The following is a 43,264-nucleotide window of genomic DNA, read 5'->3' on the forward strand; positions in this document are numbered from 1 at the left end:
AAAGTCACTATGGGCCCGGCCGTTTCAAACGGGCCGGGCACTTTTGATTTGGCTGCGTTTAGTCGAACTGCGGGTTCTCGGTGCGGCTGCGCTTGATCTCGAAGAAGTGCGGGTTCGAGGCCAGTGCCAGGGCGCCGTCGAACATCTTCCCGGCGTCCTCGCCGCGCGGGATCCGGGTCAGCACCGGGCCGAAGAAAGCGGTGCCGTTGAAAGCTACCACGGGGGTTCCGACGTCGTCGCCCACCTTGTCGATGGCTTCCTGGTGGGAGGCACGCAGCTGGGTGTCGAACTTGTCCGTCGCGGCGATGTCGGCCAGTTCTGCCGGCAGGCCAACCTCAGCGAGGGACTCTGCGATCACGGCGTCGTAGTCCTTCATGCCCTGGACGTGGATCCGGGTGCCCATGGCGTCGTAGAGCTTCTTGATGTTCTCCGGGCCGTGCAGTTCTGCCGCAGCGATGATCACGCGGACCGGGCCCCAGGCCTTGTCGATCCGGGCACGGTAGTCCTCGGGGAGGTCGCGGCCCTCATTGAGGACGGCAAGGCTCATGACGTGCCATTCGGTGCGGACGTCGCGCACCTGTTCCACTTCGCCCATCCAGCGCGAGGTGACCCAGGCAAACGGGCAGGTGGGATCGAACCAGAAATCGGCAACAGCGGTGTTCTCGGGCACAGGTTTACTCCTCGGTAAGAATTCGTGCGGACGGGATCAGCTCCCGATTGCGCCAGCGCGCAGTCAGGCCGACTTATTCCGCCGCTTCACAATCACGTCATGGGAAATGAGCGTCGGTTCGGCCTTCTCCGTGACGGCCTCACGGGTGATGACCACGCGGGCAATGTCTTCGCGGCTGGGCAGGTCGAACATCACCGGCAGCAGCACTTCCTCAAGGATCGCGCGCAGGCCGCGTGCACCGGTTCCCCGGCCCAGAGCCTGCTCAGCAATGGCTTCCAGCGCCTCCGGCTCAAAGACGAGTTCGACGCCGTCGAGCTGGAACATCTTCTGGAACTGCTTGACCAGCGCGTTCTTGGGTTCAGTCAGGATCTGAATGAGGGCCTTGCGGTCCAGGTTTGAGACCGTGGTGATGACCGGGAGGCGGCCGATGAACTCGGGGATCAGGCCAAACTTCAGCAGGTCCTCAGGCATGACGTCCGCGTAGGAGTCAGTGTCCTTGCTGGTCTCGTTCAGCGGAGCACCGAAGCCGATACCCTTGCGGCCCGAACGCGAACCGATGATTTCCTCGAGCCCGGCGAACGCGCCGGCCACGATGAACAGCACATTGGTGGTGTCGATCTGGATGAACTCCTGGTGCGGGTGCTTCCGCCCGCCCTGCGGCGGAACGGAGGCAACGGTGCCTTCCAGGATTTTCAGCAGTGCCTGCTGCACGCCTTCGCCCGATACATCGCGGGTGATCGACGGGTTTTCGCTCTTGCGGGAGATCTTGTCGATCTCGTCGATGTAGATGATGCCCTGCTCGGCCTTCTTGACGTCATAGTCGGCGGCCTGGATGAGCTTGAGGAGGATGTTCTCGACGTCCTCGCCCACGTAGCCGGCTTCGGTCAGGGCCGTCGCATCAGCCACGGCGAACGGAACGTTCAGGCGGCGGGCAAGCGTCTGGGCGAGGTAGGTCTTGCCGCAGCCGGTGGGGCCAATCAGCAGGATGTTGGACTTGCCGATCTCAACGTCCTCGGTGCCGACCGCATCGCTGAGGTTAGCAGTTCCGCGGGAAGCATGCCCGGACTGGATGCGCTTGTAGTGGTTGTAGACGGCGACGGCGAGGGAACGCTTGGCAGGTTCCTGGCCAATGACGTATTCCTGCAGTGAATCGAAGATTTCACGCGGCTTGGGAAGGACGAAGGACTCGCCTTCGGTCGTCTCGGAGAGCTCCTCTTCGATGATCTCGTTGCAGAGCTCGATGCACTCGTCGCAGATGTAGACGCCGGGACCGGCGATCAGCTTGCGCACCTGCTTCTGGCTCTTTCCGCAGAAAGAGCACTTAAGCAGATCTGTGCTCTCACCAATGCGAGCCATAATTCAGTCCCCTTTAGATGGTCCTCGCCAGGCGGGTGCCGTGCCGAAGAAAAAACGTGCCGGAAGGAAAACCATGCCAGTCAACCATGTTCCACTCTAGGACACTTGGCAGAGGTAATCAGCAATTCCGGCCCCGTGGTGCGCGTTTTTTGCGTTGCCTGCGGCCCGGGACCGGACGCAAAAACTGCGGCCGTCCCGGCCCGGAACGGGCAGGGACGGCCGCAGTGAGTGGTGCTAGCTCTTGTTGATGGCCGGGGTCTTGATCTTGCGGGAATCAAGGACCTGGTCGATCAGGCCGTACTCCAGTGCGGAGGCTGCGGTCAGGATCTTGTCCCGCTCGATGTCCCGGTTCACTTCCTCGGACGTCTTGTTCGAGTGCAGGGCCAGGGTGTCCTCCAGCCAGGTACGCATACGCATAACTTCTGCGGCTTGGATTTCAAGGTCGGAGGCCTGTCCGCGCTCCCCGCCGCCGAGGGCGGGCTGGTGGATCAGCACGCGGGCGTTCGGCAGCGCCAGGCGCTTCCCGGGGGTGCCCGCAGCGAGCAGCACGGCAGCAGCGCTGGCGGCCTGGCCGAGGCACACGGTCTGGATCTCGGGGCGGATGTACTGCATGGTGTCGTAAATCGCCGTCATGGCCGTGAACGAGCCGCCCGGCGAGTTGATGTACAGGGTGATGTCGCGGTCCGGATCAGTGGACTCAAGGACCAGCAGCTGGGCCATGATGTCATCTGCGGACGCGTCATCCACCTGCACACCGAGGAAGATGATGCGGTCCTCGAAGAGCTTGGTGTAGGGGTCCTGGCGCTTGAAGCCGTAGGGCGTGCGCTCTTCGAACTGGGGCAGTACGTAACGGCTGGACGGCATCTGGGATGCCGTGCTGCCCGGGGTTCCAAAATTGTGGTTCATTGCTTTACTCCTGAAGTCTGTGGTGCGCTGGCCGGCCGGAAGCTGGACTATTCCTGCTCGCCGTCCTGGTCCTGGTTGGTTCCGCCGCCGCCGGTGACGCCGCCGGCGTGAGCGGAGATCTTGTCGAAGAAGCCGTAGGCCAGGCCTTCTTCTGCGGTGAACCACTTGTCGCGGTCGTTGTCCTTCAGGATCTGCTCCACGGTCTGCCCGGTCTGCTCAGCGGTGAGCTCGGCCATGACCTGCTTCATGTGCAGGATCAGTTCAGCCTGGATCCGGATGTCCGACGCGGTGCCGCCGATGCCGCCGGAAGGCTGGTGCATCAGGATGCGTGCATGCGGGGTGGCGTAGCGCTTGCCCTTGGTTCCGGAGGACAGCAGGAACTGGCCCATGGAAGCGGCCAGGCCGGTGGCAACGGTGACGACGTCGTTCGGGATGAACTGCATGGTGTCGTAGATGGCCATGCCCGCAGTCACGGAGCCGCCGGGAGAGTTGATGTACAGGAAGATGTCCTTTTCCGGGTCCTCGGCGGAGAGGAGCAGGAGCTGGGAGCAGATCGCGTTGGCGTTGTCGTCCCGGACTTCCGAGCCGAGCCAGATGATCCGTTCCTTCAGCAGCCGGTTGTAGATGTAGTCATCCCGGCTGGCCGGGTCCACAGTAGCCATAGTGGGTGTGCTGGGTGCATTTGCCATACTGAGTGACCTCTCGCTCTGGCGGAAAAACCTGGCTGGATGCGTCTGTGTGCTCCCTAAGCCGGCTCCCGCCGTTTATCTCTTCTTGGACACTAACCGTTCCCGCAGTCCTTTTGCTCCCGTTACGCGCGCTGTTCGCTGACGGCGCACGTTGCGCCCGCGCCGGATGCTGGCGCGGGATTCCGCTTCGGACCGGGGCTTAAACAAGAGGAAGCACCGCAGCGTACTGCAGTGCTTCCTCTGGCTCTGCCCCGGTTCGATCCGGGGCAGCTTAGGACTAAGCCTTTTCTTCGCCGGCTTCTTCAGCGGCCTCAGCGGCTGCTTCTTCGCCTTCCGGGCGAACGAAAGCGGACAGGTCAACTTCGGCGCCGGTGGTGTCGGTGACCTTGGCCAGCTCCAGAACCTTGGCAAGGGCCTTGCGGCGGCGGACTTCGCCAACCATCATCGGGACCTGGCCGCCCTGGTCGATCAGCTGGGCGAACTGGTTCGGATCCATGCCGTACTGGCCGGCCATGGAGACGATGTAATCGATGAGCTCGTTCTGGTTGACGCCGACTTCTTCCTTGTCAGCGACAGCGTCGAGGATGATCTCGTTCTTGAACGCCTGTTCGGTGTTCTCGCGGATCTCTGCGCGGTGCTCTTCGGTGTCGTGGTCTTCGCCGGCGGTGTGTGCCGACTCGGAGTTGAAGTGCTGGTCCAGCTGCTCTTCGATGACGGACTCCGGAACCGGAACCTCGATCATTTCGAGAAGCTTCTCAAGGACCTTGTCGCGGGCTTCGACGCCCTGCTCCATGACCTTGGCTTCAGCTGCGCGCTTGGTGAGGTCTTCGCGCAGTTCAGCGATGGTGTCGAATTCGCTGGCCAGCTGTGCGAAGTCGTCGTTGGCTTCGGGGAGCTCGCGCTCCTTGACAGCCTTGACGGTGACGGTGACCTCGGCGTCGGCACCTGCGTGCTCGCCGCCGGCCAGCTTCGTGGTGAAGGTGGCGGATTCGTCAGTGGACAGGCCGGTGACAGCTTCGTCCATGCCCTCAAGCATGGTTCCGGCACCCACCTGGTAGGACAGGTCAGAGGCGGAGTCGACCTCTTCGCCGTCAACCTTGGCAACCAGGTCCATGGTCAGGAAGTCGTTCTCTGCTGCGGGACGGTCAACGCTCTTCAGCGTGCCGAAGCGGCCGCGCAGTTCGTCCAGTGCCTTCTCGACGTCGGCGTCGCCGGCTTCGGCGGGCTCAACGGTGACCTCGATGCCGGCATAATCCGGAAGCTCGATCTCGGGGCGGATGTCCAGCTCTACGTTGAAGACCAGCTGGCCTTCGTCGGAGGTGGGGTCCGGAACTTCGCTGATTTCAACCTCGGGACGGCTCAGCGGGCGGATGCCCGTTTCCTGGACTGCTGCCTGGTAGAAGCCGTTCAGGCCTTCATTGATGGCAGTTTCGAGGACGTAGCCGCGGCCAACGCGCTGATCGATGAGCTTGTTGGGGACCTTGCCCTTGCGGAAGCCCGGGACCTGCACCTGGGTGGCGATGGTCTTGTAGGCCTCGTCGATGCTCGGCTTCAATTCCTCAAGCGGAACTTCTACGTTGAGCTTTACCCGCGTGGGTGTGAGGTTTTCTACAGCGCTCTTCACAGCGTTAGTTCTCCTGAGGGTTCTGGGGTTGGTCTGCACCGTCGTTTATACAGAGTCGGGGTGACAGGATTTGAACCTGCGACTTCCTGCTCCCAAAGCAGGCGCTCTTCCAAGCTGAGCTACACCCCGTCAGTGCACCTGACAGCCTACCGGCATTGACTTCCACATGCACAATTCCGGGGTGACAGGCCCGTTCCGGGGGGAGCGAAGCCGCCGATTATTCATCCGCCAAATTACCGTGCTAAGGTAAAACCTGCCTTACGGCGCCGGGGATGTAGCTCAATGGTAGAGCCTCAGTCTTCCAAACTGATTACGCGGGTTCGATTCCCGTCATCCCCTCCACGGAATTATTCCAGAGAGGCCCCTGGTCCACCAGCATGAAACTCAGGTTTCAGCGGTGGACCAGGGGCCTTTTTGCTGTCCTTATCCCGCCTGGCAGACGGGGCACCAGTAAAGTTTCCTGGCTGCCATCTCGGTGAGCGCTATTTCCGTACCGCAGATCCGGCAGGGCAGACCCTGGCGCTTGTAGACGTAATGGGCTTCTGCCGCAGGCACCGGTTCGCTGCGCACAGCACGGTGTTCCGGCCGGGTCGTAACAATACGTCCCTCGGCAACGCCGTCGGCCATGACGGATACGACGTCGTTCCAGAGTGCGCGCGCCTGTTCCGGCTGCACGGCCTTTCCCGTCGCCCACGGGGAAATCCGCTGACGGAAGAGCACTTCGGCCCGGTAGACGTTGCCGACCCCTGCCAGCACTTCCTGGTTCATCAACAGGGCGGCAACCGGAGACCCGCGGCTGCGCAGCCGGCGGACGAAGTCCTCCGCACCGTTCGAGTGCAGCTGCAGAGGATCCGGGCCCAGCCGGGCCAGCACCTGGCTGCGTTCTGCGCCGGTAATGACTTCACAGGCCGTGGGCCCGCGCAGGTCCGCCCAGCCGTGCGGGGAAACGAGGCGGACCCGGACGGCTCCTTTGGGCGGCGGCGGACCCGTATAGGTGCCGGCAGCGCCGTCGTCCGGGGCTTCCTGCTCCCCTACCCGGCGGGGTGCGCCGATGCTGGAGGCTCCACGGAAGGTTTCGTCACCGCCGAAGTCGAACGCACCGTACAGGCCGAGGTGGATCCGCAGGATGAGTTCGTTGTCGAACTCCAGGAAGAGCTGCTTGCCGTGTGCCTGCGCCCCGGCAAGGACATGTCCGTCCAGCTGTGCGGCGCCGGCGGCGAACCGGCCCTGCGGGCTGGTGACGGCCAGCCGCTGCCCGGCGAACACCGAGGTGAACTGCCGGGCCAGCCGGTGGATTGAATGACCCTCAGGCATTAACGCGGAGCTATGGTGCCGCTGGCTTCATATTCTGCAATCTGCGCGATCCGGCGCACGTGGCGCTCAGCGTTGCTGAACGGTTCGGCGAGAAAGGCCTCAATGATCTCGGTCGCCTCGGCCAGGGAGTGCTGGCGGCCGCCGACGGCGACGACGTTGGCGTTGTTGTGTTCCCGTGCCAGCTTGGCGGTCTCAAGGTTCCACGCCAGGGCGGCACGGACGCCACGGACCTTATTGGCTGCGATCTGTTCGCCGTTGCCGGAGCCGCCCAGAACGATGCCCAGGGCCTCGGTGCCGTCTTCCTGGTCAGCTACGACTGCCTTGGCTGCGTCGATGCAGAACCCGGGGTAGTCATCTTCGGCGTCGTACGCCTTCGGCCCGTGGTCCACTACGTCATACCCGGCCGCAGCGAGGTGTTCCTGCAGGTGGGCGCTGAGTTCAAGTCCGGCGTGGTCTGTTGCAATATGGACGCGCATAGAGTTCCGTTCATTGTGGGGATGGCATTACCAGCCTAGCTTTTCTGCACGTTCAGCTTCCAAACCGGTAACGGTAACGGCAACGGTGCCGATAGCTGATCTAGCAGGTGGTATCACTGCGGACAGGTCTCGCCGCCCGCAGCCGGAGCTGCAGCCTCCTGGACGGGAAGCGGGCATGCCCGCTGCACCCCAGGTCTCGACACGTTTTATACAAGGATCCGCAATTGAAGACTGCACGACTCGCACTCACCACCGTTCTAAGCGTTGCCCTGGCATTCGGCGGCGCGTCGCTGCCGGCGGTGGCGCAGGAGCAGACTGCGCCGGATTCCCCTGCGCCGCAGCTCCCCGCGGAAGTCCCGGCCCAGGCACCCGCAGTTGAACCCGGAACGCTCCCGGCGCCGGGACCTTCGCTGGACACCGTTTCCCCGGATCCCTCCGCGCTGCCCCAGGAGACGGCCGTTCCCGCACCGGAGCAGGCAGACCCCGGCTCCGGGCCCGTCGGGCCACAGGACAGCGCGCCGGACGAGGACGACGGCTACGTCTACGTTCCGGTTGGTGAGGGCCATGTGGTTCCGGGCCCCGACACACCACTTGTCACAGACACTGACGGCAGCGTCCGCTCCGTTGTCGAGACCGAGCACGAACACGTGGACCCGATGCTGGCGCGTGGCGGAGCGGCGAGCATGCTCAGCGCTCCAGCCCGTGCCGGCAACATCAAAGTGACCCTCGTCCGCGCGACAGTCCAGGGCAACGGGGCGCTGGTCAACCTGGGTGCGGCACGAAACTCCATCAGCAGCGCCAATACCTATTGGCGCGCCATGTCCAATAACCGGCTCTCCCTATCCATCGCCTCGGAACGCGTCCACTACAGTGCATCGGCAAACGCCATGGACGACTACGCGACGATGATGAACAAGATCGCCAGGGAACTCAAATGGGTGGACACCCCGTACACCGCACTGGTGGTGTTCGTACCGACGGCCGACCTTCGTTCCGGAGGGTACGGCGGAATCCTGGGCGGCGGATGGACCACGGGAGGAACCGCCGGGCGTATTCTCATGCCTGCACCGTCGTCGTTCACCAATAATGTGCTCACCCATGAAGTTGGCCATGTACTCGGGCTCCTGCACGCGAACAGCCTCCAGTGCACAAATGGACGGACCGACGTCGGCATTGGAAACGGCGGACGCTGGGCCGACGGTGCGTGCAGCAGCCGCGAATACGGCGACACAACGGACCTCATGGGATCAGCCCAGTACAACCAGCCTGTGATCAATTCCTATTTTTGGGAAACCGGCGGATTCGGCCGAGGCAATGAAATCCGGAAAGTGGGAGCGGTCCGGTCCGCAATGACATACACGCTTACCCCCTGGGGCGGGTCTGCTGCCAACCGGGCGGTCAAGTTCAACGATCCGGTCTCCGGCGATGCCTATTACCTGGAGCTGCGGCAGCCCGCCGGTTACGACCAGCATCTTGCCTGGGACAGCGCCGGCAACCGAGGGGTCAAGATCGTCAAGGCGGACGCAGCCAACTCGTGGGCGGTGAACTCGCTGATTATTCCTCCCTCCACCAGGCCCTTCCAGGGGTATTACAACAACCGCCACGCCTGGCAGCAGGGCGAAACGTTCACCACGTATACCGGAACCTCGGTCCGGATCAACTCGGTGTCTGCCACATCCGCCACCGTGACCATCACTCCCGGTGCAGTGCCGGCCACGTTGTTCTTCGATTCCGGTTCCACAACTTATTTCGGAGTCCCGGATGACGAGTTCCTCAGCTGCGACTGGAACGGTGACGGCGTTGACGAACCCGCCACCTTCAGCCGGGGCATCTGGACGATGAGCACTAGCTTGACCAACAACGCCGCAGCCCTGCGCTTCCATTTTGGTGATCCGGGCGACCAGCCGATCTGTGGAGACTGGGACGGAGATGGAATCGACACCGTTGGCGTGTACCGCCAGGGTGTTGCGTACCTGAAGAATTCCAACAGCAGCGGCATGGGCGACGGCGTGGTTATTTTCGGTGCCCGGGGTGACCGGGCGATCGTCGGAGACTGGAACGGCGACCGGTACGACACGCTCGGAGTGGCCCGCGCGGAAGGAGTAGCGAAGCGCTTTTACCTCACTAACAGCAACATCAGGCCCGCGACCGACGGCACATTCCTCTTCGGCAACGCCACCGATGTTCCGGTGGCCGGGGACTGGAACGGCGACCGGTACAGCACCGCAGGCGTCAAGAGGGGCAATTCGTGGTTCCTGACTGACAGCAACATTCGGCCACTTGCCAGCCAGTCCTTCCGGTACGGCAACCCCCAGGACTCTCCAATGACCGGTGAATGGGCACGCGGACGGGCCACCGGCGTGGGAGTTGCCCGCTAAAGGGCGCGTTCCCACTTGGCAGAACGGCCCCATGTGAGAGATTGTTGCAAATGTTACTTTTGACGCCGGTACCCTGAACTTGGGGCACCGGGCGATATCTCTCCTTCGAAAGGCTCTTCCTTGCCAGGTATGAATCTCACCCGCGCTGAAGCGCGTGAACGGGCGGAACTGATTAATGTCGAGTCATATGACATCAATCTGGACCTGACCCGCGGCGACGAAGTCTTCGGCAGCACCACCGTGGTGCGCTTCGGCGCGCAGCCGGGAGCCTCCACCTTCATTGACGCCGTGACGTCCAAGGTGCACCGCGTTACCCTCAACGGCGTCAGCCTGGACCCGGAAGAGGTCTCCGACGGTGTGCGCATCCAGCTGCCAAACCTCGCCGCCAGCAACGAACTGGTCGTGGAAGCCGATGCGCTGTACATGAACACGGGCGAAGGCCTGCACCGCTTCGTGGACCCCGTGGACAACGAGGTATACCTCTACTCCCAGTTCGAGGTACCGGATTCACGCCGGATGTTCGCAGTCTTTGAGCAGCCTGACCTGAAGGCAGCCTTCCGCTTCACAGTGACGGCACCGTCCCACTGGGATGTCATCTCCAACTCCCCTACCCCGGAGCCGGTGCGCGCCAGCGCGGAGGATGCCGAAAATCCCAGCGCTACGTGGTCCTTCGAGCCGACGCCGCGGATCTCCTCCTACATCACGGCCCTCATCGCCGGACCGTACCAGTCTGTCCGTTCCGAACTCACCAGCTCCGACGGCCGCACCATCCCGCTGGGCGTCTTCGCCCGCAAGTCGCTGATGGAGTACCTGGACGCGGAGAACATCTTCGAACTCACCCGCCAGGGCTTCGAGTTCTACGAGTCCCAGTTCGGCACGCCGTACCCGTTCGAGAAGTACGACCAGCTCTTCGTGCCGGAGTTCAACGCCGGAGCCATGGAGAACGCCGGAGCCGTCACCTTCCTGGAGAGCTACGTCTTCCGCGGGCGTGTGCCCGATGCAACGGTTGAACGCCGCGCCATCACGGTCCTCCACGAACTCGCGCACATGTGGTTCGGCGACCTGGTCACCATGCGCTGGTGGAACGACCTGTGGCTGAATGAATCCTTCGCGGAGTTCATGTCTGCCCTCGCAGCGGCCGAAGCCACCGAGTTCAAGCAGGCGTGGACCACCTTCGCGTCCATGGAGAAGGCCTGGGCCTACCGCCAGGACCAGCTGCCCACCACTCACCCGATCGTCGCTGAGATCCGGGATCTGGAAGATGTCCAGGTCAACTTCGACGGCATCACCTATGCCAAGGGCGCCTCCGTCCTGAAGCAGCTGGTGGCCTGGGTCGGCCAGGACAAGTTCATGCAGGGCGTCCGGGAGTACTTCGGCAAGCACTCCTGGGCCAACACTGAACTCTCCGACCTGCTGTCCGAGCTCGAAGCCGCCAGCGGCCGCGACCTCAGCCAGTGGTCCGCCCAGTGGCTGGAGACCGCCGGCGTCAACACGCTGCGTCCTGTCATCGAGACGGACGACGACGGCGTCATCACGTCCTTCGCCGTCGCCCAGTCCGCAGTGGCCGAGTACCCGACGCTGCGTCCCCACCGCCTGGCGATCGGCTTCTACAACGCCGCCGAAGACGGCAAGCTGCGCCGAACCCACCGTGTGGAGCTGGATGTCGACGGCGAGCTGACCCCGGTTCCCGAGCTGGCAGGCCAGCAGCGCCCCGACCTGATCCTGCTCAACGACGACGACCTGGCCTACGCCAAGATCCGCCTCGATGACGCGTCCTGGCACCTGGCCACCCGGCGCCTGCGGGACATCGCCGAGTCGCTGCCGCGGACCCTCGTCTGGGCATCGGCCTGGGACGCTACCCGCGACGGTGAAATCCCGGCACGCAACTATGTGGAACTGGTGCTGCAGAACATCGCCTCGGAATCGGATTCCTCCGTGGTCCAGGTGCTGCTCCGCCAGCTCGCGACTACGCTGGCGTTCTATGTGGCCCCGCAGGACCGTGAACCTATGAGCGCGGCCGCAGCTGACAGCCTCTGGGACCTGGCCCGCGCCGCGGCGCCTGGTTCCGATTCCCAGCTGCAGTTCGTCAAGGCCTTTGCGGCCCATTCCCAGACGCCTGAGCAGCTGGACGCCGTTGCGGCCCTGCTCTCCGGTGACCTGGTCCTTGAGGACCTCGAAGTCGGCTCCGATCTGCGCTGGGAACTGCTCACCGCGCTGGTGGCAGGCGGCCGGATGGGCGAAACCGAGATCGCCGCAGAACTTGAACGTGACGCCACTGCTACCGGGCAGCTCGCCGCGGCCGGCGCCCGTGCGGCGCTGCCGTCGGCCGAGGCCAAGGCTGCCGCCTGGGAAGCAATCGTAGTGCGCTCCGTCCTGCCCAATGCTGCACAGCGGGCAGCGATTGGCGGGTTCAGCAGGGTGCACGACACAGCCCTGCTGGAACCGTATTCCCAGCGCTACTTCGATTCCCTGCGTGAGGTCTGGGCAACCCGCACGCATGAGATCGCCCAGCAGATCGTCGTCGGGCTCTACCCGGCACGGCTCACCACGCAGGAGACCGTCGACCGCACCGACGCGTTCCTCGAATCGCTCGGTGATGAGGCTCCGGCACTGCGCCGGCTGCTGCTGGAAAACCGCGACGGCGTTGTGCGGGCGCTCAAGGCACAGGCAGCAGACCGCTAGCCGGTTAGTTTCCCCAACTCACCGCGTTCGTGCCGGATTCCGGTCCCAGCTCCTGGGACGGGGATCCGGCACGGTAGCTTAAAGCTGTGAACCTCTCTGAACACCGCTACGGCGTCAGCCTGGAATGGACCGGGAACCGCGGCACCGGCACACAGACCTACCGCGGCTATGGCCGTGACCACGTGCTCCGCGCACCAGGTCTGCCGGACCTGTCCGGCACTGCGGACCCCACCTTCCACGGCGACCGGGACCGCTGGAACCCGGAGCAGCTCCTGCTCTCCGCGCTGGCCCAGTGCCATATGCTCTCTTACCTCCATGTAGCCGTGAAGAACGGGATCAGCGTTCTTTCCTACGAGGACGACGCCGAGGGGACCCTTCGGCTGAACCGGGACGGCAGCGGCGAATTCACTTCGGTGCTGCTGCGTCCCGTAGTCCGCATCTCCGAAGGCTCCCCGGAGTTGGCCACTGCCCTGCATAAGGAAGCGCACCGCCTGTGCTTCATTGCGCGCAGCGTCAACTTCCCGGTGGAGCACGCTGCCCGTACAGTCCTCTGACGGCTTCGCCGGAAACCATTCCCCGAGCGGTCCCGCAGTAGGCTAGGTAGGACCCCTCTTCCAAAAGCCAAAGGATATCCAGCACCTGTGCAGCTAACGGCAACGACTGACACCGCAGCCATTGAAATAAGCGAGTTCGATTTCAGCGGACTCCTAGAAGCCGGAATTATCATTCTCGCCGCCACGGTTCTCTGGCTGGTGGCCCGCTCCCTGATTTCAAAAGTAGTAGCCCGGGCCCAGAAAGGCTCCTCCCTCCTGCGGTCCCAGCGCCTGCGCTGGGCCCAGCCGGTAATGCGCAACCTGGACAACAAGCGACGTGCGCAGCGTGCGGACACCATCGGTGCCCTCCTGCGCAGCTCTGTGAGCGTGGCAATCTGGACGGTTGCGGTCATCATGGTCCTGGGCGCAGTTGGCGTCAATATTGCACCGCTGATCGCCAGCGTGGGCATCGTGGGCATTGCCTTGGGCTTCGGTGCCCGCGAAGTCATTCGGGATGCCCTGGCCGGTTTCTTCATCAGCATCGAAGACCAGTACGGAATCGGCGATGTGATCGAGGTGGGCGACACAACGGGCACCGTCCAGTCCGTGGGCATTCGCATCACCCGCCTCGTCGATGAACGCGGGGTCATCTGGTACATCCGCAACGGCGAGTTTGCCAAGGTCGGCAACCGGTCGCAGGGCAACTATATTCCGGCTGCCGAACCATCAGTCACCGCTGCACAGGCAGCTCAGGAAGAGGACAATAAATGACCGAGCCATCCCGTCCCGGGCCGTCGCTGCCGCTGACGGCATCCGTCCCCGGAACCGGTTTTAGCACCCCCGCCTACAACTTCTATGAAGCCGTCGGCGGCCACGAAACATTCGTGAAGCTGGTTGATGTGTTTTACGACGGCGTCGCAGAAGATCCGCTGATGCGGCCCATGTATCCCGAAGAAGATCTGGGGCCGGCCAAGGAACGCCTCCTGCTGTTCCTTGAGCAGTACTGGGGCGGACCCAAGACCTACGGCGAGCTGCGCGGGCACCCGCGGCTGCGAATGCGGCATATGCCGTTTGAAGTCACCCCGGCTGCCCGGGACGCGTGGCTGCGCCACATGCGCGCCGCCGTCGACTCGCTGTCGCTAGCACCGCTGCACGAGGCAACCCTCTGGGATTACCTCGAGCGCGCAGCCCACTCGATGGTCAATTCAGCCTAGAACAGGACCGACGGCGGCCGCACCAGCACATGCCCGGTGCTGGTGCTCAGCCGCAGCCAGCGTCCGTTGCTGAACAGCGACGCCGTTCCCGAGCCAGGCAGGAAACCCAGGGTCAGTGCCGCGAATGCAGCCCCTGCGGGTAGCTGCGAGTCCAGACCTGCTACCGGCTCGCTCCAGACAGGGACGCGGACGTTGCTGATCATTGCGGCACCCGGATTCTCCGGAATCCGCGCCGCTACCTCTTTAATGCCGCGGTGCGCAGCCTGCTCCAGCAGCGGGACCTCCACATCGGCGACGTGCTGCCAGCCGGTGCGCGGAGCGCTGATACCTGCCCAGCTTTCCGAAACCGTCATGGGCGGGACCGGAACCTCCGTTCCGCCGTCGTCCAGCCGCGCCAGCCTGTCCGCCACGGCTGACAGCTGGACGGTCGTATCCAGCTCGGCGTGCACAGCCAGCGGCATGGCACGCATGCCGATCACCGTGGGCATGGCTTCACCGAGCACCCGCGGGCGAAGGACACACACGTACGCTGCCAGCACTCCCCCGACAGCCTGCAGCCGCACCGCGCCGTCGTCGGCGCTGCGTGCCCGCGAGACGAAGTTCCGCAGGTCCGCGGTGACCTGCGGGTCAGCCAGTACAAGGCTCTGCGCCTGCGTCATTTTGCTGCCCCCGCAGCAGCGCGGCGGAAGGGGACGTCCCCGCCGGCCCAGCCTTCCAGAACCAGCCGCTGCCGCTCCGAGAGCGGTACCGGCCGGCCGTCCCTGCCGACCATGACCATGGCCGCCTCCGCTACCGCGTAGACAGTTCCGCCGTCGTCATCGGTCAGGCGGAAGCCGTAGGAGAAACTTGACCGGCCCAGTGCGCTGACCCAGATTTCGATCCACACCGGTTCAGGGCGGTAGAGAAGCGGGGTGAGGTACTCAATCTCCTGGCGGCCCACCAGTGTGCTTCCCGTTTCCCTCGTCACCGAACGGAAGGTCTCGGGTTCCGCTGCGTTGTCCGTGTTCGGCTCGTTTCCTGTCCCGGCCGCTGCCAGCGGGAGCAGCGACAGGCGCACCCTCGCTTCTTCGAGGAACTGCACATAGCGGACGTTGTTAACGTGGCCGTTTGAGTCCTCGTCGCCGAAGCGCAGTTGAATGGGAAAACGGTTGATAGGCATGCGTTCCATCTTCGCAGGAGAAGCACTGCGGAGGCGAAAGCACGGGTGGTGTCCGGCGCCCCGCCGAATGTGACCTTCGTCCGGCCCGGGCCGTGCCGCAGCCCAAATGTTGGGGCTAACCTGCGGGTACGTCTAATCTCGGAATTGGCCCGCACTCCGCTGCGGGCCAGGTTTTACGGATATCACCGCGAGGAGACAAACCCACATGGCACCAGCCGAAGACTTTGACCCGACCGCAGCACTGATCGATCTGCTGGATCTCAGTGATGCCGGAGGGGCGAAAACCGACGAGGACATCTTCGTCGGCGGGTCACAGCGCGAACCCCGGAAGAGGGTATTCGGCGGCCAGGTACTCGGCCAGTCCCTGGTGGCGGCAGCCCGGACGGTCTCCCCCGACCGGCTGATGCATTCGATGCACGGCTACTTCCTGCGCCCGGGCGACTCCGATCTCCCGATCACTTTTGGCGTCGAGCGCCTGCGCGACGGCCGTTCGTTTTCCGCACGGCGGACGCATGCCTACCAGAACGGGGTGCCGATCCTGTCCCTGATCGCCTCCTTCCAGACACCCGATGAAGGGCTGGACCATCAGGAGCCCATGCCCGAAGGCATCCCGGATCCGGAAACGCTGCCGACCACCGCCGAACTGCTTTCCGGATTCGACCACCCGGTGGCCAAGGCCTGGTCCTACTACCGGCCCATGGACATCCGCCATGTTTCCCAGCCGGTCTACTTTGAGTCGGACCCCGTGCGCACTGCCCGCAATGCGGTCTGGATGAAGACGTTCGGCCCCATGCCCGATGACCAGAACCTTCACCGTGCGGCCCTGGCCTACGCCACCGACTACACCATCCTGGAACCGGTCCTGCGCCGGCACGGAGTTTCCTGGGCCACTCCCGGCATGTCCGTCGCCAGCCTGGACCACGCCATGTGGTGGCACCGGCCGCTGCGTGTGGATGAGTGGCTGCTTTACGTCCAGGAATCCCCCAGTGCCTCCGGCGCCCGTGGCCTGTCCTCGGGACGGATCTTCAACCGCAGCGGCGAGCTCGTGGCAACCATTGCCCAGGAAGGCATGCTGCGCCTGCCGGACCTTTCCGCAGCCGGGTAGTCGTCTCCAACGGGCCAGGGCTTTCCGGGCGCGGTCCGCTGCTTCCCGGCTCTTCCCAACGCGAAAGCGCCCTGCCTTGCGGCAGGGCGCTTTCGTTGTATCCGGCAGCCGGAGCCGCAGCCTAGTCGCGGGTCAGGCGGCGGTGCGTCACGCGGTGCGGCTTGGCGGCGTCGGCGCCCAGGCGCTCCACCTTGTTCTGCTCGTAGGCCTCGAAGTTGCCTTCGAACCAGTACCAGTTCGCCGGGTCCTCGTCGGTGCCTTCCCACGCAAGGATGTGCGTGGCAACACGGTCCAGGAACCACCGGTCGTGCGAAACCACGACGGCGCAGCCGGGGAATTCAAGCAGCGCATTCTCGAGGCTGGAAAGCGTTTCAACGTCGAGGTCGTTGGTGGGCTCATCGAGCAGCAGCAGGTTTCCGCCCTGCTTAAGGGTCATGGCCAGGTTCAGGCGGTTACGCTCACCGCCGGAGAGCACACCTGCCTTCTTCTGCTGGTCCGGGCCCTTGAAACCAAACGCGGAGACGTAGGCGCGGGAGGGCATTTCAACCTGTCCGACCTGGATGAAGTCGTGTCCTTCGGAAACAACCTCCCACAGCGTCTTATTGGGGTCGATGCCGCCGCGGGACTGGTCGACGTAGGAGATCTTGACGGACTCGCCGATCTTCAGCTCGCCGCCGTCCAGCGGTTCAAGTCCAACGATGGTCTTGAACAGTGTGGACTTGCCGACGCCGTTCGGGCCGATGACGCCCACGATTCCGTTGCGGGGAAGCGAGAAGGACAGGCCGTCGATCAGCTTGCGGTCGCCGAAACCCTTTTCCAGGCCCTTGGCTTCCAGCACCAGGGAACCAAGCCGCGGTCCCGGCGGAATCTGGATTTCTTCGAAGTCCAGCTTCCGGGTGCGCTCAGCCTCTGCTGCCATTTCCTCGTAGCGGGCCAGACGGGCCTTGGACTTGGTCTGGCGGCCCTTGGCGTTGGAACGGACCCAGTCCAGTTCGTCTGCCAGGCGCTTGGCCAGCTTCTGGTCCTTCTTGCCCTGGACTTCAAGACGGGCACGCTTCTTCTCGAGGTACGTCGAGTAGTTGCCTTCGTACGGGTAGAGGTGTCCGCGGTCCACTTCGGCGATCCACTCGGCAACATGGTCGAGGAAGTAACGATCGTGGGTCACGGCCAGCACGGCACCGTGGTACGAGGAGAGGTGCTGCTCAAGCCACAGGACGCTTTCGGCGTCGAGGTGGTTGGTGGGCTCATCAAGCAGGAGCAGGTCCGGCTTCTGCAGCAGCAGCTTGCAGAGAGCAACCCGGCGGCGCTCACCACCGGAAAGGACGGTGACGTCAGCGTCCGGCGGCGGGCAGCGCAGTGCGTCCATCGCCTGTTCGAGCTGGGAGTCGATGTCCCACGCGTCAGCGGCGTCGATCGCTTCCTGCAGCTTGCCCATCTCTTCGAGCAGCGAATCGAAGTCAGCGTCCGGCTGGGCCATCTCTTCGGAGATTTCGTTGAAACGCTGGATCTTCGCGTAGATTTCGCCCACGCCTTCCTGGACGTTACCCAGGACGGTCTTCTCTTCGTTCAGGGGCGGCTCCTGCAGGAGGATGCCGACGGTGTAGCCGGGGCTGAGCCTGGCCTCACCGTTTGACGGGGTGTCCAGACCTGCCATGATCTTCAGGATGGTGGACTTACCCGCACCGTTTGGCCCCACCACGCCGATCTTGGCGCCGGGGTAGAAGGACATGCTTACGTCGTCGAGGATAACCTTGTCGCCAACGGCCTTACGGGCCTTGGTCATTGTGTAGATAAATTCCGCCATGATCTCAGGCTAGTGTGTCGACGCCACTAAGTGCCATTTGCGCGCCACCGGCTACGGGCGGTTTTGGGCACCACTACGGCTTCGGATCAGCCTCCCTGGGGCTTCCGCGAAGCTTCGGCGGGGGTTTCGGCAGGATATCGGCAGGGTGCCGGCGGCGGTTTCCGCGGTGTGCCGGCAGGGTGCCGGCGGCATGTCGGCAGGGAGCGTGCTGTGTCTTAGCGGTCGTCGCCCAAGAGGCACTGGCCGTTCGCGAGTGCCGGCACCGTGGTTACTGCCAGTTTTCCGCTTCGAATTTCGCCGACCAGACACTCCGCACCATCCGGGGCAGCAGAGATAATTGAATCCACTGCAAGGCCGGTAGGTGTACCGTCCTGGGACACTTCGACTGCCTCCGGACTGAACCCGGCGCTTACCCACGCTCCGCGGATATCCTCCCGGGAAGGTGCTGGGTTTGCGGCCAGCAGCTCTGACAACGCCGCCTGGACCGCCTGATGGGAGTCCGGCAGCTCAGGTGCCGAGCCTTCCGCGGGGGCGGCGGCGCTGGTTTCCGGAGAAGCCGGCGCGGCCGGTGCCGGTTCGGCTTCAGTACCGCTGCACGCTGTCAGGACCAACATCAGGGCAGCCGGTACGGCGAGCGCTGCCGCCAGCCGCCGGCCGGATCTGCTCAACTGCTCTGCTGCCATCACCCTGACATTCTGCCATGTCCTCTATGCCGGTCCTCACGCCCTGGACGCTCAGTACGCCGCGGGCTCCGGTTCGGCCGGCTGGCTGGCAGAGAATTCACCTTCCAGATCCACCATCCCGCCGCTGCTGTCCAAATCTCCGGCCGAGCCCAGCAGCTCTCCTGTCTCAGGGTCGACGTCCGGAGCCAGCCCGGTATGGGCTTCCGGCGATCCCGGCGCCGGGAAACCATCCGCAGCACCCTGCAGAGAAGCCTTTTCCGCAATGCTGCGGCGGAAGTTTGCGGTGCCCCACATTAGGTCGTGCCCGACGGCATCAGCGTCAATGTCCACGGAGGTGCCGCTGCGTCCGCCTTCGGTTGCCCACTGGCGGACCCTGAGCCGGCCGGTGACGATGACCCGGTCTCCCTTGTGGATGCTCACGCCGGCATTCGTAGCGAGCTGGCGGAACATCGACACGGAATACCAGTTGGTGTGCCCGTCGAGCCATAGGCCTGATTCCCTGTCAAACCGCCTTTCGGTGGTGCACATCCGGAATCCGGCGATTGCCAGGCCGCTGTCCGCCGTGTTGGTCCGGACTTCCGTTGCAACAAATCCCCGGAGGGTAATGGTGTCATTCATTGCTCTGCCCCTTCTGCTTGGCGTTCCCACCCGGCGGTTGGCCGGCGGTCCCTCCAGTCTCTTCCGGAGATGCCGGACCTGAACCGCCGCCGTTGGTGGACGTGGACAGGACCGTCCGGATCTGGTGGACGAACCGCGTTGTGGAGGAGGAGACGACGAAGAGGCAGGAGCCGGGGCCGGGGCCGGGGCAGGAGCCGGGGGCCGGGCAGCATTAAAGCCCCCGGACAGCAATGAAGCCTCCAGGGCACAGACCGGCGCTGAAGGCTTCATGAGTGGTGCCCCCGGCGCGACTCGAACGCGCAACCTACGGATTAGAAGGCCGTTGCTCTATCCATTGAGCTACGGGGGCAGACCAATCGATGATACTACGCAGGCGGCACAGTCCCGGGCAGCGAAACGGCCGCCCCGGGACTGCGGAGTCCGCCGTCGGGATGGTCCCGAAAGACTTTTCAGGAATTTTTCATACTTCTGCATCCAAACGTGCAACCCCGTGAGTAAAGGAGGTGTAGGCCACAAAGAGCCAGGGGCAAAGTACCCGGCACAGAAACCAAGAGGAGAAGCCATGCGCAGGACCACAACACTTTTCGCAGCAGCCGGACTGGCAGCCGCAGCAGGACTGGCCGCCGCACCCGCAGCTTCGGCGGCAGATGAGGCCCAGCTCTCCGTCTTCCACGCCGTCCCCGACACGACCGTGGACGTGTACGTCAACGGCGAACTGACCCTTGATGACTTCACTCCCGGCAGCATGGCAGGACCGCTCTCGCTTCCCGCCGGCAGCTATGAACTGGCCATTACGGCTCCGGATGCCGCAGATGCCTCCGCCCCGATCATCGGCCCGGTAACTGCTGACCTGACCGCTGGAGGGAACTTCACGGCAGTAGCCAACCTCGCCGCGGACGGAACACCGACCGCCAACCTCTACACCAATGACACGTCCACCCTCGAAGCCGGAAAAGCAGGCCTGACAGTCCGCCACGTGGCAGCTGCCCCGGCAGTTGACGTGCTGGCGAACGGCGCACCGGTGATCAGTAATCTCGCCAACCCCGATGAGAAGACCCTGGCGGTGGATCCCGGAACGATTTCCGCTTCCGTAGCGGCCGCCGGAACTACCGAGCCCGTCATCGGCCCGGCAGACCTGACGCTGCCTGAGGGTGTTCACACCATCGTCTACGCCTGGGGATCACTGGACGCCGGTAACCTGGCCCTGGCAACCCAGACCATCGAAGGCATGGAAAGCGCTCCGAACGCAGTACCCGGCGCCCTGCCCGCAGCCCAAGACAACAATGCCGGCATCATGCTTGCCGCCGCCGGCGGCCTGACGCTGATGGCCCTGGCCGGCACCGCCGTGGTGGCCCGCCGCCGCAGCATGGTGGAAGCTACTTCCGCAGAGTAATCCGCGGGCGTGCAGCGCCCTTGCAACACTGAAGGTGCAGTGCAGCCGGCGGAACGGCTGCACTGCACCTTCTTCCTTCCCCGCTTGATCTCAGAACAAATCTCAGAACAGCTAGAACAACCGAAAGGTCCCCTGACATGCACCAGCCCGGACGCTCACGCAGACACCTGGCGGCTGCCTGGCTGGCCGCCGGAGCACTGACACTTGGTTCCTGCGCATCCGTCCCGGCCGCCTCCGAACCGGCAGCGAGTGAGCCGGCTGCCACTGCAGGGCAGACACAGCAGCAGTCCCCGGGCACCGCTCCTGCGCTGCCTCCGGAGAGCACCTCAAACATCCCCATCCGGCAAGCCACCCCTGAAGCAGCTGAAGCTGTCCCCGCTCCCGTCCGGGTTCAGGTGGAAGGCACAGGCATCGATTTGGAGGTGGTTCCCGTCGGCGTCGAGGACAACGGTGCCATGACCATTCCCGATAACCATGTCCAGGCCGGGTGGTACGAATACGGCTCGGCTCCGGGTTCGGACGAAGGGTCTTCAGTCCTGGCGGCCCACGTGGACTCACAGACCGAGGTACTGCCCATTGCCGGACTCAAGAACGTAGCCCCGGGCACCCGCGTCATCGTGACCCGCGAAGACGGTTCGCAGGTCGTCTATGAGACCCAGAAGGTCGAGAACATCGCCAAGCGCTCCCTCGACGGACACAGCCTCTTCAACCGTACGGGCGACCACGTGCTCAAGCTGGTCACCTGCGGGGGGAAGTGGCTCGACACGGAGAACGACTATGAAGATAACGTTGTGCTCACGGCAACACCGGTATCATAGGGAAAATCCGAACGCGCATGCACTCCCGCGCAGCTCCTACACAGGCCAACGGCAGGAGATTTTCCCCGATGTCATCCGGTGCCCCCGAGCGGGACGACGGGCTGGACCAGGCTTTTGCCGCAGGTGAGGAGGCAGCACTCGCCGAAGCCTACCGCCGCTTCGCGCCGCTGGTCCGCACCATGTCCCTGCGCCGCCTCATTGACGCAGGAGCTGCGGACGACGCCGTCCAGGAAGTGTTCATTCGGGCCTGGCGGTACCGGGAGACATACTCTCCCGAGCGTTCAACGCTCGCAGCGTGGTTGGTGGGCATTGCCCGGAACGTCGCCTCCACGATGACCTCTTCAAGGCTCCGCGAAGACGACGTCATGGAAGGCGCTGCTGCTGTCAGCGAGCGGACAGGCTCGGGCGGTCCAGATCCGGAAGGGGTCGCCGACAAGGTGGTTTTGGATGCCGAACTCACCCGGCTGGGTGAGCCGCAGCACTCGATACTGCGGCTCGCTTTCCACGAAGACCTGACCCACCAGCAGATTTCCGAGCGGCTCAGCCTGCCGCTGGGGACAGTCAAAAGCCATATTCGCCGGGGACTTACTCAACTGCGGCAACGATTGGAGGTAAGCGATGCAGCACCTGCACGATGATGCATTGGCCCTCCTGGCTCTGGGCGAGGAGCCCAGTGCCGAAGAGTCTGCCCACCTTGAGAACTGCGAGCAGTGCCGGAGCGAGATCAGCGCTTACGGCCGGGTGGTAAAGGCTGGCCGAAGCACGGCTCCTTCCGGGTCCGTGCCCCCGCCCGCCGTCTGGGCAGGCATCCACGAAGCGCTGGGCCTTGACCCGTCCCTCAGCCGTGACCCGTTGGAAGACCAGCAGACCTCCGCCGCCGAAGAGGCGAAGGCGGATCCGGAACCTGCGGGTGTCGCACGGCCGGTCTCTCTCGCAGATGAACGACGACGACGCCGCGGGGCTAAGTGGCTCGCCGCCGCAGCAGCGGCAGCAGTGGTTGCCGGAGCAGCGACCTGGGGAGTGGTGCAGGGTCTTGCGCCCAAGTCCGAGGTCATTGCCTCCATTCCGCTGGAGCCCCTCCCCTCGTATAGCGATGAAGGCACAGCCACGGTTGACGTTCTGCCCGACGGCGAACGCGAACTCGTAATCACTTCCAGCAGCAGTGACGCCGAAGGTTACCGGGAAGTCTGGCTGATCTCCCCCGACATCACCTCCATGGTGAGCCTGGGCGAGATGGACGGCACCGAGGCCCGGCTGAAGATCCCTGACGGCCTGGATCTGAGCGCCTATCCGATTGTGGACATTTCGGATGAGCCACTGGACGGCAACCCCGAACACTCCGGCAAGTCGATCCTGCGGGGCCAGCTCGAGCTTTGACCTGGGCTGCGGACTTCTGGAACAGGGTAACTGCCGGTTTCAGCCGGGTTGAAGGGCTGCAGACGCAGCCCTGGCTGCTTGCCGCCGTCGTCGCCGTCGCCGTCCTGCTGTCAGTACCTGCACGGACATGGCGCTGGTTTGGGCTCTTTGTAACTTTTGTCCACGAACTGGGACATGGCTTTGCTGCACTTACTGCCGGTCACCGGATCACGGGAATTGAGCTCCGGTTTGATCATTCCGGCCAGATGCGAAGCCTCGGCCGGAGCAGCTTCGGAGCGGTGTGGTCCGGGTTCTGGGGTTATCCGGTGCCGGCACTGACTGGTCTGGCCCTTATTTGGGCCGCCCAGTCGGGATGGGCGCCTGCGGCTCTTTCTATTGGTGTGCTGGTCCTCCTCTCGGCGCTGATCTTTATCCGCAATCTTCAGGGTGCTGCGATAGCGCTGGGGTGTGCCGGTGCCGCAGTGCTTCTGCTCTGGTTTGTTCCTGCCGAGCTGGTCTCACTGGTGATTGCTTCCTTGGGAATCGCGCTCCTGGTTGGTTCGGTGCGTGACTGGCTGAACGTGCTAAGTGTGCATACCCGGCGGCGCAGTGCCCTGCAGTCCTCGGACGCCTGGATCCTCGCACAGCGCACCAAGGTGCCCTCCGGCGTTTGGCTGACGCTGTTCGCCATCGTGATTGGCGGCTGTGCTGCCGCAGCTGTGTGGCTGCTCTATACAGTGTCCGGGCTGCCGGCGGTGGCTCTGAATTCCTCGTCATAGGCTGTGCTGTGCTGTGCTGGCAATCCTACGGGCTGCACGTCCGGTCCCGAAGCTCCGTTGGTGCCCCGCAACCCTAATTCAATCAATGTCTAAAAGCAGGTAAATCACCGGTAATCGGTGGTCCTGAAAAGGGCTGATTTTGGCCTCGGAATGTCAGTGGCAGCTGAAAGAGTTGGGGTATGAACCGCTCCTCGGACACACCGTTCTTCCGGTCAACTGACCGGGAACGGAGCGGTGCGCCGGGTGCGGAACCGAACATGGAGCCGGGTGTCGAACCAGGGGCCGAACCAGATGCCGAATCCATTGTCTGGCGGGATTCCAGCGCCTCGCCTGGGCCTCATTCCGGGAACCCGTCCGGCCCGCATTCAGGGAACCCGTCCGGGCCTCATTCCGGTTTTTCGCCCGGACCGGAAACCACCGGCTCGTCTGGGCCTCACCCCGGGAACCAGTCTGGGCCGAATCCCGGGTTTTCGCGCGGACCGGGACCCGCCGACTCGTCTGGCGCGCATCCCAGGTTTGTTGCTCCTTCCGGTGCAGTGTTCCGTGCCGATCCTGCCTTGGCCGATGACACCCCGGTGGAAGCCCTTCCTGAGGGATTTGCTGGCAGTTTGTCGTTTCATGGCGCCGAGTCCTTGGGCTATGACGAAACCGTGTCTGCTCTGCAGCGTCTGGGGATGCTGGTCTCCTGGGCGCAGGCTCAGCAGGCACGTGTTGCCGCCCGTTTGGAGGTTCTCTTCGCCCGCGACATCGCCGATGCATCCGGACGCGAAGAACCAGCCCTGGCCATGAGCCTTGCGGCAGCCGAGGCATCCACGGTCCTGAACATCCCCCACATGACCGCGATGCAGCTCATCAGTGAATCCTCCCGCCTCTGCGCCGAGGCTCCGGACACCCTGGTCCAGCTGGCAGAGGGGAAGAACGCCATCCAGCACGCGCGGATCATCCTTGAGGAAACCCACAACCTGCCCACCGACGTCCTTGAGGCGACGGAAGCCCAGACAAGTGCCGGTAACGCGGCTGCTGAGGACACCGGTGACAACCAGTCAGAGTCGGGCCAACTGGACCTCGGATTCAATATGGGACCCGGAGACATGGGACCCGGCGACGGAGCTGAGCGCGGAGCTTCGATGGAGCGGCGTCGGGAGACGGGGCCGGAACCGAAGCTGCCCTTGCAAGCGCCGACGCACTGACTGTGCGTGGTGCGTTCGAACGCGATCTGCTTGCAGCGGCTGAAGGCAGGACTGCTGCCGGGTTCGGCCGGCGGGCACGAAGGCTCCGGGAGTCCCGGTTCCCGGATCTGATTCCGGTCCGGCACCGTGAGGCGAAGGACAAACGCCGGGTGATGTTCCAGCCCCTGCCCGACGGGATGTCCTGCCTCAGCGCGATCATCGCCGCGGAGAAAGGTCAAGCCATGTTCGCAGCCCTCACCAGTGCCGCCAAAGCCGGCAAACGAGCCGGCGACCCACGAACCATGGACCAGCTCCGCGCTGACACCCTCACCGAACTGCTCCTCGAAGGCGAACCAACACCCACAACCACCTGCCCTGATTCTGCTCCCGGTACTGCAACGGGCAGCGAGGACGCGCCTGGCAATGGCACTCCCGCCAGCGAGGGCTGCGGCTGCCGCGGAACCACTTCCACTGGCACTGCCACTTGCCCCGGCTCCGGCCCCGGCACTCGCACTGGCACAGGCACCGCCGCTTTCCCTGGCTCCGGCCCCGGCACTGCCGCTTTCCCTGACACAGGCCCCGGCACTGGTGTTGGTATTGGTACCGCTGGCGGCACTGCACAGGTGAAGCCCCTAGACACTCCTACCGAGGTCGGAAGCGAAACTGCGACCGGGACCGGGGCCGGGACCGGAACTGAGACTGAGACCGGTCCCGTCCCCGATTCCATTGGACCGCCGGCCTCCACCCCTCCTACGAACCCGGAACCGAAACGGCCACGCCGGGCCGAACGGCACCGGAACCGGAACCGGTCCAAAGTCCGCACCGAAGTCATGGTCCTGATCAACGCTGACACCCTGGCCGGACTCGACGAGAACCCCGCAGAGCTAAACGGCTACGGACCAATCAGCGCCGACACCGCACGGACCATGATCCTCGACGCCCTGCACTGGACACCCCTGCTCCAAAACCCCGCCACCGGCGAAATCCTCAACGTCGGACGAACACGCCGCATCCCCGCAGGACTCAAACGCTGGCTCCAAGCCCGGGACGGAACCTGCCGATTCCCCGGCTGCTCAGTCAGCGTCACCCATGCCGAGATCGACCACACCACGCCCTTCTCCCATGGCGGACCCACAGACCATACGAATCTGGAACACCTCTGCCCCAAACACCACCGCTTCAAAACCCTCGGCCACTGGAAAGCCCGCCAACCCGAACCCGGAACCATCGAATGGGAGTCACCGACGGGACGCTCCTACACCACCGACGCCACATTGGACTACACCCCAGCACAACAGACCGCCGGACTACGGATCCCGCAACAGGAGAATCCTGCACGTAAGAGGCATGACACAGACGACGACCCGCCGCCGTTCTAGTGGATTCCCTGGCCCGTTTGGCAGGAAACCCTACCGGCGCACAGAGCCTTACGAGTACACAGAGCCGTACGGGTGCAGGTGCGGGCACACATGGCTGGCCCGGGCAACGGCCACCACCGGTTTGCCGGGCTCGCCGGCAACCGGATTCGGCCAGCCGGGCTCGCCGGCAACCGGATTCGGCCAGCCGGGCCCGCAGCCAACCGGTTCGCGGCCAACCGAGTTCAGCCAACGAGATTCGACCAGCGGGCACCCAGGCGGCCCGGGCTGGCGTAGGCTGTCGGGTTTCGCACCTGCCACGAGCAACCAAACGGGCCCACAGCCAACCGGTTCAACGCCAAACGGGTTCAGCCAACCGGTTCAACGCCAAACGGGTTCAGCCAACCGGTTCAACGCCAAACGGGCCCACCGCCAACCGGGTTCAGCGCTGGCAGCACTGTTCAGCAGCAGGTCACCATACGCTCGGAACAGCAGGCCCACACGACCAAGGTCAGCGGGCGCAACAAGAAAAAGACCCAGGAAGGATTCGCCCAGCAGCAGCAGCACTCCGACGGCAACAGCTCAAGAGAACCGCATTCTTGACCTGACGATACTCAACCGCGGTGGTCCACGGTTCCGGTAAATCCCTAGCGGGCGTCGGCGGCGTGGCCGTCGATAGTCTCCCCCGCGGACGGCATGTCCGGCTCAGCCGGAGGCAACGGGAAAGACACACGCAGCTCAAGACGGTGCTGACCGTCCTCCGTCTGCGAAAAGATCGCTTTACCGGAGATACCGGCAAGACCGCCGGTACCGGAACCAGGAATGATATGGCCCGACGACGCAGTAGCTTCCCCTTCGGCAAGCCCCCAGTGCTGGATCACCATGGTGCCTTCACGGCCCTCAACACTGCCGGCAAAAACATCGCTGCCTACATAGCCGGCACCGGTGTCATTGCCAGCCAGAAGCAGGTCGGAAACGCTGGTACCGGTGATGGGTCCTTCGAAGATCCTCACCGCCCGAACCGTAGAGAGTTCGCTGTTGGTTCCCTCCACTGCATAAGGGGTCGGCTCCCAGGAGGAAACTTCAAAATCGGCAGTGATCGAGTGCTCTGTTCCGTCGCCCATGCCTACAGTATTCCGTGTTCCGCCACCAATTGCATGCCGGACTTGCGCCGCAGGTACCCTAGTCGCTGGGGTGCGACGGCCTGCACACCCGAAAATCCGCTGCTAAGGAGTACCACCCCGCATGTCATCCACACCGGCTGCAACCAAACCCAGCTACATGCGTCCAAGGGTCCTGTGGCTGACATTCGCAGGGGTGCATCTGCTCTTTTTCGGACTTCTTTCCCCGCTGATCTTCGCCGGTGAGGTACTCAGCGACATCCAGTTCTACCGGCAGTGGGCATTCGAAGGCCTGCAGGACGGCGAGTGGCAGGGCATCACCACGGACTGGGTCTACCCAATCGGTGCGCTGGCACCCATGCTGCTGGCCGCCGTTTTTGGATACGGACCCTACCAGTTCGCCTGGTTCCTCATTTTCACGGGACTCAATGCTGCAGCTCTGGCAGTCCTTACCCGGGAACGAACCCGGCAGCACTACATCGCCGCCTACTGGTGGATGGGCATCACCGCACTGCTCGGACCGGTCGCCGTCGGCCGCATTGACGGGCTGACCGTTCCGCTGGTGATCATGGGACTGCTCTGGCTGGCCACCCGCCCGGTGGTTGCTTCCCTGCTGCTTGCCGGCGCCACCTGGATCAAGGTCTGGCCGGCAGCGGTCATCCTGGCCGTCCTCGCCGTTTCCAAGCGCCGCATCACACTGCTCGTTACCGGAGCCGCTCTCTCGGCCGTCATCGCCGCCATCGTTACTGCGGCCGGAGGCGCACGTCACCTGCTGAGCTTTATGAGCGCGCAGGGAGACCGCGGGATGCAGCTGGAAGCACCGTTCACCACACCCGGCCTCTGGCAGGCCATCCTGGGCCGGTCCGACGCACACATCTTCGAAGACACGGTGATCAATACGCGGGAGGTGCGCGGCGCTCTGGGCGAACCTGTGGCCGCACTGATGACGCCGCTGCTGGCGGTATCCGCAGTCGCAGTCGTCGTGCTGCTCCTCTGGGCCCTGCGCCGCGGAGCCGACACCGGTGCACTGCTGGCAACCGGTTCCCTGGCTCTTGTCTCAGCGTTCATCGTCTTCAACAAGGTGGGCTCACCGCAGTTCATGCTCTGGCTCGGCGCAGTGACGGCCGTGGGCGTGGCCTGGCAGGGACGCGCCTGGCGCGTTCCGGCAGCAATGATGGTTGCTGTCGCAGCCCTGACGACGCTGGTCTATCCGATGTTTTACGAAGCGCTGTACAACGACCTCAACATCGCCGTCGCGCTGCTGCTCACCGTACGCAACCTGCTCCTGATGGCACTGCTGGCCTGGTCGCTGAACAGGATCGTGGCCCTGGCACGGGCCGGAAGCGTCAGCGAATCCGAAGTTCGCCCGGAGCCGGCTCCGTAAGCTTCTTGCGGAACAACACCTTGGTCTTCGGATCAAGGAAGATCAGGTAAAGCGCGAAGGCGACGGCGGTGACGGCGGCAATCTGCCGTGCCGCACTGAGGCTGAACTCAAAGTACGGCCAGATATCCAGCTGGTCGCTGATGGCGTACACCATAAAGAAGGACACAAACAGGTAGAGCGTCTTCACCTGCCAGTCGTTGCGGATGCCGGTGACGGCAAACAGCGGAATCAGCCATACCACGTACCAGGACTGGATCATCGGGGCCAGCATGACGATCGCCGCGAAGGCCAGCGCGAGACGGCGCACCAGGCGCGAGTAATCCCCGACAAACATGAGCCACACCACGACGGCGAGGGAGGCCAGCCGCCCCAGCGTGTGGATGACGTCGGCGAAGGACCAGCCGGGCAGCCCGAGAGAGTTGCCCAGCGTAGCCACGATCAGTCCGAGGAAGCCCACCGGGGCGTACCAGATCCAGACGCTGCCCGGCGTGCTCAATGCCCCTACCCAGCCGAAACCGAGTCCGTTGACGACGCCGAGTACTGCGAGCAGTCCGAATGACAGCGCGGCGGTCATGAACCAGTAAAGGAACTTCCGCGGCCAGGAGGCGCCCTTCCCAGCCCACATCAGCGCAATGAAGGGCAGGAAGATCAGCGTGATCGGCTTGATGCCCACGGACAGCGTGACCAGGACCGTGGCCAGAATGCCCCGTTTCGTGGCTGCGTAGTACAGGCCGGCCAGGGCCAGGCCGATCATCAGCGCGTCATTGTGGATGCTGGCAATGAAGTTCGTCAGGAAGAGCGGATTCGCGGCGGTGAGCCAGAGTGCCCGGTTGGGGTTGATACCGTGCATTTCGGCCAGCTTGGGCACGTAGTAAACGCACATTGCGACGCCGATAAGGGCAATCAGGCGGAAGAGCAGAATCGAGAACTCCGTCTGGCCGCCGGTAATGCGCACTACGATCTCTTCGAGCCAGAGGAAGATGGGCCCGTAGGGAGTCGGGCTCTGCGCCCAAAGATCATCTGCCCCCAGCTGGAGGTAGTTGGAGATCTGGGAATAGCCGTCCTTGTACGGGTTCAGCCCGCTGACCATCACCAGCCCCTGGGCAATGTAGGCAAACACGTCCCGGCTAAACAGCGGCAGGGTCAGGCACATCGGCCCGCCCCAGGCGAGGATGGCCTTGAGCACGTATGGGCGGGACTGCGGCCCCCAGTCTCCGATCCGCTGCCCAAACCGCAGCCAGGAACGCACCAGCAGCATTCCGCCCAGTGCCAGGAGCAGGACGGAAATCACCGCACCGGCCGGCTCGAAGCGCAGCCACATGATGAACTCGACGCGGCGCAGTTCGATGGAGGAAAGCGACAGCCAACCGACTCCAAGGGAGCCGGCCAGCATCATCATGGAGCCGATGAAACCATGGATGATCGCGACGTTCGGATTGTCGGTTTTCGTGCTCTCCGGTTCGGGAGACGAAGGCTCGGTCGCAGGGACCTGGGCGGTCATCGTTGGTCGTTCCAATCTCTGGTTCGTGCGGCGGCCCCAGCGAACGGGCACCAGGTTCGAAAGCAAGTGCCTCCATGGGCGTGCGCTGTGCACACACTCCCAGCGAATCCGCCCACTGCAGCTTCCGGTCATCGGATCCGGCTTGGGCGGGATCGTCAGGCCAAATATTAGCATCGAGACATGTGCGCCCATGGGGACGCGGCGGCGCGCTGCACGGGCTTTGCGTTGCGGCTCACATAGACTGGAGCGGTTGGGTCGGACAAGGCAAGGCGGTATGGGCTGTGGGGCGCCACCGGGCAGAACCAGGAGTCAGACGGCGCGGCCGGCGCGCCGAAAATCGGGTGTCAGGCCCGCAGCGCAGCACGGAACTGCTGGGCTGGGGCCTTTTCGTCTCCGGGACCACCGGGGTCTGCCTGCTGTGGGCTGAGCTGCCCGTTTCAGTTTCAGCCGGAACCTCCGCTATCCTCCTGGCCGCCTTCGCTGCAGCCTGGTACGCCTCCCGGACTCCCGTCTCCCCGCAGCCCCGCGTCGAGGCAGCCGGCGCGCTGACGGTTCCCGCGGGCGAAGCGCAAGCCGTCCCCGCGGTTCCCGGGTCACCTTCGGCCGGAAGGCCCGCTCCTGCAGCAGACCTGTCCGTTGAAGATGCGCTAAGAAGCCGCCTGGAAAGCGGCGCCGGCACTCCCGTGAACGACGGCCATCCCAAAGACACCGCCCCGGCCATTCCCCTGGCGCCCGGCGCAGCCCGGGAGTTCCTGAACACCCCCATCCCCGGCTCCGCGGGACAGGCGAGCCGGTGGACGCGCACATTCGGTCCTCCGGACACGGGCTCACTCCCCCTGCAGCCGTACATCCCCAGCGCACATCCGCCGGTAAAGACTGCGGACTCCGAGCGCCAGGACCGCCGCCAGCGGAGCCACTCCAGCCTCTAGGCCCACGGCGCCAAGGGTGTGCGGGGTACATTTGTCTCGTGCCAATAACTAACGAACGCATTGTCTGGATCGACTGCGAGATGACCGGGCTGGATATCAGCGCCGATGCCCTGATCGAGGTCGCGGTCCTGGTCACGGACTCGGAACTTAACATCCTCGGTGACGGCGTCGACGTCGTCATCAAACCCGACGACGCCGCCCTGGAGCAGATGGGCGACTTTGTCCGCCAGATGCACACCACGTCCAAACTCCTGGACGAGCTGCCCGGCGGCATGACCCTGGCCGAAGCCGAGGCTGAGGTGATCGAGTACATCACCAAGTGGGTACCCGAACCGAAGAAGGCCCAGCTGGCTGGAAACTCAGTCGGTACGGACAGGATGTTCCTCGCCCGGGACATGCCCGAGGTCATCGATTACCTGCATTACCGGATCATCGATGTGTCCACCATCAAGGAACTCGCCCGCCGCTGGTACCCGCGCGCCTACTTCCAGGCCCCGGCAAAGAACGGCGGCCACCGCGCCCTGGGAGACATTCAGGACTCCATCAACGAACTGCGCTACTACCGTGCCGCTGTCTTCGTACCGGAGCCCGGACCCGATTCAGCACAGGCGAAAAAGATTGCTGCGCAGATCAGCGGCACATCCTAAAACAGTTAGCTGCATCACATTTGGGGCGCTGAGGTGCACTTGTGTCAGAAGCACTCCAAAAACCGTGTAAGCTTGTTACCGCTGCCTCAGATAAATGAGTTCGCAAAGACCACTCGCCTGGACTTTGCAGATGAATAAATCTGAGTGCACATGGTGGGTATAGCTCAGTTGGCAGAGCGCCTGGTTGTGGTCCAGGAGGTCGCGGGTTCAACCCCCGTTACTCACCCGGAAGAGGCTGGTTCCCAGCTTCACAAAGGCCGCCTCGGATATTTTCCGGGGCGGCCTTTTACGTATCCGCTTTCACTGCCCCGAATGGGCAGGTGCACCGTAAACGCCGGCAGGCGAGAACTAAGGAGGCGCCGCGTTGGAACGCACGCTTTTCGAGGAAGACCACGAGCTGTTCCGCGACCTGGCACGCGAGTTCAACGTGCGGGAAGTAGCGCCAGGTTACCCGGACTGGGAAGCCGACCACATGATGCCGCGCCGCCTGTGGAAGGCCGCCGGGGAGCAGGGGCTGCTGGGCCTGGCCGTTCCGGAGGAATTCGGCGGCGCCGGTATGCGGGACTACCGCTACCGCGTGGTCATGGACGAGGAGTTCGCCCGGGCCAACCATCTCGCCGTCGGACTGGCTTTCCATCTCCATGACGACATGGTCCTCCCCCACCTGCTGGCCTACGGTTCTGAAGACCTCAAGGAGCGCTGGCTGCCGCAGATGGTCAGCGGGGACAAAGTGACTTCGGTGGCCTGGACCGAGCCGGGGGCAGGCAGCGACCTGCGCGGCATCCGCACCAAGGCAGTCCGCACCGCCGACGGCGACTGGCTGCTCAACGGCCAGAAGACCTTCATCGGCAACGGGATCAGCGGAGATGCGGCCCTGGTCCTGGCCCGGACAGACGGCGGTACCGGACGCGGCGGCGCCCGCTCCTTCAGCATGTTCATGGTGGAGAAGACCAGCGGCTACACCACCGGCCGCCAGCTGGACAAGATGGGCCTCAAGGCTTCTGACACCGCTGAACTCTTCTTCGATGATGTGCTGGTCCCGGCAGGGAACCTCGTGGGCGAGGAAGGCCGCGGCCTTGAATACGCCGCCGGACAGCTGCCGCAGGGACGCCTGGCCATCGCCGTGGCTTCCTCCGCTGTGGCACGGACCGTCTACGAGGCCACCGCCGCCTACACCGCCGAGCGCGGCGCGTTCGGGGCCCGGGTCAGCGACTTCCAGAACACCCGCTTTGAACTGGCGGACATCCTCACCGAGGTGGAAGTCACGGAGTCCTACGTGGATTCAGCAGTGCAGGCCTTTAATGCCGGCTCACTCGACGCGGTTTCTGCGGCGAAGGCCAAGCTCTGGGCCAGCGAGCGGGTCAAGTCCGTGACAGACCGGTGCCTGCAGCTGCACGGCGGCTACGGATACATTCTTGAGTACCCGGTGGCCCAGGCCTTCCTGGCGGCGCGGCTGCTGACGATCTTCGGCGGAACCTCCGAGATCATGCGCGAAGTCATTGGCCGCAGCATCACCTCCCCCTCAACCGAGAACGGAAAGCAGAACCCATGACCGTCCGCCCAATCGTCATCTACGGTGAACCGGTGCTGCACCGCCGGGCTGCCGAAGTCGCCAGTTTCGACGACGACCTGCGCACCCTTGTTGCGGACATGTACGAAACCATGGACGTCGCCAACGGCGTTGGCCTCGCCGCACCGCAGATCGGTGTGGGCCTGCGCATCTTCACCTTCGATTTTGCGAACGACGACGACGCTCCGGACCGCGGCGTCGTCGTCAACCCGGTGCTGCTCACCTCGAAGGTGCCCGGCTCCGCGCCCGATCCGGATGAGGAAGTCGAAGGCTGCCTGTCCGTGCCCGGAGAGAACTTTCCCCTCACCAGGGCGGACTGGGCACGGGTCTCCGGATTCGATGAGAACGGCACCCCCGTCCAGTTCGAGGCGACCGGGTGGTTCGCACGGGTGCTTCAGCATGAGTACGACCACCTCGACGGCAAACTCTATGTGGACCGGCTCAACGACCGCTGGGGACGCAAGGCACGGAAGGTCCTCAAGTCCAACGGCTGGAACGTTCCGGGCCTGTCCTGGATGCCCGGGGTGGATCCGGACCCGTTCGGCCACTAGGAGCACCACAGCTGAAGGCAGAACCTAAAACAGAGCGCCCCGCCCGGTTACCCGGACGGGGCGCTCTGTTTGTATACCTTGGCGCTAGGCGCTGGCGACCAGTTCCTCGGCCCGCGGGAAGGCGGGCGGGTTCACGTGGGCCATTTCTTCCAGGACACGGATAACCTGGCAGCTGTAGCCGTACTCGTTGTCGTACCAGACGTAAAGGATGGCGTTCTTGCCGTTGGAGATCGTGGCCAGGCCGTCAACAATGCCGGCCCGCTTGGAACCGACGAAGTCCGTTGAAACGACTTCCGGGGAATCGATGTAGTCGATCTGCTTATGCAGCTCGGAGTTCAGCGAGGTTTCCCGAAGGAAGGTGTTCAGCTCTTCCTTGGTGGTCTCGGTCTCGAGGTTCACATTCAGGATGGCCATGGAGACGTCCGGGGTGGGTACGCGGATCGCGTTGCCGCTGAGCTTGCCCGCGAGTTCCGGCAGCGCCTTGGCAACGGCCTTGGCAGCACCGGTTTCAGTGATGACCATGTTCAGTGCAGCGGAGCGGCCCCGGCGGTCACCCTTGTGGAAGTTGTCGATCAGGTTCTGGTCATTGGTGAAGGAGTGGACCGTCTCCACGTGTCCGTTCACGATGCCGAACTTGTCGTTGAGGACCTTCAGCACCGGCGTGATGGCGTTCGTGGTGCAGGATGCCGCCGAGAGGATCTTGTCCTCATCGGTGATTGCCTGGTGGTTGATGCCGTGCACGATGTTCTTCAGGTCGCCCTTGCCCGGAGCGGTGAGCAGCACGCGGGCGACGCCCTTGGCGCTCAGGTGCTGGGCCAGTCCGGCTTCGTCGCGCCAGCGGCCGGTATTGTCCACCACGATCGCGTTGCTGATGCCGTAGGAGGTGTAGTCGACGGAGGCCGGATCGTTGGAGTAGATGACCTGGATCAGGGTGCCGTTGGCCAGGATGGTGTTGCTCTCTTCATCCACGGTGATGGTGCCGGGGAAGGCGCCGTGCACCGAGTCGCGGCGCAGCAGGCTGGCGCGCTTGACCAGATCGTTCTCGGCGCCCTTGCGCACAACGATGGCCCGCAGGCGCAGCCCCTGACCGCCGCCTTCGTGGTCAATGAGGATGCGAGCCAGCAGGCGGCCGATGCGGCCAAAGCCGTACAGCACCACATCGGTGCTGGTGCGCTCGTCAGCGCCGTGCTTGCCTGCGACGTCGGCAAGTTCAGTTCGCAGGAAGTCCACCAGGGGCGCCCCGTTGCCTTCGCGCTGGTACTTGGCGTTCATTCGGGCCAAATCCACGGAGGCTGCGCCGAGTTCCAGTTCGGTGAGAGCCTTCAGGATCGGCAGGGTCTCAGAGACCGGCAACTCAACGTCGTCGATCTGACGGGCGAAACGGTGCGCCTTCAGAATGTCGATGACGGAGCGGTTGACCAGCGGGCGGCCGTGAACCGAGGTGACAACACTGTTCTCCCGGTAGAGGCGGCCGATGAGCGGGATCATGGCTTCTGCCATCGCCTCCCGGTCCATCCACGCATCCAGGCAGGTTTCGGACTTCTGGCTCACAGATCTTCACATCCTTTGTCTCAGCCGGCACTGCTTTGTGACCGGTTGGTAAGTCCTCCGGCGCCATGGCCGGAGCAAGCCCGCATGGGCCGGGTCTTGGTGTTCCGCGGCGAAAAGCGCGGCCGCGGACCTTCTCTAAGTGTATTAGGCCACAGTCGAAGCTCGGGACAGGGCTGCGAGATGTTCGTCACAGGGCCGATTACAGCGAGGACTGCTCCTGGGCAGCGGCTTTCGGCTTACCGTCCGTCTGGCCAGTCGGAAGTGACGGTGCCGGTTCCAGGTCCTCAAGGTGTATTACGCCCCGGAGCGGACCCCGGGAAGCGACGAACGGTGCGAGGACGGCGACCAGGATGCCCACCACAATCCCGCCGCGGACACCGACGGTGGTGGCAAGAACACCGGCCAGCAGGGAAGCTATTGCCAGCATCCCCCAGCTGACCATCCGGGTCGCGGACCCCAGGCGGCCCATCATGTCCGGCGGACAGACCCGCTGCCGGAAACTGGTGGAGACCACAATGTTCATGGAGATGGCGAGTCCGGTCAGGAACATCCCGAAGAACCCGGGCAGCATTCCCCACCCCGGCGTCATCAGCAGCAGGGCGGCGTAACCGGCCGCGGCGGGAAACATCGAAAACCGCCACACCACACCGGAACCGAACCGTTCTGCCAGCCGCTTGACGGTCAGGCCGCCCAGGGTTCCGCCCACGGCGGTGGCAGCCATCAGGAAGCCAAGCCAGGTGCCGTTCTCCCCCAGGGTGCGTATCACCAGCAGCACGATCAGGGACACGACGATGTTCCCGCCGAGGTTCCAGAGCGCGGCAACCAGCAGCAGTACACGCAGCGGCGTAGTGCTCAGTGAGTAACTCAGCCCCGAGCGCATCTCACGCCAGATATGGCGCTTCTCGGTACTGGCAGGCAAGGGTTCCTCAACCTTCAGCCCGAGAATGGCAATGAAGGAGGCAACTGACGCGGCCAGCTGCACCAGGAGCGAGTTCGACGCTCCCACAGCCTGGGTCATCCAGCCGCCCAGGCCCCTTCCGACGGCGTCGGCAGAGGCACCGGAACCGGTCATCAGGCCGTTGCCTTCGATCAGCTCATCCTTGGTCACCGCACGCGGAATAAGCGCAGCCTCAGCGAGCGTGAAGTACACCGCCGCCAATCCGGCCAGGAAGGAGACAATGAACAGCTGCGCCGTCGTAAGCACACCAAGCCAATAGGCGATGGGCAGGGTGGCGAGCAGCACGATCCGGGCCACGAGGGAAACCAGGATCACCGGACGGCGCCGGCGCCGGTCCACCACCACACCAACCGGCAGGCCGAACAGCAGCCAGGGCAGGAAGACCATTCCGGACAGCGCCGCGACGGCGAAATCGCTGGCCCCCAGTTCCACAGCCGCGATGACGGGAAGGACGACTGCAGTGACAGACCCGCCCAGGATGCCCATCGTCGAGGAAACCCACAGCGCCCGGAAGTTGGCGTTGCGCACCACAAGGTGCCTTCCGGGTACTGATTGCGTGACCATCGACACAGAATAGCCGAGGCATATGCAGATGCATGCCCGACCATACCGGTAGAAATAAGTCAGCCTAAATTCCTGCTAAACGCCCCGGCGTGCTTGTAACGGAGGCAGACGGTGTACATAATGCGTGACGCCGGGCCGGCGTGGAGAAGGCGGGACGGGCTGGCCGATAAGCCGGGTTTTGTACCTGCCGGCCGTTACCGGCACTGCAGGCGGCAATCATCCATCTCCGGAAACCGTTGCCGGTTCCCTCCAGCGGCCTACCCGGATGCTCGGGCGGGCAGCCCTCAAACGCACCCTGTATGGCCTTGCTCCGAGTGGGGTTTACCTAGCTGCCCCGGTCGCCCGGGGCACTGGTGGTCTCTTACACCGCCGTTTCACCCTTACCCGCGGATAAACGCGGGCGGTCTCTTCTCTGTGGCACTGGCCTGCGGGTTTCCCCGAGTGGGCGTTACCCACCACCCTGCCCTGCGGAGCCCGGACTTTCCTCGGCAGGTCCGGTCCGAAAACCGTCCTGACGCGATTGCCTGGCCAACCCGTCCCGCGGTCAATGCTACCTTCCGCAGGACCGTACGATTAATTCGTGCTGATCCTCCTGCCGCCCTCCGAGGGCAAGACCCGCCCGGAGTCGGGCCCCACCCTGAACCCCGATGCGCTTCATTTCCCTGAGCTTGCCGGCGCCCGCAAGGAAGTGCTCGCTGCTCTGATGGATGTCAGCTCAGCCACTGACGCGCACGAAGTGCTGGGAGTCGGAGCGTCCCTGGCCGCCGAGGTACAGCGGAACACGGTTCTTGAAAACGAACCGTGCGCACCCGCCCACCGGATCTATTCCGGCGTCCTCTATGACGCCCTTGGCCACGCGACGCTCACCCCCGCCCAGCAGCAGGCGGCGGAGGACGCCGTCGTCGTGGTTTCCGCTCTCTGGGGTGCCATCGGCTTCGGCGATGCAATTCCGGCCTACCGGCTCTCGATGGGAACGAACCTTCCCGGCTGCGGCCGGCTGGCAGCGTTCTGGAAGGCCGCCCTCGCTGAACCGCTGGGCAGGCACTCGGAAGGGCACCTGGTGGTGGACTGCCGCTCCAGCACCTATGCCGCCGCGTGGCAGCCCGTTCCGCAGAATACAGCCGCCGTGAACGTGTTCCAGCTGCGGGGCGGTGAACGCAAAGTGGTCTCCCACTTCGCCAAGCACACCCGCGGCGAACTGGCACGCCACCTGCTCACCCGCAGCGGCAACGCACCGTCGACCGTCGAGGAGCTTCGCAGCGCCGCTGCGGAAAAGTGGGAGGCGGAACTAGTGCCGCCGGCAGGGCGGAAGCCCTGGCAGCTCAACCTGATCCTGCCTGAAGACAGGCAGGGAGGACCGGCAGGCAAGCGCAGCTAGCTGTACAGCTAGCTTCGGTCGGCCACCAGTTCCACCTCGAAGCCGTCTTCGTTTTCAAGGTACGCGGCGTAGTGGCCGGCTCCCCCGGCATGCGGGTGCTTGTCCGGGAACATCGCTGTCCAGCCGTGGCTGGCCGCACGCCGCACCAGCAGGTCGATTTCTGCGGGGGTCCCTGCACCGAAGGCCAGGTGGTTCAGCCCCGGGCGGAGCCGCTCATGGCCTTCGGGAACGACGTCGGGGCCGGCCTCGATCACAATGTAGCCGCCGGTGCCCGTCCAGCTGGCGCCGGTGGCCCAGGAATCCCTGCGCACAAAGCCCAGCCGCTCAAGCAGCCAGCCAAGGCTGGCTTCGGCACGCGGGAAGTCCCGCACCCAGATTTCGAGGTGGTGCAGCCGCCCGGTGGGCACGGCTACCGCCGCGGCCGGTGCCGGTTCCGGTTCTGCAGCGGCAGCCAGCTTCCGTCCCTTCCACGGAACGCCGGCGATCCCTGCGTCCATGGCCTCGTTGGAGAGCCGGTCCGCGTCCTTGTTAATCTCACGCGGGATCCACTGGTACTTCACCCGGTGCGGATCAACCACGGAACGGGCCTTGCGCGCCAGCCGCTGCATGTCCTCGTGCTTGATTTTCCAGCGGCCGCTCATCTGCTCAACCACCAGCTTGGAGTCCATCTTGGCGAGGATCCAGGCATCCGGGTCGATCTCATTGGCCAGCTCGAGGGCCGCGATCAGCCCGGAGTACTCGGCGACGTTGTTGGACACGATGCCCAGGTACTCGGCCTTTTCGACCAGGATGGCGTTGGTCTCGGGGTCCCGCACCAGTGCACCGTAGCCGGCGTGGCCGGGGTTGCCGCGGGAACCGCCGTCGGCTTCGACAATCAGGGTCCGCCGGGCACGGGACGGCGAGGCGGAGACTTCAGTATCCGTTGGGTCGAACAGGGTCACCGCTTAGCTGCCCCACTCCGAAGAACGGACCAGGATGCAGCCGGAATCCGGGCAGAACACAATGTCGTCTGCCGCGGCCTTGCGGATGTCCGCCAGGTCCCCGGGGCTCAGCTGCATGCCCGAGCCTTCGGAGGTGCCGTGGAAGAGCCGGGCAGCGCCGATTCCGTGGCGGGCCAGCGTGCGTTCGTAGACTGCGAGCAGATCGGGGGCAAACCGGCCGGCCAGCTCTGTGCGCTGGCGCTGGGTTTCGGCGCGTTCGGCCTCGATGTCGGCCAGCTCGGCGTCGCGCTTGGCTTCCAGGTCTGCCAGTTCAGTCTCCGCAGACGCTGCCTCGGCGCGGCGCTCGGCCTCAATTCCGCGGACAGACTCCAGGCGCTCCATCACTTCAAGCTCGGTGTCTTCCAGGTCGGACCGGCGGCGGCTGAGTGATTCGATCTCGCTCTGCAGGGCGGTCAGCTCCTTTGAACCGCCGGTTCCGCTGTCCAGGTGCTTCTGGTCCCGCTCCAGGCGGGCGGTCACCGATGCGACGTCCGCTTCGGCACGGGCAAGCTCACGCTCAATGTCGGCGCTCTGGGTCGCTGCGGCACCCAGTGCCGAGCGTGCGGCTGCAGCCTTGGCGGCCAGGGCCTGAAGGTCGGGGTTTTCCCGCACACTGCGCGCCCGCGAATCCAGCTGCCTCATCTTCGAATCCAACGCCTGCAGGTCGAGCAGCCGGAGCTGCTCTGCCGATGATGCTTTTGCCACCAAATACCTCCACATAATCCGCTTGCCTGACTGGTGCGGCTCTCCTAGCCTATGCCACCGGCGGGCACCGGCTGCTAGCCCGGAGTGAGGACGAAGTCCCACGGATCGGTGTTGCGGGTACTCACCCGGATCTCAACGCTGAATCCCTGGTCTGCGAGCACGTTCTCCAGTGCGCCCGCGGCCGGGGTCAGCCACAGCCATTCGCTGCCGAAGTGAGACACATCTATAAGGTAGGGCCGGCCGTTCACGGCGCCCTCGCGTGCTTCCGACGCCGGGTGGTGGCGCAGGTCTGCGCTCACGTAGACGTCCGCCTGCTGCGCCCGCACGGCGCCGAAGAGGCTGTCCCCTGCACCGCCGCACACAGCAACGCGCCGGACAAGTCCCTGCGGGTCACCTGCCACCCGGACTCCGCCGGCAACCGCCGGCATGATGCTGAAGACCAGCTCTGCGAATTCAGCCAGCGTGGTGACTTCGGGCAGGTCTCCCACCCGGCCGATGCCTTCCTCGGGAAGCCCGTCCGCGGCAGGCACCAGCGGAACGGTGTCTACAAGGCCAAAGGCATCTGCCAGCACGTCGGAGACTCCGCCCACGGCACTGTCTCCGTTGGTGTGGGCAGTAAGCAGGGCGCAGCCGCCTTCGATCAGCCGGTGCAGGGCGTCGCCCTTAAAACCTGTCCCGGCCACCGAGTGCACCGGCTTCAATAGCAGCGGGTGGTGGGTAATGAGCAGGTCCGCTCCCCACTCCAAGGCTTCATCAATGACCTCATGGACGGGATCGACGGCGAAGAGGATGCGCTGAACGCTTCGCTCCGGGCGTCCGGCAACCAGCCCAACGGCATCCCAGTCCTCTGCCAGGGATTCGGGCCAGAGCTCTTCGACGGCCAGGAGCACGTCTCCGAGCCGGGGATGTGCTGCCGGTTGGGCTGCCTGATCCGCGGGCGCATCCTGGCCTTCCAGCTCCTCGCCGCTTGCCTCGGTATCGCCGTTGCGTGGGGTTTCCATAGCTAATAGTTCTACCCCACGCGCACCCCTGCCGGGTAAGGGAACACGGCGCCGCTCCCCTGCACTATTCGCAGATCGGAAGCCGGCGGGGAATCTTTGCGGCCGGCGCAGGCTTATACATTGGCATGAAGACCTATGTTCTTGGCGGAGGCTGCTTCTGGTGCCTCGACGCCATCTACCAGAAGACCCGCGGCGTGAAGAGCGTCGTCTCGGGCTACACCGGCGGGTTCACCGCCCACCCGGACTACGAAAGCGTGTGTTCAGGCATCACCGGACACGCCGAAGTCGTTGAAGTGACCTTTGACGAGGACGTCATCCCCGCCGAGGTCATCCTGGACATGTTCTTCATCTCCCATGATCCGACCACCCTGAACCGCCAGGGCTACGACGTCGGCACCCAGTACCGATCTTCGATGTTCTACCGCACCGAGGAGGAGCGCGAGGAGATGGAGAAGGCCCGGGAACGTGCCCAGGCGCTGTGGAGCGATCCCATCGTGACGGAAATTACCCGGCTGCCCGTTTTCCACCGGGCAGAGGAGTACCACCAGGATTTTTACGCCAAGCACCCCGAACAGGGCTACTGCCAGGTGATCATCAATCCGAAGCTGGCCAAGGCCCGGAAATATTACGCCGAATGGCTTGACAACTGATCCTATGAATGCCTGCAGATACGCTTGAAGTAACAAGCGTTCCGCATCCGGTTCACAGGCTTCGACGAACAGAGGACAAAAACATGGCACGAATTTACGACGACGTCACCCAGCTGGTCGGCGGAACCCCGCTGGTCCGCCTGAACCGGCTCACCGAGGGCCTGCCCGGCGATGTGGCAGTCAAGCTTGAGTTCTACAACCCCGCCAACTCGGTCAAGGACCGCATTGGCGTGGCAATCGTCGACGCCGCTGAAAAGGCCGGCGCACTGCGCCCCGGCGGCACGATCGTGGAAGGCACCTCCGGCAATACCGGAATCGCCCTGGCCATGGTTGGCGCTGCCCGCGGCTACAAGGTGATCCTCACCATGCCTGAAACCATGTCCACTGAGCGCCGGGTCATGCTGCGTGCCTTTGGTGCCGAGATTGTGCTGACTCCGGGAGCCGACGGCATGCGCGGCGCCGTGGAGAAGGCCAAGGAAATCGTGGCCACGACGGACAACGCCATCTGGGCCCAGCAGTTCGCCAATGCTGCCAACGCCCAGATCCACCGCACCACCACGGCCGAGGAGATCTGGGCCGATACCGACGGCAAGGTGGACATCTTCGTAGCCGGCGTCGGCACCGGCGGTACCGTGACCGGCGTCGGCCAGGTCCTGAAGGAGCGCAAGCCGGGCGTGCAGATCGTCGCCGTCGAGCCCAAGGACTCGGCAATCCTCAACGGCGGTTCGCCGGGCCCGCACAAGATCCAGGGCATCGGAGCCAACTTCATCCCCGAAATCCTGGACACCGAAATCTACGACGAGGTCTTCGACGCCTCGATCGAGGACTCCGTTTCCACGGCGCGTGCGCTGGGCACCAAGGAAGGCATTCTGGGCGGCATTTCCTCCGGCGCCATCGTCTGGGCAGCGCTCGAACTCGCCAAGCGGCCGGAAAACGCCGGTAAGCTGATCGTGGCCGTTGTCTGTGACTTCGGAGAACGCTACATCTCCACCGTTCTCTACGACGACATCCGCGGCTAGTCAGCCCCGCCTGCGACGGCGGGTACCCCGAAGCAGAAAGTCACCCGTGAGTTTCCTGTCCCGCCTACGCGAAGACCTCGCCGCCGCCGCGTCCCACGACCCGGCGGCGCGCGGATCCTTCGAGAACCTCGTCGTCTACTCCGGACTGCATGCCATCTGGATGCACCGCCTGACCCACAAAATGTGGGCAAACCCGGCACTGCGTTTCCCGGCACGGGTGCTCTCGCAGTTCGCGCGCTTCGCCACTGGTATCGAGATCCACCCCGGCGCCACTATCGGCCGCCGGTTCTTCATTGACCACGGCATGGGTGTGGTCATCGGGGAAACAGCGGAGATCGGCGACGACGTCATGCTCTACCACGGTGTGACCCTGGGCGGGCGGTCGCTGGCCAAGGTCAAGCGGCATCCCACCCTCTGCAACGGCGTCACCGTGGGCGCCGGTGCGAAGGTTCTGGGCCCGGTCACCATCGGTGCCAACAGTGCCGTGGGCGCCAACGCCGTCGTGGTCAAGGACGCGCCTGCGGACTCGATCATTACCGGCATTCCGGCGACGTGGCGCCACCGTGATCCCAAGATGAACCAGCCCGCCGTTGATCCGGCGGAGTACGTTGATCCGGCGATCTACATCTGAGACCAGACAGGCAAAAGGCCGGCTGCCCCGAGAGGGAGCAGCC

General features: G+C 64.4%; 41 protein-coding genes, 4 tRNA genes and 1 other RNA gene. 24 read left to right on the forward strand and 22 right to left on the reverse strand.

Annotated features, from left to right (window positions below):
• Window positions 1-58 precede the first annotated feature (58 nt).
• The 6 genes from TVC13_RS10615 to TVC13_RS10640 form a co-directional block, all read right to left on the reverse strand.
• Entirely contained in the window at window positions 59-670 is a 612-nt protein-coding gene (locus tag TVC13_RS10615; protein ID WP_422401179.1) for a disulfide bond formation protein DsbA, read from the reverse strand.
• Between the two features lie 63 nt (window positions 671-733).
• Window positions 734-2,026 carry an ATP-dependent Clp protease ATP-binding subunit ClpX gene (gene clpX / locus TVC13_RS10620; RefSeq protein ID WP_422401180.1) on the reverse strand — a complete coding sequence of 431 codons (1,293 nt, stop codon included), beginning with the start codon at window positions 2,024-2,026 and terminating at the stop codon, window positions 734-736.
• Window positions 2,027-2,260: 234 nt separating this feature from the next.
• Complete coding sequence (locus tag TVC13_RS10625) at window positions 2,261-2,932, reverse strand: ATP-dependent Clp protease proteolytic subunit (protein ID WP_325788699.1); 672 nt, start codon at window positions 2,930-2,932, stop codon at window positions 2,261-2,263.
• Window positions 2,933-2,979: 47 nt separating this feature from the next.
• Window positions 2,980-3,594 (reverse strand): ATP-dependent Clp protease proteolytic subunit, encoded by a 615-nt coding sequence (locus TVC13_RS10630; RefSeq protein WP_422401181.1) that lies wholly within the window; start codon window positions 3,592-3,594, stop codon window positions 2,980-2,982.
• A 304-nt stretch (window positions 3,595-3,898) separates the two neighbouring features.
• The gene (tig, locus tag TVC13_RS10635) at window positions 3,899-5,245 is read right to left on the reverse strand and encodes a trigger factor (protein ID WP_422401182.1); all 1,347 of its coding nucleotides are present in this window, start codon (window positions 5,243-5,245) and stop codon (window positions 3,899-3,901) included.
• Window positions 5,246-5,300: 55 nt separating this feature from the next.
• A tRNA-Pro gene (locus TVC13_RS10640) sits at window positions 5,301-5,374 on the reverse strand.
• A gap of 139 nt (window positions 5,375-5,513) precedes the next feature.
• Here TVC13_RS10640 and TVC13_RS10645 point away from each other — a divergent pair.
• Window positions 5,514-5,587 (forward strand) — tRNA-Gly (locus TVC13_RS10645).
• Window positions 5,588-5,668: 81 nt separating this feature from the next.
• Here TVC13_RS10645 and TVC13_RS10650 read toward each other — a convergent pair.
• Window positions 5,669-6,559 carry an Fpg/Nei family DNA glycosylase gene (locus TVC13_RS10650; RefSeq protein ID WP_422401183.1) on the reverse strand — a complete coding sequence of 297 codons (891 nt, stop codon included), beginning with the start codon at window positions 6,557-6,559 and terminating at the stop codon, window positions 5,669-5,671.
• The gene (locus TVC13_RS10655; protein ID WP_422401184.1) at window positions 6,559-7,035 is read right to left on the reverse strand and encodes a ribose-5-phosphate isomerase; all 477 of its coding nucleotides are present in this window, start codon (window positions 7,033-7,035) and stop codon (window positions 6,559-6,561) included. The genes TVC13_RS10650 and TVC13_RS10655 overlap by 1 nt, the downstream gene beginning before the upstream one ends.
• 224 nt (window positions 7,036-7,259) lie before the next feature.
• On the opposite strand from TVC13_RS10655, the gene TVC13_RS10660 reads away from it, so the two are divergent.
• From TVC13_RS10660 to TVC13_RS10680, 5 genes are all read left to right on the forward strand, one after another.
• Window positions 7,260-9,413 (forward strand): hypothetical protein, encoded by a 2,154-nt coding sequence (locus tag TVC13_RS10660; RefSeq protein WP_422401185.1) that lies wholly within the window; start codon window positions 7,260-7,262, stop codon window positions 9,411-9,413.
• A gap of 129 nt (window positions 9,414-9,542) precedes the next feature.
• Window positions 9,543-12,095, forward strand: coding sequence for an aminopeptidase N (pepN, locus tag TVC13_RS10665; protein ID WP_422401186.1), 2,553 nt, complete (start codon window positions 9,543-9,545; stop codon window positions 12,093-12,095).
• A gap of 86 nt (window positions 12,096-12,181) precedes the next feature.
• The gene (locus TVC13_RS10670; RefSeq protein ID WP_422401187.1) at window positions 12,182-12,649 is read left to right on the forward strand and encodes an OsmC family protein; all 468 of its coding nucleotides are present in this window, start codon (window positions 12,182-12,184) and stop codon (window positions 12,647-12,649) included.
• 87 nt (window positions 12,650-12,736) lie between these two features.
• Window positions 12,737-13,399 carry a mechanosensitive ion channel family protein gene (locus tag TVC13_RS10675; RefSeq protein ID WP_422401188.1) on the forward strand — a complete coding sequence of 221 codons (663 nt, stop codon included), beginning with the start codon at window positions 12,737-12,739 and terminating at the stop codon, window positions 13,397-13,399.
• Entirely contained in the window at window positions 13,396-13,842 is a 447-nt protein-coding gene (locus TVC13_RS10680) for a globin (protein ID WP_422401189.1), read from the forward strand. Before TVC13_RS10675 ends, TVC13_RS10680 begins: the two co-directional genes overlap by 4 nt.
• On the opposite strand, the gene TVC13_RS10685 is transcribed toward TVC13_RS10680, so the two are convergent.
• Together TVC13_RS10685 and TVC13_RS10690 are read right to left on the reverse strand one after the other, a co-directional pair.
• The gene (locus TVC13_RS10685; RefSeq protein WP_422401190.1) at window positions 13,839-14,501 is read right to left on the reverse strand and encodes a hypothetical protein; all 663 of its coding nucleotides are present in this window, start codon (window positions 14,499-14,501) and stop codon (window positions 13,839-13,841) included. The two genes, TVC13_RS10680 and TVC13_RS10685, sit on opposite strands and share 4 nt — an antisense overlap.
• Window positions 14,498-15,001 (reverse strand): acyl-CoA thioesterase, encoded by a 504-nt coding sequence (locus TVC13_RS10690; RefSeq protein WP_422401191.1) that lies wholly within the window; start codon window positions 14,999-15,001, stop codon window positions 14,498-14,500. The genes TVC13_RS10685 and TVC13_RS10690 overlap by 4 nt, the downstream gene beginning before the upstream one ends.
• 205 nt (window positions 15,002-15,206) lie before the next feature.
• Between TVC13_RS10690 and TVC13_RS10695 the strand changes: the two genes are divergently transcribed.
• Window positions 15,207-16,106, forward strand: coding sequence for an acyl-CoA thioesterase (locus TVC13_RS10695; protein ID WP_422401192.1), 900 nt, complete (start codon window positions 15,207-15,209; stop codon window positions 16,104-16,106).
• Window positions 16,107-16,227: 121 nt separating this feature from the next.
• On the opposite strand, the gene ettA is transcribed toward TVC13_RS10695, so the two are convergent.
• The 4 genes from ettA to TVC13_RS10715 form a co-directional block, all read right to left on the reverse strand.
• A complete protein-coding gene (gene ettA, locus TVC13_RS10700; protein ID WP_422401193.1) occupies window positions 16,228-17,910 on the reverse strand; it encodes an energy-dependent translational throttle protein EttA in 1,683 nt (560 codons plus the stop codon).
• A 215-nt stretch (window positions 17,911-18,125) separates the two neighbouring features.
• A complete protein-coding gene (locus TVC13_RS10705) occupies window positions 18,126-18,578 on the reverse strand; it encodes a DUF6993 domain-containing protein (protein WP_422401194.1) in 453 nt (150 codons plus the stop codon).
• 66 nt (window positions 18,579-18,644) lie between these two features.
• Window positions 18,645-19,211, reverse strand: a complete 567-nt coding sequence (locus TVC13_RS10710; RefSeq protein WP_422401195.1) for a single-stranded DNA-binding protein — start codon at window positions 19,209-19,211, stop codon at window positions 18,645-18,647.
• Window positions 19,212-19,484: 273 nt separating this feature from the next.
• Window positions 19,485-19,560 (reverse strand) — tRNA-Arg (locus TVC13_RS10715).
• Between the two features lie 213 nt (window positions 19,561-19,773).
• Between TVC13_RS10715 and TVC13_RS10720 the strand changes: the two genes are divergently transcribed.
• The 7 genes from TVC13_RS10720 to TVC13_RS10750 all read left to right on the forward strand — a co-directional run bounded on the left by TVC13_RS10720 (window position 19,774) and on the right by TVC13_RS10750 (window position 26,105).
• Window positions 19,774-20,604, forward strand: coding sequence for a DUF4397 domain-containing protein (locus TVC13_RS10720; RefSeq protein ID WP_422401196.1), 831 nt, complete (start codon window positions 19,774-19,776; stop codon window positions 20,602-20,604).
• A 137-nt stretch (window positions 20,605-20,741) separates the two neighbouring features.
• Window positions 20,742-21,422: a sortase domain-bontaining protein gene (locus TVC13_RS10725; protein ID WP_422401197.1), complete on the forward strand. Its 681-nt coding sequence runs from the start codon at window positions 20,742-20,744 to the stop codon at window positions 21,420-21,422.
• Window positions 21,423-21,490: 68 nt separating this feature from the next.
• The gene (locus TVC13_RS10730) at window positions 21,491-22,060 is read left to right on the forward strand and encodes an RNA polymerase sigma factor (protein WP_422401198.1); all 570 of its coding nucleotides are present in this window, start codon (window positions 21,491-21,493) and stop codon (window positions 22,058-22,060) included.
• Complete coding sequence (locus TVC13_RS10735; RefSeq protein WP_422401199.1) at window positions 22,041-22,799, forward strand: anti-sigma factor; 759 nt, start codon at window positions 22,041-22,043, stop codon at window positions 22,797-22,799. Before TVC13_RS10730 ends, TVC13_RS10735 begins: the two co-directional genes overlap by 20 nt.
• Entirely contained in the window at window positions 22,796-23,557 is a 762-nt protein-coding gene (locus TVC13_RS10740) for a M50 family metallopeptidase (protein WP_422401200.1), read from the forward strand. Before TVC13_RS10735 ends, TVC13_RS10740 begins: the two co-directional genes overlap by 4 nt.
• Before the next feature lie 650 nt (window positions 23,558-24,207).
• On the forward strand, window positions 24,208-24,747 hold the full coding sequence (locus tag TVC13_RS10745; RefSeq protein WP_422401201.1) for a hypothetical protein: 540 nt from the start codon (window positions 24,208-24,210) through the stop codon (window positions 24,745-24,747).
• A 2-nt stretch (window positions 24,748-24,749) separates the two neighbouring features.
• Window positions 24,750-26,105 carry a DUF222 domain-containing protein gene (locus tag TVC13_RS10750; RefSeq protein WP_422401202.1) on the forward strand — a complete coding sequence of 452 codons (1,356 nt, stop codon included), beginning with the start codon at window positions 24,750-24,752 and terminating at the stop codon, window positions 26,103-26,105.
• A 623-nt stretch (window positions 26,106-26,728) separates the two neighbouring features.
• Here TVC13_RS10750 and TVC13_RS10755 read toward each other — a convergent pair.
• The gene (locus TVC13_RS10755) at window positions 26,729-27,205 is read right to left on the reverse strand and encodes a DUF3224 domain-containing protein (RefSeq protein ID WP_422401203.1); all 477 of its coding nucleotides are present in this window, start codon (window positions 27,203-27,205) and stop codon (window positions 26,729-26,731) included.
• Window positions 27,206-27,326: 121 nt separating this feature from the next.
• Here TVC13_RS10755 and TVC13_RS10760 point away from each other — a divergent pair, with 121 nt between their 5' ends.
• Window positions 27,327-28,586, forward strand: coding sequence for a glycosyltransferase family 87 protein (locus tag TVC13_RS10760; RefSeq protein WP_422401204.1), 1,260 nt, complete (start codon window positions 27,327-27,329; stop codon window positions 28,584-28,586).
• Here the strand turns inward: TVC13_RS10760 and mptB are convergent.
• Entirely contained in the window at window positions 28,549-30,087 is a 1,539-nt protein-coding gene (gene mptB / locus TVC13_RS10765) for a polyprenol phosphomannose-dependent alpha 1,6 mannosyltransferase MptB (RefSeq protein WP_422401205.1), read from the reverse strand. The genes TVC13_RS10760 and mptB overlap by 38 nt on opposite strands.
• A 341-nt stretch (window positions 30,088-30,428) precedes the next feature.
• Here mptB and TVC13_RS10770 point away from each other — a divergent pair, with 341 nt between their 5' ends.
• The 5 genes from TVC13_RS10770 to TVC13_RS10790 all read left to right on the forward strand — a co-directional run bounded on the left by TVC13_RS10770 (window position 30,429) and on the right by TVC13_RS10790 (window position 33,784).
• Window positions 30,429-31,016 (forward strand): hypothetical protein, encoded by a 588-nt coding sequence (locus TVC13_RS10770; protein WP_422401206.1) that lies wholly within the window; start codon window positions 30,429-30,431, stop codon window positions 31,014-31,016.
• A gap of 38 nt (window positions 31,017-31,054) precedes the next feature.
• The gene (orn, locus tag TVC13_RS10775; RefSeq protein ID WP_422401207.1) at window positions 31,055-31,663 is read left to right on the forward strand and encodes an oligoribonuclease; all 609 of its coding nucleotides are present in this window, start codon (window positions 31,055-31,057) and stop codon (window positions 31,661-31,663) included.
• A 153-nt stretch (window positions 31,664-31,816) separates the two neighbouring features.
• Window positions 31,817-31,889: transfer RNA gene (locus tag TVC13_RS10780), tRNA-His, on the forward strand.
• Between the two features lie 138 nt (window positions 31,890-32,027).
• Window positions 32,028-33,215, forward strand: coding sequence for an acyl-CoA dehydrogenase family protein (locus TVC13_RS10785; protein ID WP_422401208.1), 1,188 nt, complete (start codon window positions 32,028-32,030; stop codon window positions 33,213-33,215).
• Window positions 33,212-33,784: a peptide deformylase gene (locus tag TVC13_RS10790; RefSeq protein WP_422401209.1), complete on the forward strand. Its 573-nt coding sequence runs from the start codon at window positions 33,212-33,214 to the stop codon at window positions 33,782-33,784. The genes TVC13_RS10785 and TVC13_RS10790 overlap by 4 nt, the downstream gene beginning before the upstream one ends.
• A gap of 84 nt (window positions 33,785-33,868) precedes the next feature.
• Here the strand turns inward: TVC13_RS10790 and TVC13_RS10795 are convergent, their stop codons facing one another.
• From TVC13_RS10795 to rnpB, 3 genes are all read right to left on the reverse strand, one after another.
• Window positions 33,869-35,335: a glyceraldehyde-3-phosphate dehydrogenase gene (locus tag TVC13_RS10795; RefSeq protein ID WP_422401210.1), complete on the reverse strand. Its 1,467-nt coding sequence runs from the start codon at window positions 35,333-35,335 to the stop codon at window positions 33,869-33,871.
• Between the two features lie 199 nt (window positions 35,336-35,534).
• A complete protein-coding gene (locus TVC13_RS10800) occupies window positions 35,535-36,857 on the reverse strand; it encodes an MFS transporter (protein WP_422401211.1) in 1,323 nt (440 codons plus the stop codon).
• A 151-nt stretch (window positions 36,858-37,008) separates the two neighbouring features.
• An RNA gene (gene rnpB / locus TVC13_RS10805) (RNase P RNA component class A) lies at window positions 37,009-37,393 on the reverse strand.
• 44 nt (window positions 37,394-37,437) lie between these two features.
• Here rnpB and TVC13_RS10810 point away from each other — a divergent pair.
• Window positions 37,438-38,235 carry a YaaA family protein gene (locus TVC13_RS10810; protein WP_422401212.1) on the forward strand — a complete coding sequence of 266 codons (798 nt, stop codon included), beginning with the start codon at window positions 37,438-37,440 and terminating at the stop codon, window positions 38,233-38,235.
• A gap of 8 nt (window positions 38,236-38,243) precedes the next feature.
• On the opposite strand, the gene TVC13_RS10815 is transcribed toward TVC13_RS10810, so the two are convergent.
• From TVC13_RS10815 to TVC13_RS10825, 3 genes are all read right to left on the reverse strand, one after another.
• Complete coding sequence (locus TVC13_RS10815) at window positions 38,244-39,176, reverse strand: reverse transcriptase-like protein (RefSeq protein WP_422401213.1); 933 nt, start codon at window positions 39,174-39,176, stop codon at window positions 38,244-38,246.
• 3 nt (window positions 39,177-39,179) lie between these two features.
• Window positions 39,180-39,920 (reverse strand): zinc ribbon domain-containing protein, encoded by a 741-nt coding sequence (locus TVC13_RS10820; RefSeq protein WP_422401214.1) that lies wholly within the window; start codon window positions 39,918-39,920, stop codon window positions 39,180-39,182.
• Between the two features lie 74 nt (window positions 39,921-39,994).
• Window positions 39,995-40,921 (reverse strand): Nif3-like dinuclear metal center hexameric protein, encoded by a 927-nt coding sequence (locus TVC13_RS10825; protein WP_422401215.1) that lies wholly within the window; start codon window positions 40,919-40,921, stop codon window positions 39,995-39,997.
• Window positions 40,922-41,046: 125 nt separating this feature from the next.
• Here TVC13_RS10825 and msrA point away from each other — a divergent pair, with 125 nt between their 5' ends.
• The 3 genes from msrA (at window position 41,047) to epsC (ending at window position 43,221) form a co-directional block, all read left to right on the forward strand.
• Window positions 41,047-41,571, forward strand: coding sequence for a peptide-methionine (S)-S-oxide reductase MsrA (msrA, locus tag TVC13_RS10830; protein WP_422401216.1), 525 nt, complete (start codon window positions 41,047-41,049; stop codon window positions 41,569-41,571).
• Window positions 41,572-41,654: 83 nt separating this feature from the next.
• Window positions 41,655-42,590: a cysteine synthase A gene (cysK, locus tag TVC13_RS10835; protein ID WP_422401217.1), complete on the forward strand. Its 936-nt coding sequence runs from the start codon at window positions 41,655-41,657 to the stop codon at window positions 42,588-42,590.
• 46 nt (window positions 42,591-42,636) lie between these two features.
• Window positions 42,637-43,221 (forward strand): serine O-acetyltransferase EpsC, encoded by a 585-nt coding sequence (epsC, locus tag TVC13_RS10840; RefSeq protein ID WP_422401218.1) that lies wholly within the window; start codon window positions 42,637-42,639, stop codon window positions 43,219-43,221.
• The last annotated feature ends 43 nt before the right edge of the window (window positions 43,222-43,264 follow it).

This window comes from Arthrobacter sp. 3Tela_A, assembly GCF_049311025.1.
Lineage (GTDB): Bacteria > Actinomycetota > Actinomycetes > Actinomycetales > Micrococcaceae > Arthrobacter_B.

What these genes read in the sequence shown, in the direction of transcription:
- clpX (WP_422401180.1), bottom strand. Translation starts at nt 2,026, where the DNA reads ATGGCTCGCATTGGTGAGAGCACAGATCTGCTTAAGTGCTCTTTCTGC.
- TVC13_RS10625 (WP_325788699.1), bottom strand. Translation starts at nt 2,932, where the DNA reads ATGAACCACAATTTTGGAACCCCGGGCAGCACGGCATCCCAGATGCCG.
- TVC13_RS10630 (WP_422401181.1), bottom strand. Translation starts at nt 3,594, where the DNA reads ATGGCTACTGTGGACCCGGCCAGCCGGGATGACTACATCTACAACCGG.
- TVC13_RS10650 (WP_422401183.1), bottom strand. Translation starts at nt 6,559, where the DNA reads ATGCCTGAGGGTCATTCAATCCACCGGCTGGCCCGGCAGTTCACCTCG.
- TVC13_RS10655 (WP_422401184.1), bottom strand. Translation starts at nt 7,035, where the DNA reads ATGCGCGTCCATATTGCAACAGACCACGCCGGACTTGAACTCAGCGCC.
- pepN (WP_422401186.1), top strand. Translation starts at nt 9,543, where the DNA reads ATGAATCTCACCCGCGCTGAAGCGCGTGAACGGGCGGAACTGATTAAT.
- TVC13_RS10680 (WP_422401189.1), top strand. Translation starts at nt 13,396, where the DNA reads ATGACCGAGCCATCCCGTCCCGGGCCGTCGCTGCCGCTGACGGCATCC.
- TVC13_RS10685 (WP_422401190.1), bottom strand. Translation starts at nt 14,501, where the DNA reads ATGACGCAGGCGCAGAGCCTTGTACTGGCTGACCCGCAGGTCACCGCG.
- TVC13_RS10690 (WP_422401191.1), bottom strand. Translation starts at nt 15,001, where the DNA reads ATGCCTATCAACCGTTTTCCCATTCAACTGCGCTTCGGCGACGAGGAC.
- TVC13_RS10695 (WP_422401192.1), top strand. Translation starts at nt 15,207, where the DNA reads ATGGCACCAGCCGAAGACTTTGACCCGACCGCAGCACTGATCGATCTG.
- ettA (WP_422401193.1), bottom strand. Translation starts at nt 17,910, where the DNA reads ATGGCGGAATTTATCTACACAATGACCAAGGCCCGTAAGGCCGTTGGC.
- TVC13_RS10710 (WP_422401195.1), bottom strand. Translation starts at nt 19,211, where the DNA reads ATGAATGACACCATTACCCTCCGGGGATTTGTTGCAACGGAAGTCCGG.
- TVC13_RS10720 (WP_422401196.1), top strand. Translation starts at nt 19,774, where the DNA reads ATGCGCAGGACCACAACACTTTTCGCAGCAGCCGGACTGGCAGCCGCA.
- TVC13_RS10725 (WP_422401197.1), top strand. Translation starts at nt 20,742, where the DNA reads ATGCACCAGCCCGGACGCTCACGCAGACACCTGGCGGCTGCCTGGCTG.
- TVC13_RS10730 (WP_422401198.1), top strand. Translation starts at nt 21,491, where the DNA reads ATGTCATCCGGTGCCCCCGAGCGGGACGACGGGCTGGACCAGGCTTTT.
- TVC13_RS10735 (WP_422401199.1), top strand. Translation starts at nt 22,041, where the DNA reads ATGCAGCACCTGCACGATGATGCATTGGCCCTCCTGGCTCTGGGCGAG.
- TVC13_RS10755 (WP_422401203.1), bottom strand. Translation starts at nt 27,205, where the DNA reads ATGGGCGACGGAACAGAGCACTCGATCACTGCCGATTTTGAAGTTTCC.
- TVC13_RS10760 (WP_422401204.1), top strand. Translation starts at nt 27,327, where the DNA reads ATGTCATCCACACCGGCTGCAACCAAACCCAGCTACATGCGTCCAAGG.
- mptB (WP_422401205.1), bottom strand. Translation starts at nt 30,087, where the DNA reads ATGACCGCCCAGGTCCCTGCGACCGAGCCTTCGTCTCCCGAACCGGAG.
- TVC13_RS10790 (WP_422401209.1), top strand. Translation starts at nt 33,212, where the DNA reads ATGACCGTCCGCCCAATCGTCATCTACGGTGAACCGGTGCTGCACCGC.
- TVC13_RS10800 (WP_422401211.1), bottom strand. Translation starts at nt 36,857, where the DNA reads ATGGTCACGCAATCAGTACCCGGAAGGCACCTTGTGGTGCGCAACGCC.
- TVC13_RS10825 (WP_422401215.1), bottom strand. Translation starts at nt 40,921, where the DNA reads ATGGAAACCCCACGCAACGGCGATACCGAGGCAAGCGGCGAGGAGCTG.
- msrA (WP_422401216.1), top strand. Translation starts at nt 41,047, where the DNA reads ATGAAGACCTATGTTCTTGGCGGAGGCTGCTTCTGGTGCCTCGACGCC.
- cysK (WP_422401217.1), top strand. Translation starts at nt 41,655, where the DNA reads ATGGCACGAATTTACGACGACGTCACCCAGCTGGTCGGCGGAACCCCG.